This is a genomic window from Pseudomonas sp. GNP013 (assembly GCF_054343995.1).
The window spans coordinates 4,342,636-4,400,306 of record NZ_JBTGUT010000001.1 but is presented as its reverse complement, the minus strand read 5'-3'; the positions used below and the strand labels follow the sequence as shown (position 1 = coordinate 4,400,306).

43 protein-coding genes, 3 tRNA genes and 3 rRNA genes (1 of these 49 running past the window's edge) are annotated in these 57,671 nt (G+C 60.4%); 25 read left to right on the top strand and 24 right to left on the bottom strand.

What is annotated here, in order from left to right:
* The first annotated feature begins 113 nt into the window (after positions 1-113).
* The 3 genes from vimR (at position 114) to ACXX81_RS19465 (ending at position 3,349) form a co-directional block, all read left to right on the top strand.
* A complete protein-coding gene (gene vimR / locus ACXX81_RS19475; protein ID WP_231422456.1) occupies positions 114-1,025 on the top strand; it encodes a transcription regulator VimR in 912 nt (303 codons plus the stop codon).
* 152 nt (positions 1,026-1,177) lie between these two features.
* Entirely contained in the window at positions 1,178-1,873 is a 696-nt protein-coding gene (locus ACXX81_RS19470; protein ID WP_209988162.1) for an ArsR/SmtB family transcription factor, read from the top strand.
* A 105-nt stretch (positions 1,874-1,978) separates the two neighbouring features.
* The gene (locus ACXX81_RS19465; protein WP_057009661.1) at positions 1,979-3,349 is read left to right on the top strand and encodes an MFS transporter; all 1,371 of its coding nucleotides are present in this window, start codon (positions 1,979-1,981) and stop codon (positions 3,347-3,349) included.
* Positions 3,350-3,412: 63 nt separating this feature from the next.
* Here the strand turns inward: ACXX81_RS19465 and ACXX81_RS19460 are convergent, their stop codons facing one another.
* Positions 3,413-4,366 carry an adenosine deaminase gene (locus ACXX81_RS19460; protein WP_003233123.1) on the bottom strand — a complete coding sequence of 318 codons (954 nt, stop codon included), beginning with the start codon at positions 4,364-4,366 and terminating at the stop codon, positions 3,413-3,415.
* 193 nt (positions 4,367-4,559) lie between these two features.
* On the opposite strand from ACXX81_RS19460, the gene ACXX81_RS19455 reads away from it, so the two are divergent.
* Positions 4,560-5,651, top strand: coding sequence for a calcium:cation antiporter (locus ACXX81_RS19455; RefSeq protein ID WP_057009659.1), 1,092 nt, complete (start codon positions 4,560-4,562; stop codon positions 5,649-5,651).
* Between the two features lie 122 nt (positions 5,652-5,773).
* Here the strand turns inward: ACXX81_RS19455 and ACXX81_RS19450 are convergent, their stop codons facing one another.
* The 6 genes from ACXX81_RS19450 to ACXX81_RS19425 all read right to left on the bottom strand — a co-directional run bounded on the left by ACXX81_RS19450 (position 5,774) and on the right by ACXX81_RS19425 (position 11,739).
* Positions 5,774-7,132: an 8-oxoguanine deaminase gene (locus ACXX81_RS19450; RefSeq protein ID WP_458572225.1), complete on the bottom strand. Its 1,359-nt coding sequence runs from the start codon at positions 7,130-7,132 to the stop codon at positions 5,774-5,776.
* Between the two features lie 121 nt (positions 7,133-7,253).
* On the bottom strand, positions 7,254-7,940 hold the full coding sequence (locus ACXX81_RS19445) for an SDR family oxidoreductase (RefSeq protein ID WP_209988170.1): 687 nt from the start codon (positions 7,938-7,940) through the stop codon (positions 7,254-7,256).
* 54 nt (positions 7,941-7,994) lie between these two features.
* Positions 7,995-8,576, bottom strand: a complete 582-nt coding sequence (locus ACXX81_RS19440) for an IMPACT family protein (RefSeq protein WP_209988174.1) — start codon at positions 8,574-8,576, stop codon at positions 7,995-7,997.
* Positions 8,577-8,588: 12 nt separating this feature from the next.
* Positions 8,589-9,248 carry a TetR/AcrR family transcriptional regulator gene (locus tag ACXX81_RS19435; RefSeq protein WP_458572224.1) on the bottom strand — a complete coding sequence of 220 codons (660 nt, stop codon included), beginning with the start codon at positions 9,246-9,248 and terminating at the stop codon, positions 8,589-8,591.
* Between the two features lie 87 nt (positions 9,249-9,335).
* A complete protein-coding gene (locus ACXX81_RS19430; RefSeq protein WP_458572223.1) occupies positions 9,336-10,730 on the bottom strand; it encodes a uracil-xanthine permease family protein in 1,395 nt (464 codons plus the stop codon).
* Between the two features lie 88 nt (positions 10,731-10,818).
* Complete coding sequence (locus ACXX81_RS19425) at positions 10,819-11,739, bottom strand: LysR family transcriptional regulator (protein ID WP_458572222.1); 921 nt, start codon at positions 11,737-11,739, stop codon at positions 10,819-10,821.
* A gap of 126 nt (positions 11,740-11,865) precedes the next feature.
* Here ACXX81_RS19425 and aptA point away from each other — a divergent pair, with 126 nt between their 5' ends.
* The 10 genes from aptA to ACXX81_RS19375 all read left to right on the top strand — a co-directional run bounded on the left by aptA (position 11,866) and on the right by ACXX81_RS19375 (position 24,311).
* On the top strand, positions 11,866-13,215 hold the full coding sequence (gene aptA, locus ACXX81_RS19420) for an omega-aminotransferase AptA (protein WP_209988188.1): 1,350 nt from the start codon (positions 11,866-11,868) through the stop codon (positions 13,213-13,215).
* A gap of 40 nt (positions 13,216-13,255) precedes the next feature.
* Complete coding sequence (locus ACXX81_RS19415; protein WP_458572221.1) at positions 13,256-14,749, top strand: CoA-acylating methylmalonate-semialdehyde dehydrogenase; 1,494 nt, start codon at positions 13,256-13,258, stop codon at positions 14,747-14,749.
* 613 nt (positions 14,750-15,362) lie between these two features.
* Positions 15,363-16,899 (top strand): 16S ribosomal RNA (locus ACXX81_RS19410).
* A gap of 82 nt (positions 16,900-16,981) precedes the next feature.
* Positions 16,982-17,058: transfer RNA gene (locus ACXX81_RS19405), tRNA-Ile, on the top strand.
* A 30-nt stretch (positions 17,059-17,088) separates the two neighbouring features.
* Positions 17,089-17,164: transfer RNA gene (locus ACXX81_RS19400), tRNA-Ala, on the top strand.
* A 247-nt stretch (positions 17,165-17,411) separates the two neighbouring features.
* Positions 17,412-20,303: ribosomal RNA gene (locus ACXX81_RS19395) — 23S ribosomal RNA — on the top strand.
* 172 nt (positions 20,304-20,475) lie between these two features.
* Positions 20,476-20,591: ribosomal RNA gene (rrf, locus tag ACXX81_RS19390) — 5S ribosomal RNA — on the top strand.
* Together the 16S, 23S and 5S rRNA genes with 2 tRNA genes alongside form the textbook arrangement of a ribosomal RNA operon.
* Before the next feature lie 154 nt (positions 20,592-20,745).
* On the top strand, positions 20,746-21,405 hold the full coding sequence (locus ACXX81_RS19385) for a paraquat-inducible protein A (protein ID WP_209988196.1): 660 nt from the start codon (positions 20,746-20,748) through the stop codon (positions 21,403-21,405).
* The gene (locus ACXX81_RS19380) at positions 21,392-22,015 is read left to right on the top strand and encodes a paraquat-inducible protein A (protein ID WP_231423749.1); all 624 of its coding nucleotides are present in this window, start codon (positions 21,392-21,394) and stop codon (positions 22,013-22,015) included. The genes ACXX81_RS19385 and ACXX81_RS19380 overlap by 14 nt, the downstream gene beginning before the upstream one ends.
* A complete protein-coding gene (locus ACXX81_RS19375; RefSeq protein WP_209988202.1) occupies positions 22,008-24,311 on the top strand; it encodes a PqiB family protein in 2,304 nt (767 codons plus the stop codon). Before ACXX81_RS19380 ends, ACXX81_RS19375 begins: the two co-directional genes overlap by 8 nt.
* 161 nt (positions 24,312-24,472) lie before the next feature.
* Here ACXX81_RS19375 and mksF read toward each other — a convergent pair whose 3' ends face one another.
* The 3 genes from mksF to mksB are packed head-to-tail and all read right to left on the bottom strand — an operon-like array spanning position 24,473 to position 29,275.
* Positions 24,473-27,304 carry an Mks condensin complex protein MksF gene (gene mksF, locus ACXX81_RS19370; protein ID WP_458572220.1) on the bottom strand — a complete coding sequence of 944 codons (2,832 nt, stop codon included), beginning with the start codon at positions 27,302-27,304 and terminating at the stop codon, positions 24,473-24,475.
* Entirely contained in the window at positions 27,301-28,008 is a 708-nt protein-coding gene (gene mksE, locus ACXX81_RS19365) for an Mks condensin complex protein MksE (protein WP_231423751.1), read from the bottom strand. Before mksE ends, mksF begins: the two co-directional genes overlap by 4 nt.
* On the bottom strand, positions 27,998-29,275 hold the full coding sequence (gene mksB / locus ACXX81_RS19360) for an Mks condensin complex protein MksB (protein WP_458572219.1): 1,278 nt from the start codon (positions 29,273-29,275) through the stop codon (positions 27,998-28,000). The genes mksE and mksB overlap by 11 nt, the downstream gene beginning before the upstream one ends.
* A gap of 187 nt (positions 29,276-29,462) precedes the next feature.
* Between mksB and ACXX81_RS19355 the strand changes: the two genes are divergently transcribed.
* Together ACXX81_RS19355 and rimI are read left to right on the top strand one after the other, a co-directional pair.
* Positions 29,463-30,206, top strand: a complete 744-nt coding sequence (locus ACXX81_RS19355; protein ID WP_458572601.1) for an energy transducer TonB — start codon at positions 29,463-29,465, stop codon at positions 30,204-30,206.
* Positions 30,199-30,651 carry a ribosomal protein S18-alanine N-acetyltransferase gene (rimI, locus tag ACXX81_RS19350; RefSeq protein ID WP_005784514.1) on the top strand — a complete coding sequence of 151 codons (453 nt, stop codon included), beginning with the start codon at positions 30,199-30,201 and terminating at the stop codon, positions 30,649-30,651. The genes ACXX81_RS19355 and rimI overlap by 8 nt, the downstream gene beginning before the upstream one ends.
* Before the next feature lie 120 nt (positions 30,652-30,771).
* Here rimI and ACXX81_RS19345 read toward each other — a convergent pair whose 3' ends face one another.
* A complete protein-coding gene (locus tag ACXX81_RS19345; RefSeq protein WP_209988211.1) occupies positions 30,772-31,176 on the bottom strand; it encodes a serine kinase/phosphatase in 405 nt (134 codons plus the stop codon).
* A gap of 139 nt (positions 31,177-31,315) precedes the next feature.
* Here ACXX81_RS19345 and can point away from each other — a divergent pair, with 139 nt between their 5' ends.
* Complete coding sequence (can, locus tag ACXX81_RS19340; RefSeq protein ID WP_003232867.1) at positions 31,316-31,960, top strand: carbonate dehydratase; 645 nt, start codon at positions 31,316-31,318, stop codon at positions 31,958-31,960.
* On the opposite strand, the gene ACXX81_RS19335 is transcribed toward can, so the two are convergent.
* The 4 genes from ACXX81_RS19335 to ACXX81_RS19320 form a co-directional block, all read right to left on the bottom strand.
* Positions 31,957-32,487 (bottom strand): SET domain-containing protein, encoded by a 531-nt coding sequence (locus tag ACXX81_RS19335; RefSeq protein ID WP_458572218.1) that lies wholly within the window; start codon positions 32,485-32,487, stop codon positions 31,957-31,959. The genes can and ACXX81_RS19335 overlap by 4 nt on opposite strands.
* A gap of 148 nt (positions 32,488-32,635) precedes the next feature.
* The gene (locus ACXX81_RS19330) at positions 32,636-33,805 is read right to left on the bottom strand and encodes a P-loop NTPase family protein (RefSeq protein ID WP_209988217.1); all 1,170 of its coding nucleotides are present in this window, start codon (positions 33,803-33,805) and stop codon (positions 32,636-32,638) included.
* Between the two features lie 121 nt (positions 33,806-33,926).
* Positions 33,927-35,627 (bottom strand): acid phosphatase, encoded by a 1,701-nt coding sequence (locus ACXX81_RS19325; protein WP_458572217.1) that lies wholly within the window; start codon positions 35,625-35,627, stop codon positions 33,927-33,929.
* A gap of 130 nt (positions 35,628-35,757) precedes the next feature.
* The gene (locus tag ACXX81_RS19320) at positions 35,758-37,176 is read right to left on the bottom strand and encodes a short-chain fatty acid transporter (protein ID WP_458572216.1); all 1,419 of its coding nucleotides are present in this window, start codon (positions 37,174-37,176) and stop codon (positions 35,758-35,760) included.
* A gap of 185 nt (positions 37,177-37,361) precedes the next feature.
* On the opposite strand from ACXX81_RS19320, the gene ACXX81_RS19315 reads away from it, so the two are divergent.
* Positions 37,362-38,651, top strand: coding sequence for an MFS transporter (locus tag ACXX81_RS19315; RefSeq protein ID WP_231423754.1), 1,290 nt, complete (start codon positions 37,362-37,364; stop codon positions 38,649-38,651).
* A gap of 3 nt (positions 38,652-38,654) precedes the next feature.
* Here ACXX81_RS19315 and ACXX81_RS19310 read toward each other — a convergent pair whose 3' ends face one another.
* Complete coding sequence (locus ACXX81_RS19310; RefSeq protein WP_209988239.1) at positions 38,655-40,025, bottom strand: GntT/GntP/DsdX family permease; 1,371 nt, start codon at positions 40,023-40,025, stop codon at positions 38,655-38,657.
* Between the two features lie 298 nt (positions 40,026-40,323).
* Between ACXX81_RS19310 and ACXX81_RS19305 the strand changes: the two genes are divergently transcribed.
* The 3 genes from ACXX81_RS19305 to ACXX81_RS19295 are packed head-to-tail and all read left to right on the top strand — an operon-like array spanning position 40,324 to position 45,848.
* Positions 40,324-41,544, top strand: a complete 1,221-nt coding sequence (locus ACXX81_RS19305) for a TolC family protein (RefSeq protein WP_209988242.1) — start codon at positions 40,324-40,326, stop codon at positions 41,542-41,544.
* Positions 41,545-41,561: 17 nt separating this feature from the next.
* Positions 41,562-42,674: an efflux RND transporter periplasmic adaptor subunit gene (locus tag ACXX81_RS19300; protein WP_209988245.1), complete on the top strand. Its 1,113-nt coding sequence runs from the start codon at positions 41,562-41,564 to the stop codon at positions 42,672-42,674.
* Positions 42,675-42,692: 18 nt separating this feature from the next.
* Entirely contained in the window at positions 42,693-45,848 is a 3,156-nt protein-coding gene (locus ACXX81_RS19295; protein WP_458572215.1) for a CusA/CzcA family heavy metal efflux RND transporter, read from the top strand.
* Here the strand turns inward: ACXX81_RS19295 and ACXX81_RS19290 are convergent.
* From ACXX81_RS19290 to ACXX81_RS19280, 3 genes are all read right to left on the bottom strand, one after another.
* A complete protein-coding gene (locus ACXX81_RS19290) occupies positions 45,754-47,190 on the bottom strand; it encodes a heavy metal sensor histidine kinase (RefSeq protein ID WP_458572214.1) in 1,437 nt (478 codons plus the stop codon). The genes ACXX81_RS19295 and ACXX81_RS19290 overlap by 95 nt on opposite strands.
* Complete coding sequence (locus tag ACXX81_RS19285) at positions 47,187-47,861, bottom strand: heavy metal response regulator transcription factor (protein WP_209988254.1); 675 nt, start codon at positions 47,859-47,861, stop codon at positions 47,187-47,189. The genes ACXX81_RS19290 and ACXX81_RS19285 overlap by 4 nt, the downstream gene beginning before the upstream one ends.
* Positions 47,862-48,204: 343 nt before the next feature.
* The gene (locus ACXX81_RS19280; RefSeq protein WP_458572213.1) at positions 48,205-49,524 is read right to left on the bottom strand and encodes an OprD family porin; all 1,320 of its coding nucleotides are present in this window, start codon (positions 49,522-49,524) and stop codon (positions 48,205-48,207) included.
* Between the two features lie 221 nt (positions 49,525-49,745).
* Between ACXX81_RS19280 and ACXX81_RS19275 the strand changes: the two genes are divergently transcribed.
* The gene (locus ACXX81_RS19275; protein ID WP_458572212.1) at positions 49,746-50,066 is read left to right on the top strand and encodes a DUF2790 domain-containing protein; all 321 of its coding nucleotides are present in this window, start codon (positions 49,746-49,748) and stop codon (positions 50,064-50,066) included.
* Between the two features lie 13 nt (positions 50,067-50,079).
* Here the strand turns inward: ACXX81_RS19275 and ACXX81_RS19270 are convergent, their stop codons facing one another.
* Positions 50,080-50,889 carry an AraC family transcriptional regulator gene (locus ACXX81_RS19270; protein ID WP_458572211.1) on the bottom strand — a complete coding sequence of 270 codons (810 nt, stop codon included), beginning with the start codon at positions 50,887-50,889 and terminating at the stop codon, positions 50,080-50,082.
* A 131-nt stretch (positions 50,890-51,020) separates the two neighbouring features.
* On the opposite strand from ACXX81_RS19270, the gene ddlA reads away from it, so the two are divergent.
* Positions 51,021-52,115, top strand: a complete 1,095-nt coding sequence (gene ddlA / locus ACXX81_RS19265; RefSeq protein WP_209988266.1) for a D-alanine--D-alanine ligase — start codon at positions 51,021-51,023, stop codon at positions 52,113-52,115.
* Positions 52,116-52,341: 226 nt separating this feature from the next.
* Here ddlA and ggt read toward each other — a convergent pair whose 3' ends face one another.
* The 4 genes from ggt to ACXX81_RS19245 form a co-directional block, all read right to left on the bottom strand.
* Positions 52,342-54,153, bottom strand: coding sequence for a gamma-glutamyltransferase (gene ggt / locus ACXX81_RS19260; RefSeq protein WP_231423761.1), 1,812 nt, complete (start codon positions 54,151-54,153; stop codon positions 52,342-52,344).
* 54 nt (positions 54,154-54,207) lie between these two features.
* Positions 54,208-54,987 carry a PhzF family phenazine biosynthesis protein gene (locus tag ACXX81_RS19255; protein ID WP_231423762.1) on the bottom strand — a complete coding sequence of 260 codons (780 nt, stop codon included), beginning with the start codon at positions 54,985-54,987 and terminating at the stop codon, positions 54,208-54,210.
* A gap of 147 nt (positions 54,988-55,134) precedes the next feature.
* A tRNA-Met gene (locus tag ACXX81_RS19250) sits at positions 55,135-55,211 on the bottom strand.
* A 290-nt stretch (positions 55,212-55,501) separates the two neighbouring features.
* Positions 55,502-56,053 carry an RNA polymerase sigma factor gene (locus ACXX81_RS19245; RefSeq protein ID WP_209988276.1) on the bottom strand — a complete coding sequence of 184 codons (552 nt, stop codon included), beginning with the start codon at positions 56,051-56,053 and terminating at the stop codon, positions 55,502-55,504.
* Positions 56,054-56,316: 263 nt separating this feature from the next.
* Between ACXX81_RS19245 and ACXX81_RS19240 the strand changes: the two genes are divergently transcribed.
* Together ACXX81_RS19240 and sctV are read left to right on the top strand one after the other, a co-directional pair.
* Positions 56,317-57,372 carry a TyeA family type III secretion system gatekeeper subunit gene (locus tag ACXX81_RS19240; RefSeq protein ID WP_458572210.1) on the top strand — a complete coding sequence of 352 codons (1,056 nt, stop codon included), beginning with the start codon at positions 56,317-56,319 and terminating at the stop codon, positions 57,370-57,372.
* Positions 57,369-57,671: the beginning of a type III secretion system export apparatus subunit SctV gene (gene sctV, locus ACXX81_RS19235; protein WP_458572209.1), read on the top strand. 1,782 nt of this gene lie beyond the right edge of the window; the window shows 303 of its 2,085 coding nt (coding positions 1-303); the start codon lies at positions 57,369-57,371; its stop codon lies off the right edge, out of view. Before ACXX81_RS19240 ends, sctV begins: the two co-directional genes overlap by 4 nt.

Genomic DNA, 57,671 nt, shown 5'->3' with positions numbered 1-57,671 from the left:
GACTCCAGATACGTGATGAGCGGGATGCACAGATGATTGGCTATTTGCAGGGCGGATAAAAGCCGCTAAAACAGAGGTCTGTTTCAATATAATTTTGATAATGGGTGGGTTTGATGCTGCGTTTTGATGATTTGCAGCTGTTTGTACGCGCCGCGGACCTGGGCAGTCTGTCGGCGGCGGCGCGGGTGATGGACCTGTCACCGGCAGTGGCGAGTGCCGCCCTCAAGCGCATCGAGCAGCAACTGGGCGCGCGCTTGCTGGCGCGTTCCACCCGCAGCCTGCGCCTGACGGCCGAGGGTGAGGGCTTTCTGGACTACGCGCGCACCGCGTTGGGTGCGCTGGAGGACGGACGGCGTCATCTGGCCAGCGGCCAGGACCACGTCAGCGGTGTGCTGCAACTGTCGGCGCCTTCGGATTTCGGCCGCAACCTGCTGTTGCCGTGGCTGGATGAGTTCCAGCGCGAGCACCCGCAACTGAATATCCGTCTGCTGCTGGGCGACCGTATTGCCGACCTGTTTCGCCAGCCGGTGGACATTGCCCTGCGTTATGGCGAGCCCGAGGATTCCAGCCTGGTCGCGCTGCCTGTTGCGCCGGACAATATCCGCGTGCTTTGCGCCGCGCCCAGCTATCTCGCGCGGCATGGCGAGCCGCAGCATCTGGAGCAACTGGCCCAGCACAATTGCCTGCTGTATATGCTCGGCACCCGCGTGCACGATCAATGGGGCTTTCACGACGGCAAGCGCAAGGTCGGCCTGACGGTTACGGGCGATCGCTTCAGTGACGACGCCGATGTGGTGCGGCGCTGGGCAGTGGCGGGCATGGGCATTGCCTACAAGTCCTGGCTGGATGTGAGCGCCGAGGTGCTGACCGGGCGCCTGCGCCTGATTCTGCCGGCGCTGCGCGGCGAGGGCACGCCCCTCAATCTGCTGTGCGCACACCGTGCGCAATTGAGCAAGCCCATCAACCTGCTGCGGGAAATGCTCGTGTCCCGCTGTGCGACATTGACGGCGCAAATGCCCGGATGAATGCGTGCGACGTAAAACCTTCCATCAATGTCGGAAATTTCACTCAGCTTATGTCCCTATCCATACTGTAAGACCCCATGGAACCGGCACTTTGGGTGCCTGTACTCTGGCGGCAACCGCATCAGAAAAATGCGTCAACAGGGAGTGGATAGATGGAACAGGCACCATGCATCAGTCGTATTGCCAGCTTGCTGGCCGAGCCCAAGCGCACCGCCATGCTCTGGGCATTGATGGACGGTTCGGCGAGGTCGTCGGAGGAATTGGCGACGCTGGCGGGCGTGTCGTCGACCTCGGCCAATGCGCACCTGGCGCGACTGACCGGCAGCGGCCTGCTGCGGGTCGAGGTGCGGCGTGGCCGGCGCCTCTTCCGCGTTGCCGCCGCCGACGTCAGCCTGGCCATCGACGCCCTGGCCAGCACCACCATGGCCAGTGCCGCGCGTTGTTCACCCCAGGTGGCGCCCGTGTCGTTGGCAGCGCCGGCGCTGTTACGCCACGCGCGTTTGTGTCACGGCCATCTGGGCGGTGAACTGGCGGCGCAGTTGTACCAACGGATGATAGCGGCGGGGTGGATCGAGCGCTGTGAGCAGCGCGTCGAAGTCACGCCCAAGGGCGCGCAGCAACTGGCCGGCCTGGGGATTTTCACCCAGGCGCTGAGCACGCCGCTGGTGTGCGATTGTTTCGATTGGAGTCAGCAGCAACCGCACCTGGGCGGCGCGTTGGGGGCGGGGCTGATGCAGCTGTTTTTGCAGTCGAACTGGATCCGCGCCACGCATGAGTCGCGCGGCCTGTTGGTAAGCCCCATGGGGCTGCTGGAAATCGCCCGCCTGGCCGAACCGGCCCAGGCCTGAGACGGTTGGCGTCGTTCAGGGTTTCAGTCAGGTCGCATCCAGCAATAGCCCGCCAATACGATGCCGCACACTCGCCGAGGGGAATTTCACACGGTGGGGTGCAGCATGGGCAGGCAAGGCTATAGCGCGGCGGAACGGCTGGAACGGTTACCTTTGAGCGGCTATCACCGCGTCATCTTTATCATCATCGCCCTGGCGTTTTTCTTCGACTCCATGGACCTGGCGATGATGACCTTTCTGTTGGGCTCGATCAAAACCGAGTTTGGCCTGAGCACGGCCCAGGCCGGGTTGCTCGCCAGCTCGAGTTTTTTTGGCATGGTGGTGGGCGCGTCCCTGTCCGGCATGCTGGCGGACCGCTTCGGCCGCAAGCCAGTGTTCCAGTGGAGCATCGTGCTGTGGGGCCTGGCCAGCTACCTGTGTTCCACAGCGCAGACGGTGGAGGCGCTGACCTTGTTCCGTGTGCTGCTGGGCATCGGCATGGGCATGGAGTTTCCGATTGCCCAGTCGATGCTGTCGGAGCTGATTCCCGCCAAGCGGCGCGGGCGCTACATCGCCTTGATGGACGGCTTCTGGCCGCTGGGTTTTGTGGCTGCCGGGGTGCTGTCTTACTTCCTGTTGCCGGTGATTGGCTGGCGCGACATCTTCCTGGTGCTGGCGGTGCCGGCGGTGTTTGTCCTGGCGATCCGCTTCTTTATACCGGAATCGCCGCGCTGGCTGGAGCAGGCCGGGCGGCATGCGGCGGCGGACAAGGTGCTGCTGGGGATCGAGCAGAAGGTGCGCGATTCGCTGGGCCGCGCGGACTTGCCCGAACCGATTGCATTGCCACGGGTTGAGAGTGCGCCGGGCACGTTCTTCTCTGCGTTCCACCAGCTGTGGTCGGCGCAGTACCGTCAGCGCACGATGATGATCTGGAGCGTGTGGTTCTTTGCCCTGCTCGGGTTCTACGGGTTGACCTCGTGGCTGAGCGCGCTGCTGCAACAGTCGGGGTTTGCGGTGACACAGTCGGTGTATTACACGGTGATCATTTCCCTGGGCGGAATTCCCGGCTTCCTGATGGCGGCCTGGCTGGTGGAGCGCTGGGGGCGCAAACCGGTGTGCGTGGTGACGCTGCTCGGCGGCGGGGTGATGGCGTTTCTCTACGGACAAAGCGCGGTGTTTGGCGGCAACGTCGGCCTGCTGATCACCTCGGGTCTGCTGATGCAGTTCTTCCTGTTTGGCATGTGGGCGGTGCTGTACACCTACACGCCGGAGCTTTACCCCACGTCGGCGCGTGCAACAGGCTCCGGATTTGCCTCGGCCATAGGCCGGGTCGGCTCGCTGCTCGGGCCGTTGGTGACCGGGCTGGTATTCCCGATAACCGGGCAAGGCGGGGTGTTTGCCCTCGGCGCGCTGTGCTTTGCCGTGGCGGCACTGGTGGTGTGGGTGTTCGGAATGGAGACGAAGGGCAAGACCCTGGAAGAACTCACCGAAGCATGAAGAACACTGCAAACCAAATGTGGGAGGGGCAAGCCCCTCCCACATTTGGTTTTATTGATTAAGTTATGGCTTGATCAACCGCGCATCCAGGCTGTTCTGCGCCAGGCGTTTGGCCTGGTCCTGGGTCATGCCCAGGCTGGTGTACAGCGCATGGAAGTTCTCGGTGACATAACCGCCGAAGTACGCCGGGTCATCGGAGTTCACCGTCACTTTCACACCGCGCTCGAGCATGTCGAGGATGTTGTGCTGGGCCATGTCGTCGAATACGCAGAGCTTGGTGTTGGACAACGGGCACACGGTCAGCGGGATCTGTTCGTCGATGATGCGCTGCATCAGGCGCTCGTCTTCGATGGCGCGCACGCCATGGTCGATGCGCTGGATTTTCAACAGGTCGATGGCTTCCCAGATGTACTCGGGCGGGCCTTCTTCGCCGGCGTGGGCCACGGTGAGGAAGCCTTCGCCACGGGCGCGGTCGAACACGCGCTGGAACTTGCTCGGCGGGTGACCCATTTCCGAACTGTCCAGGCCTACGGCCACGAATGCGTCACGGAACGGCAGCGCCTGGTCGAGGGTTTTTTCGGCTTCGGCTTCGCTCAGGTGGCGCAGGAAGCTGAGGATCAGGCCGCTGGTGATGCCCAGTTGCTGCTCGCCGTCCTTGAGTGCGGCGGCGATGCCGTTGAGCACCACTTCAAAGGGAATGCCACGGTCGGTATGGGTTTGCGGGTCGAAGAACGGTTCGGTGTGGATCACGTTCTGGGCCTTGCAGCGCAGCAGGTAGGCCCAGGTCAGGTCGTAGAAGTCCTGGGAGGTGCGCAGCACATCGGCGCCCTTGTAATACAGGTCGAGAAACTCCTGCAGGTTGTTGAAAGCGTAGGCCTTGCGCAGGGCTTCGACGTCGTTCCACGGCAACGCAATCTTGTTGCGTTCGGCCAGGGCGAACAGCAGCTCAGGCTCCAGCGAGCCCTCCAGGTGCAGGTGCAATTCGGCCTTGGGCAGGGCGTTGAGCCAATCGTACATAGTCAAATTCTCATCAGGTGCAATGGCGGCATTCTACAGGCCATGGCAGAAATAATCGGCAAAACCTGACCGGCAGGAGAGTATTCCTATTATTCGCGCAAGGGCGACTTGAATTAAGGTGTAACGAAACGTTAGCGGCGCGATGCAGTCTGTACCCCATCAATGACTGATTTGCCCTACCAGAAGGCCCGCAATGCTTACCTCACTCAAGCAAGAAAAATTCATGCTGCTGGCGCTGATTGCCGCCATCGCCGCCTACCCGCTGGAGCACTGGATGCTGCACAGCGGGCAGGTCGTGGCGCTGGTGGCGGGCGTGGTGTTGATCGGCTTTATCGTCATGGCCTCGATGCGCGTCGCCCACCATGCCGAGCAATTGGCGGAGAAGGTCGGCGACCCCTACGGCACCATGATCCTGACGCTGGCCGCCGTGCTGGTGGAAGTGGTGATCCTGGCCATCATGATGAGCAACGAACCTTCGCCCACCTTGGTGCGCGACACCATTTACTCGGCGGTGATGCTGGACATCAACGGCATCCTCGGCCTGGCCGCGCTGATGGGCGGCATCAAGCACGGTGAGCAGTCCTACAACGATGATTCGGCGCGCACCTACAGCGTGATGATCCTGACCGCCATGGGCGTGTCGATGGTGGTGCCGGAATTTATTCCCCAGGCCGACTGGAAGATTTACTCGGCGTTCACCATCGGCGCGATGGTGGTGCTCTACACCTTGTTTCTGCGCATGCAGGTCGGGCCGCACAGTTATTTCTTCAGCTACAGCTACCCGGAAAAACGCCGCAAGAAACTGCCGGAAGCCGAACATGAGGCGCCGGTGAGCCTGGCGTTTTCCATCGGCACCCTGGTGTTCGGTGTGATCGTGATTGGCGCGCTGGCCGAAGTGATGTCCAAGACCCTCGACCTGGGCCTGGAAGGCACCGGCGCACCGCCGGTGATCACGGCGATTGTGGTAGCGGCCATTTCCGCGGCGCCGGAGATCCTGACCGCATTGCGTGCGGCGCTGGCCAATCGCATGCAGTCGGTGGTGAACATTGCCCTGGGTGCCTCGTTGTCGACGGTGATTCTGACCGTACCGGTGATGGAAGCCATGGCGCTCTACAGCGGCCAGCCGTTCCAGATGGCGATGACCCCGGTGCAGACAGTGATGGTGTTTATCACGCTGATCGTGAGTGCGATCAACCTCAACGATGGCGAAACCAATGCCATCGAAGGGATGACGCACTTTGTGCTGTTTGCGACGTTCATCATGTTGTCGCTGCTCGGACTTTAAGCACCGCATAACGAATGTGGGAGGGGGCTTGCTCCCGATGGCGGTGTGTCAGCTACAGATAAGCTGACTGATCCACTGCTATCGGGAGCAAGCCCCCTCCCACATTTTGAACAGTGTCTGGCTCAGGTCCCGGCGATCAATTGCCGCGCGGCCTGGGTGTGATCGGCGATCAGGCCCTTGAGGTCGAGGCCTTCGATCTGACCGTCGATGACGCGCCACTTGCCGCCCACCATCACCCGATCGGCCCGGTCGGCACCGCACAGCAGCAGCGCCGAAATCGGGTCATGGCTGCCGGAAAAGCGCAGTTCATCAAGTTTGAACAGCGCCAGGTCTGCCTGTTTGCCTACGGCCAATTCGCCGATATCCGTACGTCCCAATAACTGCGCCGAGCCTTTGGTCGCCCAACCAAGCACACCTTCGGCGGTGATTTTTTCGGCGCCGTAGCGCAGGCGCTGGATATACAACGCCTGGCGCGTCTCGAGGATCATGTTCGACGCATCGTTGGACGCCGAGCCGTCCACGCCAAGGCCAATCGGCGCGCCAGCGGCGAGCAGGTCGAGGGTGGGGCAGATGCCGGACGCCAGGCGCATGTTCGAGCTGGGGCAATGGCAGATACCGGTGCCGGCCGCGCCCAGGCGTGCGATTTCATCCGGGTTGAAGTGAATGCCATGGGCCAGCCACGTGCGCGGGCCAAGCCAGCCGACGCTGTCGAGGTAATCCACGGTGCGCAGGCCGAAGCGTTGCAGGCAGAAATCTTCTTCGTCGAGGGTTTCCGCCAGGTGCGTGTGCAGGCGTACATCGAGTTGACTGGCCAACTCGGCGCTGGCTTGCATGATTTCGCGGGTGACGGAGAACGGTGAGCAGGGCGCCAGGGCAATCTGGATCTGCGCGCCGTCGCCGCGTTCGTGGTAGTCGCGGATCAGGCGCTGGCTGTCGTCGAGAATCACCTGGCCTTGTTGCACGGTCTGTTGCGGCGGCAGGCCGCCGTCGGCTTCGCCCAGGCTCATGGAACCGCGAGTGAGCATGGCGCGCATGCCCAGTTCGCGCACGCTTTGCACTTGCACGTCAATCGCGTGCTCCAGGCCGTCGGGAAACAGGTAATGGTGATCGGCGGCGGTGGTACAGCCGGAGAGCAGCAATTCGGCGAGGGCGACCTTGGATGCCAGCGCGAGCTTTTGCGGCGTCAGCCGCGCCCACACCGGGTAGAGGGTTTTCAGCCAGGGGAACAACGGCTGGTTGACCACCGGTGCCCAGGCGCGGGTCAGGGTCTGGTAGAAGTGGTGATGGGTGTTGATCAGGCCCGGCAGGATCACGTGCTCGCGGGCGTCGAACACCTGTGTGCAGGGATGTGCGGGCGCCTGGCCGTGGGCCAGTACTTCGCTGATCACACCGTCTTGCAGCACCAGGCCGCCACGGGCATCGAGGCCATTGGCGGTGAATATCGCGAGGGGGTTTTTTAACCAGATACGGGTCGCAGGCATTGGCCGGCTCCTCTGAATGATGGGTTCAGGTTTGCCAGCTCAGTGTTGCCCTGTCTGCTGATCCAGGGTCGCCGGGGAGGGCGAGGTGCTGGAGCGAGCAAGCTCGCTCCAGGCGGGAAGATTACCAGGCGATGGTGTCGCCCTTGTAGTCCACGAAGTGATGACCGCCTTTGCCGGTGTAGGCATTTACCTGGTCCACCAGGCCGCGCACGCTGGTGTCGACATCGATGTGCGCGTTCTCACCGCCCATGTCGGTCTTCACCCAACCCGGATGCAACGACAGTACGGTGAGTTTTTTTCCGCCCAGTTGGGTGACGAAACTGTTGGTCATGGAGTTGAGCGCGGCCTTGCTGGCTTTGTACAGCGCCATATCCGAACCGTCGGGGATGGTCACGCTGCCCAGCACCGAACTCATGAACGCCAGCACACCGCTGTCCTTGCGGATTTGCCCGACAAAGCGCTGGGCCAGGTTGATCGGCGCCACGGCGTTGGTAAAAAACAGCTGGCCGACCTGCGCCAGGGTAGCGTGGCCCGGTTCCTGGTTGTCCGGGCCCTTGACGCCGGCGTTGACGAACAGCAGGTCGAAGGTGCGGTCCTTGAGACGCTGGCTCAGGGCGATCACGGCTTGTTGATCGTCCATGTCCAGTTTTTCGATCTGTACCGGGCCGACGGCCTTCAGGGCATCGGCCTTGCTCGGGTCGCGCACGGTGGCGGTGACGTCCCAGCCGTCCTGCAGCAATTGCTTGACCAGGCCAAGGCCCAGGCCGCGCGAGGCGCCGATGATCAGTGCGGTTTTTTGCGTAGACATGAAAAGCTTCCTTTGCAGTAGCGGTTCAGGGTGCAGTGGGCAACAGTAGCAGGTTCAACGTTGCAGCAGGATACGGCCACGGCTCAGATCGGCCAGTTGGGTCTGCAGGGTGTCGATGTGCGCTTCGCCCAGGGCCAGTTGCAGCTCGACACCATTGGCGGTGAAATTTTCTTCCACGATCAGCCCGTCCAGTTCGGCCACGCGCAGCTTGACCAGGTTCAGTTCGGAGAAGCCGCAGGCGCAACTCAGCGCCACACGGCTGATCAGCTCGATGCGTTCGGCCGTTTGCAGGCACTTGTTGGCGCCGCCGCCATAGGCGCGGGCCAGCCCGCCGGTGCCCAGTTGAATGCCGCCGTACCAGCGGATCACCAGCACCGCGACCTGATCGAACCCTTGCGCCTCGATGGCAGCGAGTATCGGGCGCCCGGCGGTGCCACCGGGTTCGCCGTCGTCGTTGCTGCGGTATTGATCGGCCAGTTTCCAGGCCCAGCAGTTGTGGGTGGCGTTGAGGTCACTGTGGTGCTCGATAAACGCCTGAGCGTCCTGCGCAGTGGTGATCGGCGCGGCCAGGGTAATAAAGCGGCTTTTGCGTATTTCTTCGCGAAATTCGCAAAGGCCGGTCAGCGTGTAAGGCATAAGTCGCTTCGTTTATTGGGCTGGCTTGATGCCACAGCCTTTGAGAATGATGTGGATCAGGTTGGTGCCGGCCTCTTCCATGTCCTGCTTGGTCAGCCGGGTGCGACCGGTGACGCGGCAGATCTGGGTAGCGAAGTCGGCGTAGTGCTGGGTGCTGCCCCACAGCAGGAAGATCAGGTGCACGGGGTCGATCGGGTCCATTTTGCCGGCGTCGATCCAGGCCTGGAACACCGCCGCACGGCCGCTGAACCAGGCGCGGTAGTCCTGGCTGAAATATTCGGTGAGGCATTCGCCGCCGCTGATGATCTCCATCGCGAAGATCCGCGAGGCCTGGGGCTGGCGCCGAGAGAACTCCATCTTGGTGCGGATGTAACGACTGAGCGCCACGGCGGGGTCGTCCTCGGCGGTCAGCGCGTTGAAGGTGCTGTCCCACAGTTCGAGGATATTGCTGAGCACTGCGATATACAGGCCCAGCTTGTTGGTGAAGTAGTAATGCAGGTTGGCTTTGGGCAGTCTGGCACTGGCCGCGATGGTGTTCATGCTCGTGCCTTTGTAGCCATGGCGCGCGAACTCATCTTCAGCAGCCCGCAGAATCGCTTGTTCGTTCTTTTGCCGAATGCGGCTGGCAGGTTTACCGGCGTGGTTGCTGTGGGCAGGAACTTCGAGGCTCATGGAGGTTTCCGTGCTGATCGATAGAGACGACGTGTGCACAGATAACCCACCCTCAAGCCTCAGACAAGTCCTGATGCAATAAAACCGTCAAAGCGGTTCCAGGGTGTCGCTTTCGGTTGCCGGGTTTGCGCTAACCGGGCTCGCCTTGGCTTCGGGCAACAGCAGGCACAGCACGATAGCGGTCAAGCCGCCGCTGGTGATGGCCGAGTCGAACAGGTTCTGCACCAGGGTGGGCATCAGGTGCAGCAGATTGGGCTGGGCGGCGATGCCCAGGCCGACGCCGAACGAGGTGGCGATGATCAGCATGCTGCGCCGGTCCAGCGGGGCCTGGGCGAGGATGCGCACGCCGGCGGCGGCCACGCTGCCGAACATCACCAGGGTCGCGCCGCCCAGCACCGGTTTGGGGATTTGCTGCAGCACGGCGCCAATCAGCGGAAACAATCCGAGGCAAAACAGCAGCACGCCTATATATAAGCCGACGTAACGGCTGGCCACACCGGTGAGTTGGATCACGCCGTTGTTTTGCGCAAAGGTGGTGTTGGGAAAGGCGCTGAAGGTGGCGGCGATCATGCAGCTCACGCCGTCGCCCAGTACGCCGCCTTTGAGTCGGCTTATATAGGAAGGGCCGCTGATGGGTTGGCGGGCGATCATGCAGTTGGCGGTGAGGTCGCCCACGGTTTCGATGCTGCTGATCAGATAAATCAGCGCGATTGGCAGGAAGGCGCTCCAGTCGAAGTTGAATCCGAAGCGAAACGGGGTCGGCACGCTGACCCAGGGCAAGTCCGGCAGCGCCTGGGGGACGAGTTTGCCGCTGAACCAGGCGGCCAGGCTGCCCAGGGCCAGGCCGATGATGATGGCCGAGAGGCGCACCCACGGCGTAGCGGAGCGGTTGAGCAAGATGATGGTGAGCACCACGAACAGGCCGAGCGCCAAATTGGTGGGCGCGCCGAAGTCGGGCGCGTTGAAGCCGCCGCCCAGGTCGGTGATGCCGACCTTGATCAGGCTGATGCCGATCAACGTGATCACGATGCCGGTCACCAGCGGGGTGATCACCCGACGCAGTTGGCCGATGAAGCGGCTGAGCACGATCTGCACCGCGGCACCGAAGAAACACACACCGAAGATCATCGCCATGATGTCCTCCGGGCTGCCGCCGCGTTGCTTCACCAGAAAACCCGCCGACAGCACTGCGCCGAGAAACGCAAAGCTGGTGCCTTGCAGGCAGATCATGCCGGCTCCGATACCAAACGGCCTGCGCGCCTGGATGAACGTGCCTGCGCCGGAAACCATCAATGCCATGCTGATCAGGTAGGGCAAGTAGGCGCTGAGACCCAGCGTGGAACCGATGATCAGTGGCGGGGTGATGATGCCGACGAAGGCGGCCAGCACATGTTGCAGGGCGGCGAGCATAGCCGGTGCGGGTTTCGGGCGGTCGTCGAGGCCGTAGATCAGGTCGCTGGGGCTCAAGGATTCTGGGGGCATGGTGGGTCAACTCAAGGCGGACGGTTCAAGGTAGTTGCGTCCTTGCAAAAAACTGTCCAGTTGCTCAGCTTTTTGCTTGAGACCCGAGTCAGCGGGTTGCGGCGAGGCTTTCGAGAAAGCTTTCCAGCACCAAATGAGGGCGACGGCCTTTGCGCGTGACCGATGCCAGGCTCAAATCGTAAAAACGTGTAGCCGATTTCAGCGCGCGCAGTCGGCCTTGTTGCACCCACAGGCTGGCGTAGTGGTCGGGCAAATAACCGATATAGCGCCCGGTGAGGATCAGGAACGCCATGCCTTCACGGTCGGAGGCGCTGGCCGTGCAGCGCAGGGCCTGGTAGTGCGCCTGGATCTCGGCGGGCAGACGGAAGGTGGGCGCGATGGCGTCCTGGCTGTCGATGCGGGCATCGTCCAGCTGTTTGTCGTCGGAGTAGAACAGCGGGTGGCCGACCGCGCAATAGAGCAGTGAGCGTTCGCTGTACAGCGGCTGGTATTCAAGGCCGGACAATGCACTGGCCTGGGGTACGACGCCGACATGCAGGCGGCCGTCGAGTACGCCTTGTTCCACTTCGTTGGGGGCGATCATGCGGATCTGGATCTGCACGTCCGGGCCGCGTTCTTTCAATTGCGCCAGGGCGTGGGTAATGCGCATGTGGGGCAGGGTGACCAGGTTGTCGGTGAGGCCGATGATCAACTCGCCGCGCAGGTGCTGGTGCAGTCCGTTGACCTCGGTGCGAAAACTTTCCAGCGCGCTCAACAGTTGCAGGGCGGATTGGTAGACCTCGCGACCTTCTTCGGTCAGCGAGAATCCGGCGCGTCCACGTTGGCAGAGTCTCAGCCCGAGGCGTTGCTCCAGGTCGCTCATTTGCTGGCTGATGGCCGAGCGGCCAATGCCGAGTACGGTCTCCGCCGCCGAAAAGCCGCCACATTCGACCACGCTGCGAAAGATGCGCAGCAGGCGGATATCGAAGTCGCTGACTTGAGCGAGGGGATCTGGCCTGCGACTGCTCATAGTTTAGTGAAGGCCTGACTGAAGGTTAGAAAAGTTGGATTTCATTGACTTTATCGCCATGGCAATTTACTCGCAACTACGCTTTATCGATCCCGACGCTGCCGTTTGCCCTGCGAGGTTTTGCTGATGAACATGCCCGAAAACGCCCCATCGTCCCTTGCCAGCCAGTTGAAGCTGGATGCGCATTGGATGCCGTATACCGCCAATCGCAGTTTCCAGCGTGACCCGCGCCTGATCGTGGCAGCGCAAGGTAGCTGGTTGACGGATGACAAGGGGCGCCAGGTGTATGACTCCCTGTCGGGCCTGTGGACCTGCGGCGCCGGGCATACGCGCAAGGAAATCCAGGAAGCGGTGACCAAACAATTGGGCACGTTGGACTACTCGCCGGGCTTTCAATACGGTCATCCGTTGTCCTTCCAGTTGGCGGAAAAGATTACCGAGCTGACCCCGGGCAACCTGAACCATGTGTTCTTCACCGATTCGGGCTCCGAGTGCGCCGATACCGCGGTGAAGATGGTACGTGCCTACTGGCGCCTGAAAGGCCAGGCGACCAAGACCAAGATGATCGGCCGCGCCCGTGGTTATCACGGTGTGAATATTGCCGGTACCAGCCTGGGTGGGGTTAATGGCAACCGAAAGATGTTTGGTCAGGCCATGATGGATGTTGACCATCTGCCTCACACGTTGCTGGCGAGCAATGCGTTCTCCCGCGGTATGCCGGAGCAGGGCGGCGTTGCGTTGGCCGATGAGTTGCTCAAGTTGATCGAGTTGCACGACGCCTCGAATATCGCCGCCGTATTTGTCGAGCCGATGGCAGGTTCAGCCGGTGTGCTGGTGCCGCCACAGGGGTACCTCAAGCGTCTGCGCGAGATCTGCGATCAGCACAATATCCTGCTGGTGTTCGATGAAGTGATCACCGGTTTCGGCCGTACCGGCTCAATGTTCGGCGCCGACAGTTTCGGCGTGACGCCGGACCTGATGTGTATCGCCAAACAAGTTACCAACGGCGCAATCCCTATGGGAGCGGTGGTCGCCAGCAGTGAGATCTATCAAACCTTCATGAACCAGGCGACGCCGGAGTACGCGGTGGAGTTTCCCCACGGCTACACCTACTCGGCCCATCCCGTGGCCTGCGCGGCGGGCCTGGCGGCACTCGACCTGTTGCAGAAGGAAAACCTGGTGCAGAGCGTGGCCGACATCGCACCTCACTTCGAGAATGCGCTGCATGGTTTGAAGGGCAGCAAGAACGTGGTCGACATCCGCAACTATGGCCTGGCCGGTGCCATCCAGATTGCGCCGCGTGATGGTGATGCGATTGTGCGTCCCTTCGAGGCGGGTATCGCGTTATGGAAGGCCGGTTTCTATGTGCGCTTTGGCGGAGACACCTTGCAGTTCGGGCCAATGTTCAACAGCAAGGCGCAGGACCTGGACCGCTTGTTTGATGCCGTTGGCGAAGTGCTGCGCAAGATCGATTGATTTTCTCCTTCTCTATAGAACAATTTTTCAGGAGTCCTGCATGAGCGTTATCCAGCATTTGATCAACGGTGAATGGGTCAGCGACAGCAGCCGTACGGCTGATGTGTACAACCCGTCCACCGGCCAGGTCATCCACCAGGTGCCGTTGGCCAGTCGCGAAACCATTCAAAGTGCGATTGACGCCGCCAAGGCCGCTTTCCCGGCCTGGCGCAATACGCCGGCCGCCAAGCGGGCGCAGGTGATGTTTCGTTTCAAGCAATTGCTGGAGCAGAACGAGGCGCGTATCGCGCAGTTGATCAGCGAGGAGCATGGCAAGACGCTGGAAGACGCCGCCGGTGAGTTGAAGCGCGGGATCGAGAACGTGGAGTACGCGTGTTCGGCGCCGGAGATTCTCAAGGGCGAGTACAGCCGCAACGTGGGGCCGAATATTGATGCCTGGTCGGATTTCCAGCCGTTGGGCGTGGTGGCCGGTATTACGCCGTTCAACTTTCCGGCGATGGTGCCGTTGTGGATGTACCCGCTGGCGATCGTGTGCGGTAACTGTTTCATCCTCAAACCGTCGGAGCGTGATCCGAGCTCAACGCTGTTGATCGCGCAATTGCTGCAGGAAGCCGGCTTGCCCAAGGGCGTGCTCAGTGTGGTGCACGGCGACAAAGGGGCGGTGGATGCCTTGATTGAAGCGCCGGAGGTCAAGGCGCTGAGCTTTGTGGGTTCGACGCCGATTGCCGAGTACATTTATGCCGAGGCGACCAGACGCGGTAAACGCGTGCAGGCGCTGGGCGGGGCGAAGAACCATGCGGTGCTGATGCCGGACGCGGATCTGGACAACGCCGTCAGTGCCCTGATGGGCGCTGCCTATGGTTCGTGCGGTGAGCGGTGCATGGCGATCTCGGTGGCGGTGTGCGTGGGCGACCAGGTGGCGGATGCGTTGATCGCCAAGCTGGTGCCGCAGGTCAAGGCGCTGAAGATTGGTGCGGGCACTACGTGCGGCCTGGATATGGGCCCATTGGTGACGGGGCAGGCACGGGACAAGGTCAGCGGCTATATAGAAGACGGCGTGGCGTCGGGTGCTGAGTTGGTGGTGGATGGGCGCGGCTTGAGCATTGCCGGGAATGAGCAGGGCTTCTTTTTGGGCGGCAGTTTGTTTGACCGTGTGACACCCGAGATGCGTATCTATAAGGAAGAGATCTTCGGGCCGGTGCTGTGCGTAGTGCGCGTGAGCAGCCTGGAAGCGGCGATGCAACTGATCAACGATCACGAGTATGGCAACGGTACGTGCATCTTTACCCGTGACGGGGAGGCGGCGCGTTTGTTCTGTGACGAAATTGAGGTGGGCATGGTGGGTGTGAACGTTCCACTGCCGGTGCCGGTGGCCTATCACAGCTTTGGTGGCTGGAAGCGTTCGCTGTTTGGTGACTTGCACGCCTATGGGCCCGACGGGGTGCGCTTTTATACGCGTCGCAAGGCGATCACCCAGCGCTGGCCGCAGCGGGCCAGTCATGAAGCGTCGCAGTTTGCTTTCCCTAGTTTGTAGGATGCGATGAAAGCCGGCCCCTTTGGGCCGGCTTTTTTTGTTTTTGGGGTTTATGACAGAAAGATGAAAATAGGTATTGACGGCAGATTCTGGACGTCTATAATTCGCCCCACTTCCGGCGCAGTCGAAACGGAAAACTCCTTGGTAAACAAGTAGTTATGCAGGATTCGACAGCGAGTTGCTTCAGTTCATCGAAGTCCAGAAGAAGTTGATAGTGTGGTGTTGTTTGGCGCTATTAACGTTTCGATCTTCTCGGTCGAAAGCGGAGAAAAAGAGGTGTTGACAGCAGCGTGTAACGCTGTAGAATTCGCCTCCCGCTGACGAGAGATCGGAAGCGCAAGTGGTTGAAGTTGTTGAAGAATTCTTCGAAAGCTTCTGAAAATAATCACTTGACAGCAAATGAGGCTGCTGTAGAATGCGCGCCTCGGTTGAGACGAAACATCTTAACCAACCGCTCTTTAACAACTGAATCAAGCAATTCGTGTGGGTGCTTGTGGAGTCAGACTGATAGTCAACAAGATTATCAGCATCACAAGTTACTCCGCGAGAAATCAAAGAATAACCAACGATTGCTGAGCCAAGTTTAGGGTTTCTTAAAAACCCAAAGATGTTTGAACTGAAGAGTTTGATCATGGCTCAGATTGAACGCTGGCGGCAGGCCTAACACATGCAAGTCGAGCGGTAGAGAGAAGCTTGCTTCTCTTGAGAGCGGCGGACGGGTGAGTAATGCCTAGGAATCTGCCTGGTAGTGGGGGATAACGTTCGGAAACGGACGCTAATACCGCATACGTCCTACGGGAGAAAGCAGGGGACCTTCGGGCCTTGCGCTATCAGATGAGCCTAGGTCGGATTAGCTAGTTGGTGGGGTAATGGCTCACCAAGGCGACGATCCGTAACTGGTCTGAGAGGATGATCAGTCACACTGGAACTGAGACACGGTCCAGACTCCTACGGGAGGCAGCAGTGGGGAATATTGGACAATGGGCGAAAGCCTGATCCAGCCATGCCGCGTGTGTGAAGAAGGTCTTCGGATTGTAAAGCACTTTAAGTTGGGAGGAAGGGCAGTTACCTAATACGTGATTGTTTTGACGTTACCGACAGAATAAGCACCGGCTAACTCTGTGCCAGCAGCCGCGGTAATACAGAGGGTGCAAGCGTTAATCGGAATTACTGGGCGTAAAGCGCGCGTAGGTGGTTTGTTAAGTTGGATGTGAAATCCCCGGGCTCAACCTGGGAACTGCATTCAAAACTGACTGACTAGAGTATGGTAGAGGGTGGTGGAATTTCCTGTGTAGCGGTGAAATGCGTAGATATAGGAAGGAACACCAGTGGCGAAGGCGACCACCTGGACTAATACTGACACTGAGGTGCGAAAGCGTGGGGAGCAAACAGGATTAGATACCCTGGTAGTCCACGCCGTAAACGATGTCAACTAGCCGTTGGAAGCCTTGAGCTTTTAGTGGCGCAGCTAACGCATTAAGTTGACCGCCTGGGGAGTACGGCCGCAAGGTTAAAACTCAAATGAATTGACGGGGGCCCGCACAAGCGGTGGAGCATGTGGTTTAATTCGAAGCAACGCGAAGAACCTTACCAGGCCTTGACATCCAATGAACTTTCTAGAGATAGATTGGTGCCTTCGGGAACATTGAGACAGGTGCTGCATGGCTGTCGTCAGCTCGTGTCGTGAGATGTTGGGTTAAGTCCCGTAACGAGCGCAACCCTTGTCCTTAGTTACCAGCACGTAATGGTGGGCACTCTAAGGAGACTGCCGGTGACAAACCGGAGGAAGGTGGGGATGACGTCAAGTCATCATGGCCCTTACGGCCTGGGCTACACACGTGCTACAATGGTCGGTACAGAGGGTTGCCAAGCCGCGAGGTGGAGCTAATCCCACAAAACCGATCGTAGTCCGGATCGCAGTCTGCAACTCGACTGCGTGAAGTCGGAATCGCTAGTAATCGCGAATCAGAATGTCGCGGTGAATACGTTCCCGGGCCTTGTACACACCGCCCGTCACACCATGGGAGTGGGTTGCACCAGAAGTAGCTAGTCTAACCTTCGGGAGGACGGTTACCACGGTGTGATTCATGACTGGGGTGAAGTCGTAACAAGGTAGCCGTAGGGGAACCTGCGGCTGGATCACCTCCTTAATCGACGACATCAGCTGCTCCATAAGTTCCCACACGAATTGCTTGATTCATTGAAGAAGACGATAAGAAGCAGCCCGAAATTGGGTCTGTAGCTCAGTTGGTTAGAGCGCACCCCTGATAAGGGTGAGGTCGGCAGTTCGAATCTGCCCAGACCCACCAATTTTGTGTGGGAAACGCCTGTAGAAATACGGGGCCATAGCTCAGCTGGGAGAGCGCCTGCCTTGCACGCAGGAGGTCAACGGTTCGATCCCGTTTGGCTCCACCACTACTGCTTCTGTTGTATGAAAGCTTAGAAATGAGCATTCCATTGTGATGATGGTGAATGTTGATTTCTAGTCTTTGATTAGATCGTTCTTTAAAAATTTGGGTATGTGATAGAAAGATAGACTGAACGTTACTTTCACTGGTAACGGATCAGGCTAAGGTAAAATTTGTGAGTTCTCTTAACTGAGAAATTCGAATTTTCGGCGAATGTTGTCTTCACAGTATAACCAGATTGCTTGGGGTTATATGGTCAAGTGAAGAAGCGCATACGGTGGATGCCTTGGCAGTCAGAGGCGATGAAAGACGTGGTAGCCTGCGAAAAGCTTCGGGGAGTCGGCAAACAGACTTTGATCCGGAGATGTCTGAATGGGGGAACCCAGCCATCATAAGATGGTTATCTTACGCTGAATACATAGGCGTAAGAGGCGAACCAGGGGAACTGAAACATCTAAGTACCCTGAGGAAAAGAAATCAACCGAGATTCCCTTAGTAGTGGCGAGCGAACGGGGACTAGCCCTTAAGTGGCTTTGAGATTAGCGGAACGCTCTGGAAAGTGCGGCCATAGTGGGTGATAGCCCTGTACGCGAAAATCTCTTAGTCATGAAATCGAGTAGGACGGAGCACGAGAAACTTTGTCTGAATATGGGGGGACCATCCTCCAAGGCTAAATACTACTGACTGACCGATAGTGAACTAGTACCGTGAGGGAAAGGCGAAAAGAACCCCGGAGAGGGGAGTGAAATAGATCCTGAAACCGTATGCGTACAAGCAGTGGGAGCCCACTTTGTTGGGTGACTGCGTACCTTTTGTATAATGGGTCAGCGACTTATTTTCAGTGGCGAGCTTAACCGAATAGGGGAGGCGTAGCGAAAGCGAGTCTTAATAGGGCGTCTAGTCGCTGGGAATAGACCCGAAACCGGGCGATCTATCCATGGGCAGGTTGAAGGTTGGGTAACACTAACTGGAGGACCGAACCGACTACCGTTGAAAAGTTAGCGGATGACCTGTGGATCGGAGTGAAAGGCTAATCAAGCTCGGAGATAGCTGGTTCTCCTCGAAAGCTATTTAGGTAGCGCCTCATGTATCACTGTAGGGGGTAGAGCACTGTTTCGGCTAGGGGGTCATCCCGACTTACCAAACCGATGCAAACTCCGAATACCTACAAGTGCCGAGCATGGGAGACACACGGCGGGTGCTAACGTCCGTCGTGAAAAGGGAAACAACCCAGACCGTCAGCTAAGGTCCCAAAGTTATGGTTAAGTGGGAAACGATGTGGGAAGGCTTAGACAGCTAGGAGGTTGGCTTAGAAGCAGCCACCCTTTAAAGAAAGCGTAATAGCTCACTAGTCGAGTCGGCCTGCGCGGAAGATGTAACGGGGCTCAAACCATACACCGAAGCTACGGGTATCACGTAAGTGATGCGGTAGAGGAGCGTTCTGTAAGCCTGTGAAGGTGAGTTGAGAAGCTTGCTGGAGGTATCAGAAGTGCGAATGCTGACATGAGTAACGACAATGGGTGTGAAAAACACCCACGCCGAAAGACCAAGGTTTCCTGCGCAACGTTAATCGACGCAGGGTTAGTCGGTCCCTAAGGCGAGGCTGAAAAGCGTAGTCGATGGAAAACAGGTTAATATTCCTGTACTTCTGGTTATTGCGATGGAGGGACGGAGAAGGCTAGGCCAGCTTGGCGTTGGTTGTCCAAGTTTAAGGTGGTAGGCTGAGATCTTAGGTAAATCCGGGATCTTAAGGCCGAGAGCTGATGACGAGTGTTCTTTTAGAACACGAAGTGGTTGATGCCATGCTTCCAAGAAAAGCTTCTAAGCTTCAGGTAACCAGGAACCGTACCCCAAACCGACACAGGTGGTTGGGTAGAGAATACCAAGGCGCTTGAGAGAACTCGGGTGAAGGAACTAGGCAAAATGGCACCGTAACTTCGGGAGAAGGTGCGCCGGTGAGGGTGAAGGACTTGCTCCGTAAGCTCATGCCGGTCGAAGATACCAGGCCGCTGCGACTGTTTATTAAAAACACAGCACTCTGCAAACACGAAAGTGGACGTATAGGGTGTGACGCCTGCCCGGTGCCGGAAGGTTAATTGATGGGGTTAGCTAACGCGAAGCTCTTGATCGAAGCCCCGGTAAACGGCGGCCGTAACTATAACGGTCCTAAGGTAGCGAAATTCCTTGTCGGGTAAGTTCCGACCTGCACGAATGGCGTAACGATGGCGGCGCTGTCTCCACCCGAGACTCAGTGAAATTGAAATCGCTGTGAAGATGCAGTGTATCCGCGGCTAGACGGAAAGACCCCGTGAACCTTTACTATAGCTTTGCACTGGACTTTGAATTTGCTTGTGTAGGATAGGTGGGAGGCTTTGAAGCGTGGACGCCAGTCTGCGTGGAGCCAACCTTGAAATACCACCCTGGCAACTTTGAGGTTCTAACTCAGGTCCGTTATCCGGATCGAGGACAGTGTATGGTGGGTAGTTTGACTGGGGCGGTCTCCTCCTAAAGAGTAACGGAGGAGTACGAAGGTGCGCTCAGACCGGTCGGAAATCGGTCGTAGAGTATAAAGGCAAAAGCGCGCTTGACTGCGAGACAGACACGTCGAGCAGGTACGAAAGTAGGTCTTAGTGATCCGGTGGTTCTGTATGGAAGGGCCATCGCTCAACGGATAAAAGGTACTCCGGGGATAACAGGCTGATACCGCCCAAGAGTTCATATCGACGGCGGTGTTTGGCACCTCGATGTCGGCTCATCACATCCTGGGGCTGAAGCCGGTCCCAAGGGTATGGCTGTTCGCCATTTAAAGTGGTACGCGAGCTGGGTTTAGAACGTCGTGAGACAGTTCGGTCCCTATCTGCCGTGGACGTTTGAGATTTGAGAGGGGCTGCTCCTAGTACGAGAGGACCGGAGTGGACGAACCTCTGGTGTTCCGGTTGTCACGCCAGTGGCATTGCCGGGTAGCTATGTTCGGAATAGATAACCGCTGAAAGCATCTAAGCGGGAAACTAGCCTCAAGATGAGATCTCACTGGAACCTTGAGTTCCCTGAAGGGCCGTCGAAGACTACGACGTTGATAGGTTGGGTGTGTAAGCGCTGTGAGGCGTTGAGCTAACCAATACTAATTGCCCGTGAGGCTTGACCATATAACACCCAAGCAATTTGAGTACTCCTGACTTGGAAACAAGTAGAAGCATCAGATTGCGGTGTGTGAAGACGAGATGAACCGAAAGTTCGACGCTCACAAAACACCAAAAGCTGTCACATACCCAATTTGCTGAAGCGAGGCCATCTGGCCGCGACTCAGTACCCGAATTTCTTGACGACCATAGAGCATTGGAACCACCTGATCCCATCCCGAACTCAGTAGTGAAACGATGCATCGCCGATGGTAGTGTGGGGTTTCCCCATGTGAGAGTAGGTCATCGTCAAGATTAAATTCCGAAACCCCATTTGCGAAAGCAGATGGGGTTTTGTTTTGGGCGGTTGGAAAGTCAAGTAAGCCTTCGCCTATAAAATTGCACAGTTATTTCTGAACCAGACCACTAGAATAGGCGCCTAACCTTTTTTAGAGTAAGAGCCCTATCCATGCCCGAGCCGGTTGATGCCCCACAGGTGGCCGACTTACCACTGGACGATCTGGTGGCATGCCATGAATGCGACTTACTGATGCGTAAGCCTGTGCTCGCACGAGGTGAAAAGGCAGAATGCCCACGTTGCGGTTATGAGCTGTACGCTCACCGCCACAATGTCATTGAGCGCAGCCTCGCTTTGGTGATTGCTGCGCTATTGCTGTACATCCCCGCGAACTTTCTGCCCATCATGCAGCTCAATCTACTCGGGCAGACGTCAGAGGACACAGTGTGGACCGGCGTCGTCGGCCTGTTCGATACGGGCATGCAAGGCGTCGCAATTGTGGTGTTCCTGTGCAGCATGGGTATTCCGTTGCTCAAGCTGCTCTGCCAATTGGCCGTGCTGCTCAGCATTCGCTGGAAGATCGGCCGTAATTACGGGCTGCTGCTATACCGCATCTACCATCACATGAAAGATTGGGGGATGTTGGAGGTCTATCTGATGGGCGTGCTGGTCGCGATCGTCAAGCTCGCCGACATGGCTTCCATCACGGTGGGTGTGGGTCTCGTTTGTTTCATCAGTCTATTAGTGGTTCAGGTTCTGCTTGAGGTGGTGATGTCGCCCCACCAGATCTGGCAGGCGTTGTCAGGAGAGGATGATCATGCGGGCGATTGATGCAGGCATTCTGGTGTGTACCGAATGTCACGAGCTGAATACGCAAGAGCCGGATACCGATGAACAAACGTGCACCCGCTGTGGTGCGTTGATTCATCCGCGTCGGCCCGACAGCCTAACCCGCACATGGGCACTGCTGATCACTGCGGCGATCCTCTATATCCCCGCCAACCTATTGCCCATTATGACCGTCAACTCACTCGGCCAGGGCGAGCCCAGTACCATCATGGCCGGTGTGATCCAGCTGGTGCAGCATGGGATGTTTCCTATTGCTGCCGTGGTGTTCATCGCCAGTATTCTGGTGCCGACGTTCAAGTTGGTGGGCATTGGTCTGCTACTGTTCTCGGTGCAGCGTCACCAACCGCTGTCCGCACAACAACGCATTGTCATGTACCGCTTTATCGAATTCATTGGCCGCTGGTCCATGCTGGATATCTTCGTGATCGCCATCCTGGTGGCGGTCGTAAACTTTGGGCGGCTCGCCAGCGTTGAGGCCAATCTCGGCGCTGCGGCATTCGCCAGTGTGGTGATCTTGACGATGCTCGCCGCAGTAACTTTCGATCCCCGACTGATTTGGGATAACACGGAGTCGGACGACGACCATGAGTGATTTGCCTAAAGCTAAAACCCGCCCAGCCTCCAACTGGTCAGCCATTTGGGTGTTGCCCCTGATTGCGCTGATCATCGGCGGCTGGCTCGGATGGCGCGCCTATTCCCAGCAGGGCATCGAGATCCAGGTGCGCTTTGAAAGCGGTGAAGGCATCCAGGTCAACAAGACCGAGGTTGTGTACAAAGGCATGCCCGTGGGCAAGGTCAAAGCCTTGGCGCTCGACGACGAGGGCAACAATCGGGGGGTAATTGCCACCATCGAGATGGGCAAGGACGTTGAGCAATACCTTAAGACCAATACCCGCTTCTGGCTGGTCAAGCCCAGCGTAACGCTGGCCGGCATCACTGGCCTGGAAACCCTTGTGTCGGGTAACTACATCGCCGCCAGCCCTGGCGACGGCGAGCCCACCCGCAAATTCAAGGCGCTCTCCGAAGAGCCGCCGCTGTCCGACGCCAAGCCCGGCTTGCACATCACCGTCAAGGCCGATCGCCTCGGCTCGCTCAACCGTGGCAGCCCGGTGTTCTACAAGCAGATCCAGGTCGGCCAGGTTAAAAGCTACCTGTTGTCCGAAGACCAGAGCACCGTCGAGATCAAGCTCTATATCGAACCGACCTACGCCCACCTGGTGCGTAAACATACGCGCTTCTGGAACGCCAGCGGCATCAGCATCGACGCCAACCTGTCCGGCGTGAAGGTGCGCAGCGAGTCGTTGTCCAGCATCGTCGCCGGTGGTATTGCCTTTGCCACCCCCGAGAATCGCAAGGACAGCCCGCCCACCGATCCCAGCCTGCCATTCCGTCTGTACGAAGATTTCGACGCCGCCGCCGCCGGCATCCGAGTCAAGGTCAAGCTCAGCGACTTCGAAGGCCTGCAGGCCGGCCGCACGCCGGTGATGTACAAAGGCATCCAGGTCGGCAGCCTGAAAACCCTGAAGATCGACCCGGACCTGTCCAGTGCCAGCGCCGAACTGACCCTCGACCCATTGGCCGAAGACTATCTGGTCCAGGACACCCAATTCTGGGTGGTCAAGCCATCCATCTCCCTCGCGGGGATCACCGGCCTGGAAGCCCTGGTCAAAGGTAACTACATCGCCATCCGCCCAGGCGACAAAGGTACTGCGCCACAGCGCGAGTATGTCGCCCGTGCGAAGGCGCCTCCGCTGGATCTGCGTTCCCCTGGTTTGCACATGGTGTTGTTTACCGACAACCTCGGCTCCCTGGATGTCGGCAGCCCGATTCTCTACAAGCAGGTCAAGGTCGGCTCGGTGCAGAGCTACCAGTTCTCGCGCAAGAACAAGCAACTGGTGATTGGCGTACATATCGAGAAAGAATACGAGAACCTGGTCAACGGCTCGACGCGTTTCTGGAATGCCAGCGGCGTCACCCTGACCGGTGGCCTCACTGGCGGCATCCAGGTCAAGAGTGAATCCCTGGCGAGTCTGATGGCCGGCGGTATCGCGTTCGAAACGCCTGAGCCGAATGTGCCACTGAAAAAACACATTCCGCGCTTCCGTCTGTACCCTGACCGCGAAGCCGCCAATCAACACGGCACTCTGGTGACTATCAAGGTTGATCGCGCCGATGGCCTGCGCCCCGGCACGGCGGTGCGTTTCAAAGGGCTGGACGTGGGCAAGATCGAAAGTGTCAATCTGAGTGCGGACATGCAATCGGTGCTGCTCGGCGCACGCATCACCCAGGTGGCCGACCGCATCGCACGTGCCGGCAGCCAGTTCTGGGTGGTCAAGCCGGAACTGGGCCTGATGAAAACCGCCAACCTGGAAACCCTGGTGACCGGGCAATACATCGAAGTGCAGCCTGCGACGAAAAACGCAGGCCCGCAGAAAAACTTCGTCGCCCTGGCCCAGCCGCCCGAGGCCGTGCGCCAGGAGCAAGGCTTGAGTCTGGTGCTCAGTGCCGCGCGTCGTGGCTCACTGAAGGAAGGCGTACCGGTGACCTACCGCGAAGTCACCGTGGGCAAGGTCACCGGCTACGAGCTGGGCCAGACTGCCGACCGCGTGCTGGTGCACATCCTGATCGAGCCCAAGTACGCACCGTTGGTTCGCAGCGGCAGCCGCTTCTGGAACACCAGTGGTTTTGGCGTGGACTTCGGCTTGTTCAAGGGCGCGACGGTGCGCACCGAATCCCTGGAGACGTTGGTCGCCGGCGGTATTGCCTTCGCCACGCCGGATGGCGAGCGGATGGGCAATGCGGCGCGGCCGCAGCAGACCTTCCCGTTGTTCGACAAATTTGAGGATGAGTGGCTGACCTGGGCGCCCAAGATTCCATTGGGCAAATAAACCGAGGCGCGGTTATCGGGAGCAAGCCCCCTCCCACATTTGACGGTGTTCACAGTTCAAAGTGTGGGAAGGGGCTTGCCCCCGATGAGGCCCTCTGCAGCACCACAAAAAAAGGCCGCGATCCATAGATCGCGGCCTTTTTTGCATTTCAACGCACGACGTCAGACCTCATCCAACTCCGCCTGCGCAATCACCGTCGCCTTCACCTCATCATGACGCCGGATGTACTTCCAATCTGCTTCATCAATGTAGATCCCGTTCGGCCCGCTGCCGCCTTCCAGGTCGATGGCCACCTGGGCGGACACCTGCGGCTTCACACTCGCCAGGAGCGGCACGAAGCCCAATTGCAAACTGGTCTCCAGCAACGCCGCCTGGTTCTTCTCGTCGATATCGGCTGCCTCGTCGAGGTAGTACGGCAAGCGCACGCGCCCGGCCTGGTCGCGGTCCATCAAGTGCAGCAACAGGTACATGTTGGTCAGCGCCTTGATGGTCATGGTGGTGCCATTGGACGCGGCGCCATCAATGTCGGTGTGAATCACCGGCTGGCCGTTCACCTTGGTGATCTCGAACGCGAGTTCGAACAGGTCCTTGAGGCCCAACTGGTTATGGTTGGCCGCCACCAGGCGCGCCAGGTATTCCTTGGCCTCTTCGTTCTTGTTGTCCTGCTCTGCGCTTTGGCTGAGGTCGAACACCGACAACGTTTCGCCTTCTTCATACTGACCGGCACTGTGGATGATCTGGTCGATATGCTTGAGGGCTTCCTTGTTCGGCGCCAGCACGATGCGAAAGCTTTGCAGGTTGGACACTTGGCGCTTGTTGATCTCGCGGTTGAACAAGGCCAACTGATGCTCAAGGCTGTCGTAGTCACTGCGGATATTGCGCAAGGTCCGCGCAATATCGGTAACCGCCGCACGGCGCGCCTTGCCGAGGGTCAGGGCTTCATCGGTGCGGTGCGCGTACGCGTTGATCAGCAATTGCAAACGACGCTCTACGTCATCCTCGCTGTCGAACTTGGCCACGCCCTTGAGCCGCACCTGAGCGTACAACGCTTCAATCTGGCCATCGGCACGCAGCAAGCCCTGCCAGCTGTCCTGATAGTCATTGAGCAGCGGCAGCAGGTTGTCCATGGAATCGTCGACCGGGTCCATGAACGGCGTGCCGAACGGCAAGTCCGCCGGCAACAGCTGGCGACGGCGCAAGGCGTCATCCAGGGTGCGCTGTTTGGCTTCCATATCGCCAATCTGGCGGCCGACCAGTTGCAGCTTGGCCGACAATTGCTGGACACGCTCGGTGAACGCATCGCTGGAACGCTTCAACTCATCCTGCGCCGCCTCCATCTGCGCCAGCTGTTCGAGCTTCTCGCCTTCTTCGGCGCTCAGAGTCTGCGCGCGACGGAAATCTTCCAGGGCTTTTTGCGCATCCAGCACCTGCTGGTACAGCGCCTCGGTCTGGGTCTTGCTGGCTGCGCGATCGGAGGCCACAGCCTGCTGAGTCTTGAGTTGCTTGAGTTCTTTTTCCAGACGCTCTTTTTGATCACGCAGTGCCGCGCGATCCGCTAAGGCCTGCAACGCGGGTGGTTCGATGTGCGAGATGTCGATGGACAGCCCCGGCACCTCAAAGCGCTCGCCCTTGAAGCCATCGAGGATCCGCTCCAGGGATTTGACCCACTGGCCGTCTTCATCCAGCGTGATGCCCTGTTCACCCAATGGCAGGCTGAACAGCGAACTGTTGAACAGCCGCATCAGACGCTCGACGTCCTGCTGTGAGAATTCTTCGCGCAGCTTGGCGTAGCTGTTGTTGTCCGCGTGATCAAGCTGCTGCTTGACCGACTTCAGGCGTTTTTCCAGGTCGCGCAGACGCTCGTCCAGATCCTCGGCGCTGAACTGCCGCGACTGCGCCAGCGCACCCGCCAATTCATCGTGAGCATCCTTGGCCGCGAGCAACTGCTGCTCCAGCATCTTCACGTCATCCACCAGCGCAAAGCGATGCTTGAGCACCGACAGCTCGCCCAGCCAGCGCTGGATGCCGCTGATCTCCCGCTCCAGGCGCATCAGCTCCTGGGTGCCGCCGCGCTGGTCATGTTGCAGTGCATCCTGTTCATTGCGGTAGTGCTCGGCCTGGATGGTCAGCTCTTCCTTGCGCGCACTGGCGTAGTCCGACCAGGTGCCCAGCAGCGAATCCAGCAGCGGTGACAGACGATGCAACTTGCCGCGCAACACATCGCGTTGCCGCACGCCATTGGCCAGCGCCTCGACCAATGGCCCGGCAGCCACCAGCGAGTTGTAGTCCTGCTCCATGCGTCGTACGTCGCGGAAGGCCTCTTCACACGCCGCGATGTAATCCACGCTGCCGGAACGCAGGCTGTGTTCGAAGGCATCAAGGAACAGTTGCTTGAGTTTGGCCGCGGTGATTTCGCGCATGTGCAGCAGGTTGATAAACAGCGCGCGGAAAGTCTTCAGGCTCTGCTCACTGGTGGAGCGCAGCGGGATCAGCGTCAGGTCCAGCGGGATCGATGTGTGACCGCCCACCAGCAAACGCCGCAGTTCATCCGGCTTGAGTTCGTAGGCCTTGAGGCCCTCTTTCTCAAGGTTGGTGAACAGCTCTTTCTGCCGCAGGCAGGTGTCGTTCTTCTGGTAGTGCGCCAGGTCCAGCTTGCCGGCATAGGCGAAGAACTGGTGACCGAAACCGCCACCCGGGCCGCGCCCGACCACGCCGATCACATGGGGGCCGTGGGGCAGCGAGACTTCCACGAGGATGTAGCTGGTGTCAGTGGCGAAGTAGAAGCGCCGCGATTGCTCGAGGGTGTACTTGCCGAAACTCATGTCCGACATGCGCGCCAGAATCGGAAACTGCAGGGCGTTGATCGAGGCGGATTTGCCCAGGTTGTTCGCGCCGTATACCGACAGCGGCTCTTCCAGCGGGAACAGGCCCAGGCTGTAACCGGCGGTGTTCAATAGGGCGAAGCGGCGGATGCCGTAGCGTTGCTTGCTCATGCATCGGTCTCCTGTTCTTCGGCAATGGCACGCGCCAGGGCGTCTTCGTCGCTTTCTTCCTCGAAGTCGCTCAAGTCCAGCGGGTCATCGGTCTTCAGCAGTTTTTCATCGCTGTCTTCGTCAATGATTACCGGCGCTGGCAATGGCAACACGCTGTGCACGCTGGCGGCAAGGTCGCGGTCCTGCTGCACCGACAGGCACACGTCGAGGAAACGGTGCATCGGCGGCAGGAAGCGATAGATGCCGTTGTCTTCGCTGGCAAAACCCAGCTGGGTCATGCGGCGCATTATTTTTTCTTCAAGTTCTTCCTGAGTCTGCACTTCGGCCTGGATAAACAGATCGCGGTATTTATCCAGCAGCGACGGCAGTTCATCACGGCCCAGGCTGCCGCCGTCGAGCACGGCGATCGGGTCGCGGCCCTGGTCGGCCAGGTGTTCGACGATGATGAAGGTGAACAGCGCCAGACGCTGGGCGGTCTTGTTGACCTGCGCACTGGCGATGGCGGAGTCGGGCACGAAGTAATAAAAACCACGGGTGTCGCACACCAGCTCAAAGCCCAGGGCCTTGAACAGCGTGCGGTACTGGTCCTGGAAGTTCGACAGTTGCGCGTACAGCTCCGGGTCGCGGCGGCTGACGTGGTAACCCTTGAACAGCTCGCGAAAGATCGGCGCCAGTTGGGACAGTTCGGATAGATCAAGATGCATAAGGTGTACTCGCAGGTTGCTCGGCGGCGTCTGTGCCGGCCGGGAGCAGGGCGAATGAGCGCAGGCTGACCTGGTGCTCGTGTGTGTGGTAATCGCGGCGTTCCAGGCGTTCGCGCTTGAAGCGTTTTTCGCGCGAGAGGCGGGAGAACCAGTACAGTAATTCGTCGGTGGCGCCGTCCGGTTCCTGCTCCAGCAGCCAGGTCATCAGGTCAGGCATCGGCAGCGCGTCTTCGCAGCGTTCGAGCATTTCCTTGACCGTGCGCGGCGCGCGTTGGGCCTGGCCCTTTTGGGATGTGTGCGCCTTGGGGAAACGCGCCGGTTTCGGCTCGAAATTCGCCAGGGCATACACGTAGGCCTCGACCTGGCTGGCACTGCCCAGAAAGGTGCTTTGCGGCCGGGTGAACAGCGGCATCGCTGCCTGCGGCACCGCGTCCAGACCTTTGCGGCGGATCGCCGACAGGGCCAGCGCTGCGCCACGGGTCACCGCGTTGTGCCGGCGCGCTTCCTCACGCAACGGCAACAGCAGTTCGCGGGCGTGACGCAGGGTCAACTGGGCGCTGGTCTGCATTTCGAGGATGCGTGCGTGGGTACGCAGCAGCATGTCGTCGTCCACCAAGTGGCCGAGGCGCTGTTGCTCGGTGAGCATGCGCAGCAGCACATTCTCGACCTTGCGCACGCCTTGCTCGAAGGCGCCGTCGGCGTTCACCAACTGGATCATCGGTTCGACGTATTCATCCCAGGTCGCCAAGACCTCGGCGTAACGCTGGCGCAACGGGATCTGCCGGTCGCTGGTCTTGGCGCGGTCGGCCACGGCCGCCAGGGCTTGTTCGTCGTTGGCGAGTTTTTTCAGCACGTCGCGCACGCGCATGTCCAGCAGGCGCAATTGCCGGGCCAGGTCGTGGCCGTCACGGATGTCAAAGGCGTCCTGGATATAGCCGGCCAGACGCTCGAGGTGGCGCAGGTAGGCTTCGATTTCCAGGCACAGGCCAAGCCGGTGCTCTTTGCGCAAATAGGCGAGGAAGTCGTGGATCTGTGCGTTGAGCTCGAAACGGTTCGGGCTCTTGGCCACAGGCACCAGGATGTCCAGGCGAATCCACACATCCAGCAGGCTGGTGATGTCCTGGGGCGTGCTGTCCAGTTGTTGGGCAGCCAATTGCGCGCGCAGCTCGCCCAGGCTCAGGGTGCCTTGGTCGAAGTGTTCGCACAGTGGCTCAAGCAAGGCCCAGTGTTCGGCGAGGGCGCGCAGGACGCGCTTGGGTTCGATCATGGGAAAGGCCGGCTGGTTGGCGATTAAAGGTCGCGATTGTACTGCATCGGGAGTGGGATTTATCCACAGCCGGTCAGCGCGCAGTGGGCGATTGTTGCCGAACAGCGGTAGAATCCCCGCTCTTTACTTATCCACAAGTGGCCGAGCTGTGCTTATCGAGTCCCGACGTCGCGCTTACTTGACCGCCATGCAGGTGGTCAACTGGCTGCCCCGCACCGAACTGCCGTTTGCCGCACCGTCGCGGCCCGCGTTGTTGCAGGCGCCTGAGCCCTATGAGGCGTTCGACGCCTCGGGCGAGGAGGCCGCTGCGCCGGTTGCGGTGGTCAAGCCTGTGCCCGAGGTGCGGCCGGTGGTCGAACGGGCCAAAATCGAAGTGCCGCGCCCCTCGCCAGTGACCAAACCGATGGTGGCCGAAGACACGACGTCGGTGGCCAGGGCGCCAGTGGTGCCGCCGCCGCGTTTTGCCCTGCAACTGCTGCGAGCCGGGCGTTGCCTGCTGCTGGTGGAACTGCCCACCGGCGAGCGCTTCCAGACCCGCGACCCGGCCTACATGCTGCTCAAGGATATGCTGCGCGCCGCCGGCCTGCCCGACAGCCCGCAGATCGTCGGCGACCCGGTGCGCTGGCCGTTGCTGGTGCGCGGCACCATGGATCAGGGCCCGGACGCCGCGCGGGATTTTGTGCAAGGTTTTGTCTCGGCACGCCTGGAAGACGAACCCTGCGTGTGCCTGTGGCTGATCGGCCTGCCCGCCGTGCGCTTTGCCGGCGAGGCCAACGCCGAAGCCTGGTACCGCGAACTGCAGGTCGAAGGCCTGGGCTCGGTGTGGGCCCTGCCGGGCCTGGAATTATTAATGGAAGAGCCACAGCGTAAGGCTGATGTCTGGCAAGCCATGCGCCGGCTGATGGCGCGCTGGAAAACAACCGATGAGTGAGGCTTTATCCTTCCGCCCGATGACCGAGGCCGACCTCGACGCCGTGCTGAAAATCGAATACGCGGCGTTCAGCCATCCCTGGACGCGCGGCATCTTTCTCGATGGGCTGGGCAAGTACCAGATCTGGCTGATGTTCGAGGGTGAGCAGCAGGTGGGGCACGGTGTGGTGCAGATCATTCTGGATGAAGCCCATTTGCTCAATATCACCGTCAAACCGGAGAACCAGGGGCGTGGCCTGGGCCTGGCGTTGCTGGAGCACTTGATGTCCCGCGCGTATGCCGCCAGTGCGCGAGAGTGTTTCCTGGAGGTGCGCGACAGCAATACCGGGGCGTTCCGGTTGTATGAGCGTTATGGCTTCAATGAGATTGGACGTCGGCGCGATTACTACCCGGCTGTCGGCGGCCGCGAAGACGCAGTCGTTATGGCCTGCACGCTCGTCGACTGAACACATGGATCAGTGTGGGAGGGGGCTTGCTCCCGATGGCGGTGTATCAGCGACTTATCAAGTAACTGACACCCTGCTATCGCGGGCAAGCCCCCCTCTCACATGGCTAACAGTGTCGTATCAGCGGTTGCCGTCGACCGGATCGATATCCGCCAGCTCCGCTTCATCCAGGCCATTGCCGCCTCCGATCTCATCTTCATCCACAATGCTGAGGTCGAAGTCGGCAGGGTTGTCTTCCCCGGCCTCTCGCGCATCCCGCGCCCCGTCCTCATGGATCAGGGTTTCCGGGCTCATATCATCGTCAGTCGACTCATGGTCATCCGTCGAAGCCCCGGTCATCCCAGCCGCGCGCACCCGCTCATCGGGCATCAGGTGTTCGCGCTCGCCGCGCGGGATTTCATCGCCGATTTCCGCCGTCTGGTCTTCCTGGTCAAAGTCCAGCTCGCGCATCGAACCCATGCGGTCTTCGTTATCGTCAATCGGTTCGGGCTGCGTAGCGCCGTAGGGACGTCGTGATTCAGTCATGGCCAATCCTCATACTGTGGGGCTTATAGTGTGTGGACAGGCTCTGCACCGCAAAGATTCAAGCTAATTTGCGCCAGGCGTGACCCGGACGAGGGGTTGTCAGTCACACAGCTGCGCATCATTCCCGAGGCTTTCCCTGATGAACGAACTACAAGACCTGCTTGATAACAACGAACGCTGGGCGGATGCGATCAAACAGGAAGATCCCGAATTCTTCGCCAAGCTCGCCCGCCAGCAAACCCCGGAATACCTGTGGATCGGCTGTTCCGATGCGCGCGTACCGGCCAACGAGATCGTCGGCATGCTGCCAGGCGATCTGTTCGTGCACCGCAACGTGGCCAACGTGGTGCTGCACACCGACCTCAATTGCCTGTCGGTGATCCAGTACGCGGTCGATGTGCTCAAGGTCAAACACATCCTCGTCACCGGGCACTACGGCTGCGGCGGCGTGCGTGCGTCGATGCAGGACCGCCAGTTCGGCCTGATCGATGGCTGGCTGCGCACCATTCGTGATCTCTACTACGAAAACCGCGAAGTGCTGGCGCAGCTGCCCACCGAAGAAGAACAGGTCGACCGCCTGTGCGAGCTGAACGTGATTCAGCAGGTGGCCAACGTCGGCCACACCAGCATTGTGCAAAACGCCTGGCACCGTGGGCAGAGCCTGTCGATCCACGGCTGCATCTACGGCATCAAGGATGGTCGCTGGAAAAGCCTGAACACCACCATCAGCGGCTTCGAGCAACTGCCGCCGCAATATCGCCTGCGCCCGCTGGGTGACGCCTAAGGTCGCTCGGCGCGCTCGCGCTGCTCCAGGAACAGCCGGCCTTCTGCGCTGAGTTGTTCCTGCGAGCCTTTGATCCAGCCCCGGCAGTCCGGTGCTCCGCAGGTGCAGGCAAACTGTCGGGGCAGGGTGTCGCCGGTGGTGGCGTGATCGATGGTCAGCCAGGTACCGGCTGCGATGGGCATCACTGACCAAAGCTCCAGGTAGGACGTGTCGAAATACGTATTGGGGTGGCAGGCATGGTGCAGTTGACCGCACACCCACGGGTCATATAGCCAGATACGCCCCGAGATCTGAAACGTGTGCTGGCGGCATTCGCCCAAGGCATAGCCGAATACGCGAGCGATGAGGGTGCGGCTGTCGAACGCGACGCGGGATTTGACACCCATGATTTCGCCGGCTTTGTCGTAAACCATTTCAAATTGCCGGTTGGAGGGGTAGCCATACTCCGCCAACGTCGTCGTAAAGGGATACAGACAGTCGTCGTCAGAATTCGCGCGAATCGCCTTATCCATGGCACGAGTTTTCATCACGTTCCTTGAATGGGCTGCATCGACCTGCAGGTGATGTCTGACTGCCAGTCTTGCAGCGAATGGGCCCGGCTCAAGGTTCGCCGATGGGCTGGCTGATATCTACTGTCAAATTTGACAGTAGATATCAGCCAGCCCTGTGTGCTCTCTACAGGCTGGGCGCAGGCAGGAGAGTCGCTGGCGCGGGGTTCTTCAGCTGTTTCAACTGCGCCTTGATCGGTGCAGTGGCGCATTTGGCATTTGCCTGTTCCGGGGTCAGCGAGCGTACCGAGGTGTAGAACAATTCGCAGGTCTGTTCCTTGCGCGTCACTTGCCAAGTGGTGTTGCACGCCTGGAGCAACACGTTGGGGTCACTGGCCGGCTTGCGGCCCATGCCGGCTTGCCAGCAGGCCGCGCTCAAATCCTGCCCCATCACCTTTAGGCCGGCCTCGTCGGCTTTCTGTTCGTTACCGCCATAGCTTGCCGGGTCCGCCGCGTACCAGATGTAACTGGGGTGGTTGGCGCCCAGTACCGATACGCTTTTGCCGGCCACCGGGCTGATCTGCGCCAGGCCCATTACGTCAACGGTCTGCCCGTATTGCTGCTTGATCCAGCTGCGCACCGGCGCGCCGAAGGCCACCATGGGCAGTGCACCGTCGGGCCGCAGGCTCAGTTCACTGACCATGCGTGTCTGGTAGTCGGTGAAATAGCCGTAGACGTTTTCCAGGTCCTTGCCCGCATTGGACGGTGCGGCAATCGGGGCGATATCGATGATGGTCTGGTAGGCCGGGGTTTCGCTGGCCGGCACGCCGTTGTCGGTGAGCAGGGCGGCCCAGCGGTCGGTGGTGGCCGATTCCAGGTAGTCCTGGAAGTGGGTCAACGAATAATCCGGCGGAAAGTGCAACAGCTCGACGCTTTTGCGGTTTTCCAGGGCCATGCCCAGCGGCAGGAACAGGTACCAGTTGTAGGCCCATTTACCGTCGCTGTTCAGCTTGCTGGCGCCCTGGTAGGCCAGATCGGCGGTATTGAGCAATTGGGTGAGAGGCTGGCCGTAGGTATCCGGTACCCCGCTGAATGTGGCGGTCAGTTGGTCGCCGTCGGTTTTGACACTTACCTTGGCGCGACTGTAGCCGTCACGTTGCAGGCTCTGGTTGAGGTAGTGCTCGGCAGTCTGTTCCAGCGTCCACGGCTTGAAGCAGATCACGTTGCAGTTATTGGGGAAGGCGAATAATTGCGTGACGCGCTGGGTGTTCCCCAGCGGTACGTTGATGTCGGCCTGTACGACCGCACTGGCCAGCAGTGCGATCAGGGTGCAGGACAGCCTGGTCTGTTTAAACATAGTCGATTCCTTGTCAGCGAAAGCCCGTCTGCGCGGGTGAAAAGCCCACCTGCACACAGTAGCGGCTGGCCAGGAAAATCGCGTGCTAAATCGCTGCCGGTGTCGCTATTGGATAAGCGCCTTAGAGGTCGAAGCGCAATGCATTGCTCAGATCCCCCATCGGCTTCTGGCCCCGGGCACTCATTGCGTCATCGCGCTGCTTGAGGCCGTCCAGTGTTTCCAGTTGGAATACCCGCGTGATCAGCCGCAGGATCGAGGCCGTGTCGTACACCGTATGGTCGACCATGCCCTTGCGCGCAAACGGCGACACCACCAGCGCCGGCACCCGCGTGCCGGGGCCCCAGCGGTCGCCCTTGGGCGGCGCCACGTGGTCCCACCAGCCGCCGTTTTCATCGACGGTTACCACCACCACCATGTTTTTCCATTGCGGGCTTTCCTGCAGCACCTTCAAGGCGCGGGCGATATGACGGTCGCCCGAGGCCACGTCGGCATAACCGGCGTGCATGTTGAGGTTGCCCTGGGGCTTGTAGAAGGTCACGGCAGGCAGTTTGCCCGCCTCGGCATCGGCAAAGAATTTATTGGTGCTGGACTCATCGCCCAGGCCGCCGTCGCGCAGGCGCTTGTCGCGTTCGGCGCGATTTTCCGGCCCCTGTTGCTTGAAGTAGTTGAAGGGCTGGTGGTGATACTGGAAGTTCGGGATTTTCGGGATACCGCCCGAGTCCTTGAACTGATCCAGGGTCGCCTGCCACGCGCCGGCGTACCAGGCCCAGTCGACGTTCTTCTTCGACAGCTTGTCACCAATGTGCTCGTGGGTTTGCGGCACCAGCACATTGGGCAGGTCGGGCTTGGAGTAGTCCGGGTTCTGCGGGTCGCGGATCCAGGTTGGCCAATACGGCGGGGCCAGGGTGTTTACGCCGTAGCCGTCCGGGGTCAGGGCGCTGGGGCCGAACTGCGGCGGGCCGGTCATGGCGCTGGCCGGGGATGCATCCAGCGGTTTGAGGCGCGGGTCGGCAGGGTCATCGCTCTGCAACGTGGCGATCTGTGCCTTGGCCACCGATTGGGCAGCGTTCGGATAAAACGGCGCGGTGGCGCTGATCAGGTATTGATGGTTGAGGAACGAGCCACCAAACGCGCCCTGGAAGAAGTTATCGCAGAGCACGAACTCCTTGGCCACGTCCCACAGACGCAGGGCATAACGGCTCTGGGCGTAATGGCCCATCACCAGGCCGCCTGAGTCGGCCCAGGCGACAAAACCGTCGTTCTTGCCGCCGTTGATCTGCATCTGGTTTTGGTAGAACACGTGCCACAGGTCGCGGGTGACCAGGCTCAAAGGCAGGTCCGCGCCATTCGGGCCCTTGAGGGCGAAGGGTGCGTTGGGCAGGTTCTCCTGGAATTGCACTTCGCTGGGATAGGTCACGCCGTCCACGCTTTGCGGGCCGACCTGCAACACACCGCCCCAGGTCGGCGGCAGGCTGTTCAACACACTGCCGTCGCGGTCGAGCTGCCGGGTCTGGGCAGCGGACAGTGCGGACAGCGGTTTCTCCACGCCGGGGAAATCCGCAAACAGGTTATTGAAACTGCGGTTTTCGGCGTAGATCACCACCACAGTCTTCACCTGGTCGCGCAATGCCTTGTCCAATTCCTGTGGCGTGAGCGGTCGATCCGCCGGTTTGCCCGGCGCTTCGCTGGTATTGCCGCAGGCACTCAAGGTGGCGCCCACCCCCAGCACCGCCGCGCCTCCCAGGAAACGTCGCCGGCTGGTATCGACCGGCGGTTGTGCAACGGAATCGGGGGAAGGGCGGTCTTCGTGCTCGTCACTCATTGCGGGAGTCCCTGTCGATATGTTGCAAGATATTTCGCAGGACGGTAGCAATGCAATGTGACGGCATTAAGGCAGCTGCTGGCTCCTGGCTCCAAGCTTGAAGCTAAAAACTTGCAACTTATAACTGCTCCTATGGCATCACCGGCGGCACATACGCCAATGTCGTCCCCAACGCCCACAGCAAAAACAGCACCAGCGGCGTGTGCACCAGCAACTGCACAAACGAAAAACCGATCAAGTCCCGTGCCTTCAGGCCCAGCACCCCCAGCAGCGGCAGCATGTAGAACGGGTTGATCAGGTTCGGCAGCGCTTCGGCCGCGTTGTAGATCTGCACCGCCCAGCCCAGGTGGTATTGCAGGTCATTGGCCACTTGCATCACGTAAGGCGCTTCAATGATCCACTTGCCGCCGCCCGACGGGATAAAGAAACCCAGCACCGCCGAATACACGCCCATCAACAGCGCGTAGGTGTCGTGGGACGCGATGGAGGTGAAGAACAGCGAGATATGGTGCGCCAGGGTCTGACCGTCGCCACCCTTGACCAGCGTCATCAGCGCGGCGATCGAGCCGTACAGCGGAAACTGGATCAACACGCCGGTGGTGGTCGGCACGGCGCGGGCCACTGCATCCAGGAAGCTGCGCGGGCGCCAGTGCAACAGCGCACCGACCATGATGAACAGGAAGTTATAGGTATTGAGCCCCGAGATCGCGCTGATTGCAGGCTTGGTCGAGAACTCGTGGAACAGCCAACCGGCCGCCAGCAGCGCCAGCAGGATGGTCAGCAGCGGACTGTGTTCCAGCCATTCGCCGGGGCGGGTCGGCGCCTGGACCTTGGGCAGGTTGAACGCCGGGTCGACGCCGCAGGCCTTGGCATCGCGTGCGCTGTTCGGGCCGGGCGCGGTGGCGTAGGCGATGATCAGCGACACCACGATCAGCGCCAGCAGCAGCACGCCCGATTGCCACAGAAAAATGGTCTCGGTGAACGGGATCATTCCGGTGATCGCCAGAATCGACGGCGGCAGACTGCCCGGGTTGGCCTGCAACTGCGCGGCCGACGACGACAGCCCCAGCGCCCAGACCGCACCAAGCCCCAGATAAGCCGCAGCACCGGCCGCGCGGTAGTCCATGCGCAAATCCGTGCGCCGGGCCAATGCCCGCACCAGCAAACCGCCGAACACCAGGGACAGGCCCCAGTTGAGCAACGACGCGACCATGGAAATCAAGGCCACCCAGGCTACGGCCGAGCGGCAGTTTTTGGGAATGCGCGCCAGGCGGTCGATCAGCTTGACCGCCGGCGGCGAACTGGCGACCACATAACCGCCGATCACCACGAAGGCCATCTGCATGGTGAACGGAATCAGGCTCCAGAACCCATCGCCAAAGGCCTTCGCGGCGTCGGTCGGCGCGGCGCCCATGCCCAGGGTCGCGACGGTGACGACAATCACTGCAAGCGCGGCAAACACCCAGGAGTCCGGAAACCAGCGTTCGGCGAAGTTGGAACAGCGCAGGGCAAAACGGGCATAGCGGCTTTCTTCAATGGCATCGGCCATGGGGGCTTCCTCTTGTAGTTATTATGGCGGCGGCAGCTTTCCGGCATGTTGCTCCACGGCCATTGATTTGGGAATGCAGTTATCTTCATCGATCAATGAGCAAAACAAATGTATCTGTCGTGATTGCCATGATCCGGTTCAGCTCCTAACCTGCACGCCATTTTGTCTGTCTGCCGAGCTTGCACATGACTGCCACCTTTCCTGCACAGGCGCAGCGTTTTTCCCGCTCCGATTACAAAACCCTGGGCCTGGCCGCTCTGGGCGGGGCCCTGGAAATCTACGACTTCATCATCTTCGTGTTTTTCGCGCTGACCCTCAGCCAGTTGTTCTTCCCGCCGGAAATGCCTGAGTGGCTGCGCCTGCTGCAGAGCTTCGGCATTTTCGTCACCGGCTACCTCGCGCGCCCGTTGGGCGGCATCCTGATGGCGCACTTTGCCGATCATCTGGGGCGCAAGCGCGTGTTCAGTCTGAGCATCCTGATGATGGCCTTACCCTGTCTGCTGATCGGGATCATGCCCACCTACGCGCAAATCGGCTATTTCGCACCGCTGATTCTGCTGGCACTGCGCGTGCTGCAAGGCGCGGCCGTGGGCGGTGAAGTGCCCAGTGCCTGGACCTTCGTCGCCGAGCATGCGCCGCCTGCTCATCGCGGCTATGCCCTGGGTTTCCTGCAGGCCGGCCTGACCTTCGGCTACCTGCTCGGCGCGCTCACCGCGACGCTGCTGGCGCAGGTCTTCACGCCGGCAGAAATCCTCGATTACGCCTGGCGTTTGCCCTTTTTGCTTGGCGGCGTCTTCGGCGTGATCGGTGTGTGGCTGCGCCGCTGGCTCAATGAAACCCCGGTGTTCCTCGACATGCAGGCGCGCCGCCAGGCCGCTGCCGAACTGCCGCTGCGCACCGTGCTGCGCGAGCACCGCGCCGTGTTGCTGCCGGCGATGATCCTCACTTGCGTACTCACCTCGGCGGTGGTGGTGCTGGTGGTCATCACGCCAACGATGATGCAGAAAACCTTCGGCATGAGCCCCGGCCACACGTTCGCCCTCAGCGCGCTGGGCATCGTGTTTCTGAACATCGGCTGCGTATTGGCGGGCCTGCTGGTCGACCGCATCGGCGCTTGGCGTGCGGTGCTGGTGTACAGCCTGTTGCTGCCGGCGGGAATCGCGATTTTGTACACCAGCCTGATCAACGGCGGCCTCTGGCTCGGCGCGGCGTATGCGTTGGCGGGCCTGTGCTGCGGCGTGGTGGGCGCGGTGCCTTCGGTGATGGTCGGGCTGTTTCCGGCGCCGGTGCGGGTGTCGGGGATTTCCTTCACCTACAACATCGCCTATGCACTGTGGGCGAGTACCACGCCGCTGTTGCTGATCGCGCTGATGCCGACCAGCCCGTGGGTGTGCGTGGGGTATGGCGTGGTGATGGGGGCTGTGGGCGTGGCGAGTGTGGCGTTGTTTGGCAAGCGCCACACGCTGGCGGGCTGAGGCTCAGGTCAAAAAGTGCCAAAGCACCAACGTACCGACCAACCCCACCACCGAAACAATCGTCTGCAGCACCGACCACACCCAGATCGTCTGCTTTAACTGCAAGCCGAAATACTCGCGCACCATCCAGAAGCCGGCGTCGTTGACGTGGCAGAAGAACACCGAGCCTGCGCCAATCGCCAGCGCTACCAGTGAGCTTTGTGTGGCCGCCAGTCCCGCCATCATCGGCGCGAGGATGCCGGCCGTGGTGGTGGTCGCGACCGTCGCCGAACCGGTGGCCTGACGCAGCGCTACGGCGATCAGCCACGCCAGCAGCAGATAGGGCATGTGCGCGCCTTCGGCGACCTTGCTGATGGTCTGGCTCACGCCCGCGTCGAGCAGGGTCTGCTTGAGGCCGCCACCGGCGCCGATGGTCAGCAACAGCACCGCGATGGGGGCGATGGCTTTGCGCAAGGTGTTGCCGACGTCGGCGCGAGGCATGCCGGCGGCCCAGCCCAGGCAGATCACCGCGGCGATTACCGCCAGGGCGAGGGCGATCAGCGGCTCGCCGAGGAACTTCAACGTCAGGCCCAGGCTACTTTCCGTCGGCAGGGCGACCTTGGCCAGCGTGCTGCCCAGCATCAGAATCACCGGCAACAGAATGATCAGCAACGACACCGCAAAGCCGGGTTGGCGCGGTGCCTTGGGCGGTGCGCTGAACAACGCGCCGATGTCGGCCGGTGCATCCACGTGCAGGCGCCTGGACAGCCAGTTGCCATAGATCGGACCGGCAAGTATCACCGCAGGCACGGCCAGGCAAAAACCCAGCAACATGGTCAGGCCCAGGTCGGCGTGCAGCGCACCCACTGCGATCAGCGGTCCCGGATGCGGTGGCATCAGGGCGTGCAGGGTGGTCATGCCGGCCAGGGCCGGAATGGCGATTTTCAGCAGCGGCTGGTTCGAGCGTTTGGCCATCACCAAGATGATCGGCACCATCATCACCAGGCCCACTTCGAAGAACAGCGGCAAGCCGATCACCATCGCCACCAGCGCCATCACCCACGGCAGTGACTTGCCTTTGCCCAGCCCGAGCAGGGTGGTGGCGATACGGTCGGCCGCGCCGGATTCGGCCATCAACGCGCCGAGCATCGCGCCCAGCGCAATGATGATCCCGGCCTCGCCAAGAATCGCCCCGGCGCCTTTGCTGAAGGCCTTGGCAACCTCCTCCGGCGGCAGGCCGGCGCCGACGCCGGCGATAAAGGTGCCGATCAGAATCGACAGGAACGGCGGCAGCCTGGTCGCGCTGATCAGCACGATAATGCTGGCGATGGCGAGCAGGACGCAGAGCATGAGGCGTGTGTCGTGGAACATCCACGCGGCAGTCGATAACTCCAAAACGGGACTCCTTGGCGAACGGCTTGGCTGATATGTTTCTTTATGTTTCTGATGGCGAGCATACCTTATAAGGCGGCCGCTATCGGTTTCCGGGTGTGGCCGCGCGAACAGTTGATATTTCCCACGCCACCTTGCAGGTCGAAAGCACGTGGCCCATTACGATGAACATGACTACGTGTATGCCCGACCGCTTGCCTGTCAGGTTTGTAATCCTGCCTCCACCCCCCTGATAAGTCGCGATAGCTACATTGCCCTCGCTGGGAACCCTCAGCGACTTCATGGGCGTGGAACTGTCGTTATGTACATTACCGTTGGAACATTGTTGGGGGCTGCTGCGTTGTGGATAACCGCAAGTGTTGCCCAGGCGCAAACCCTCACCCTCGATGCAGCGCTGCAGACCGCCTTTGCCAACAATCCGGACCTGGCAGCTGCGCAATGGGAAATCGATATCGCCCGCGGCGGTCGCCAGCAGGCCGGGTTGATCCCCAATCCGGTTGCCTCCTGGGACGTCGAAGACACGCGCCGTAATGCCCGTACCACCACCGTCAAGCTCAGCCAGACCCTTGAACTGGGCGGCAAGCGCGGTGCGCGGATTGACCTGGCGACCCAGGCCCAGGTCGCTGCGGCGCTGACGTTGGAGCAGCAGCGCAACAGCCTGCGCGCCGATGTAATCGACCGCTACTACGGCGCCCTGCGTGCCCAGGAACGGCTGGATCTGGCGCAACGCTCCCTGGCGCTTGCCGAGCGCGGGCTGGTGATTGCAAACGGCCGGGTTACCGCCGGCAAGTCGTCGCCGGTGGAAGCCACCCGAGCACAGGTGCAATTGTCGGAGATTCGCCTGGAGCTGAATCGTGCGCAGGTCGGTCTCAACGATGCCTACCGCCAACTCGCCGCCAGCACCGGCAGCGCCGCCCCGGACTTCGACGCTGTCGCCGCGCAAAACCGGCCCGTGCCGTCGCTGCCGCCCCGCGCACAACTGCTGGCACGGGTCGAGCAAACTGCGCAATTGCGACTGGCCGAACTGCGTATCCGCGAGGGCGAAGCCAGCGTGACGCTGGAGAAAGCCCAGCGTATTCCCGATTTGGATGTGTCCATTGGCAGCCAGTACGACGCCAGCACGCGCGAGCGCGTAAATCTCGTTGGCGTCTCGATGCCGATCCCCGTGTTCAACCGCAACCAGGGCAACGTGCTCGCCGCCAACCGCCGCGCCGACCAGGCGCGCGACCTGCGCAACGCCGTCGAACTGCGGCTGCGCGCCGAAACCCTTCAGGCCCTGGCCTTGTGGCAAACCGCCAATACCGAAGTGCACACCTTCAACCAACAAATCCTGCCCGCCGCGCAAAGCGCCGTGGACAGCGCGACCCGTGGCTTCGAGATGGGCAAGTTCAACTTCCTCGACGTGCTCGACGCCCAGCGCACCTTGATTGCCGCCCGTACCCAGTACCTGACGGCCACCGCCCAGGCGATCGACGCCTGGGTGCGCCTCGAACGGATATACGGCGATCTCGTCCAGTTTTGATTTTTCAGGAGCAACCCATGAACAAACCACACGGTGTGGCGCTTGCCATCGCCCTGATACTGGCCTGGCCGGTAGCCGGCTTTGCCGATGGCGACGAGGAGGAGGGCACGCTTGAACTCACCGAACAGCAGGTCCAGGCCGCCGGTATTCAGCTTGCCAGGGCCCAGTCCCGTCCGATCAGTACGCTGCTGACACTGCCGGGCGAAGTGCGTTTTGACGAAGACCGTACCTCGCACATTATTCCGCGCGCGGCGGGTGTGGTGGAGTCGGTGAGCGTCAACCTTGGCCAATCGGTGAAGCAGGGGCAGTTGCTGGCGGTGATTGCCAGCCAGCAGATTTCCGATCAACGCAGCGAGCTGGCCGCCAGTGAGCGGCGGGTCGAGCTGGCGCGCATAACCTTCCAGCGCGAACGTCAGTTGTGGCAGGACAAAATCTCTGCCGAGCAGGACTACCTGCTCGCACGCCAGACGTTGGCGGAGGCCGAGATCGCGCGCAATAACGCCCGCCAGAAGATGACCGCCCTCAGCGGCAACGCGGGCTCGGCCGGCGGCAATCGCTATGAACTGCGCGCCCCGTTCGCCGGGGTGGTGGTGGAAAAACATCTGGGTGTCGGCGAAGTGGTCAGTGAGACCAGCAACGCCTTCACCCTCTCGGACCTGTCCCAGGTGTGGGTCACGTTCGGGGTCTTTCCAAAGGACTTGAACAAGGTCCGCGCTGGCAAGCCGGTGATCGTCAGCTCCACGGAAATGGACACTCGGGTGCAAGGCACCGTGGCCTATGTGGGCAACCTGCTGGGCGAACAGACGCGTACCGCCACTGTGCGTGTCAGCGTGCCCAACCCTGACGGCGCGTGGCGCCCGGGCCTGTTTGTGAGCGTGCAATTGGCCACCGACACCACGCAGGCCAGCGTCACCGTGCCACAGGAGGCGATCCAGACGGTCGAGGACAAACCTTCGGTATTCGAGCGTACCCCGAGCGGCTTCATCACCCGCCATGTGGAGCTGGGCATGCGCGAGAACGGCTACGTCGAAGTGCGCCAGGGGCTCGACGCAGGCGCGCAGGTGGCGACGGTCGGCAGCTTTATCCTCAAGTCCGAACTGGGCAAAGGTTCGGCCGAACACGGCCATTGATTCCGCGAGTGATTTTTCATGTTTGAGCGCCTTATTCAATTCGCCATCGAGCAGCGCATCATTGTGCTGCTGGCGGTACTGTTGATGGCCGGTGTCGGCATCGCCAGCTATCAGAAATTACCCATCGACGCCGTGCCCGACATCACCAATGTGCAGGTGCAGATCAACTCGGCGGCGGCGGGCTTCTCGCCGCTGGAAACCGAGCAGCGCATCACCTTTCCCATTGAAACCGCCATGGCCGGGTTGCCGGGCCTGCAGCAGACGCGTTCGTTGTCGCGTTCGGGGTTGTCGCAGGTGACGGTGATTTTCAAGGACGGCACCGACCTGTTCTTTGCCCGGCAATTGGTCAACGAGCGTCTGCAAGTGGCCCGCGATCAATTGCCCGAAGGCATCGAGAGCACCATGGGGCCGATTTCCACCGGGCTTGGGGAGATTTTCCTGTGGACCGTGGAGGCCGAGGAGGGCGCCCGCAAGGAGGACGGCACGCCCTACACGCCGACGGACCTGCGCGTGATCCAGGACTGGATCATCAAGCCGCAACTGCGCAACGTGCCGGGCGTGGCGGAGATCAATACGATTGGCGGGTTCGCCAAGGAATACCAGATCGCCCCGGACCCCAAGCGCCTGGCGGCCTACAACCTGACATTGAACGACCTGGTCACGGCGCTGGAGCGCAACAATGCCAACGTCGGCGCCGGCTATATCGAACGCAGTGGCGAGCAGTTGCTGATCCGCGCACCGGGGCAGGTGGCGTCCATCGAGGATATTGCCAATATCGTCATCACCTCGACGGAGGGCACGCCGATTCGCGTGCGCAATGTGGCGCAGGTCGAGATCGGCCGCGAACTGCGCACCGGCGCAGCCACCGAGAACGGCCGCGAAGCGGTGCTGGGCACGGTGTTCATGTTGATCGGCGAGAACAGTCGCAGTGTGTCCCAGGCGGTGGCGAAGAAACTCGAGGAGATCAACCGTTCGCTGCCCGCAGGCGTGGTGGCGGTTACCGTCTACGACCGTACCAACCTTGTCGAAAAAGCCATTGCCACGGTCAAGCGCAACCTCTTCGAAGGGGCGCTGCTGGTGGTCGCGGTGCTGTTTCTGTTTCTGGGCAATATCCGCGCGGCGCTGATCACTGCGATGGTCATTCCGCTGGCGATGCTGTTCACGTTCACCGGCATGTTCACCTACAAAGTCAGCGCCAACCTCATGAGCCTTGGCGCGCTGGATTTCGGCATTATCGTCGACGGCGCAGTGGTGATCGTCGAGAACTCGATCCGCCGCCTGGCCCATGCGCAACATCGACACGGCCGCCTGCTGACCCGCAGCGAGCGCCTGCACGAGGTATTCGCCGCCGCGAAGGAAGCGCGGCGGGCGCTGATCTACGGGCAACTGATCATCATGGTGGTGTACCTGCCGATCTTTGCCCTCACCGGCGTGGCCGGGAAGATGTTCCACCCGATGGCGTTCACTGTGGTCATCGCCCTGTTGGGCGCGATGATCCTGTCGGTGACCTTCGTGCCGGCGGCGATTGCGCTGTTTGTCACCGGCAAGGTCAAGGAAGAGGAAAATCTGGTGATGCGCAGCGCGCGTCGGGTGTACGCGCCGGTGCTGGACTGGGTGATGGCGCGTCGGCCGCTGGTCTTCGCACTGGCGGCGCTGACCATTGTCGGCACCGGTCTGGTGGCCAGCCGGATGGGCAGCGAGTTTATCCCCAGTCTCAGCGAAGGCGATTTCGCCCAGCAGGCCTTGCGCGTGCCCGGCACCAGCCTCACGCAATCGGTGCAGATGCAGCAGCAACTGGAAAAGACCTTGCTGGCACAAGTGCCGGAAATCGAGCGGGTGTTCGCGCGTACGGGCACGGCTGAGATTGCGTCCGACCCGATGCCGCCGAATATTTCCGACAGTTACCTGATGCTCAAGCCAAAGGAGCAATGGCCCGACCCCAACAAATCCCGTGAGGCACTGATCGCCGATATTCAGCGCGCCAGTGAAATAGTGCCGGGCAGCGCGTATGAACTCTCGCAACCGATCCAGCTGCGTTTCAACGAGCTGATCTCAGGCGTGCGCAGCGATGTAGCGGTGAAGGTATTTGGCGATGACATGGCGGTGCTCAACAGCACCGCCGGCGCGATCGCCGGGACCCTGCGCGGGATTGATGGCGCTTCGGAAGTCAAAGTAGAGCAGACATCCGGCCTGCCGGTGCTGACGATCAATATCGACCGCGAAAAGGCGGCGCGTTTTGGCCTCAATACCGGTGATGTGCAGGACACCATTGCCGTCGCAGTCGGTGGTCGCAAGGCCGGTACGCTGTACGAAGGTGACCGCCGATTTGACATGGTCGTGCGCTTGTCCGACACGCTGCGCACCGATATCGACGGGCTGTCACGCCTGTTGATCCCGGTGCCGGCGTTGGCGGGCAGCCCTTCCGGGCAACTGGGATTTATCGCGTTGTCACAGGTGGCCAGCCTCGACCTGGTACTGGGCCCCAATCAGGTAAGTCGCGAGAACGGCAAGCGCCTGGTAATCGTCAGTGCCAACGTGCGCGGGCGCGATATCGGTTCGTTTGTGGAAGAAGCCGAGGCCGCAATCAGCGGCGAGGTGAAAGTGCCCGCAGGTTACTGGACCTCCTGGGGCGGCCAGTTCGAGCAACTGAAGGAGGCCTCCGAGCGGCTGCGCATCGTGGTGCCGGTGGCATTGCTGCTGGTGTTCGGCCTGTTGTTCATGATGTTCAACAACATCAAGGACGGCTTGCTGGTGTTCACCGGGATTCCGTTTGCGCTGACCGGCGGGATCATGGCCCTGTGGCTGCGCGATATCCCGCTATCGATCTCGGCGGGCGTGGGATTTATCGCGTTGTCTGGCGTGGCGGTGCTCAATGGCCTGGTGATGATCGCCTTTATCCGCAATCTGCGCGAAGAAGGGTATTCGCTGGCGCTAGCGATCAACGAAGGTGCGCTGACGCGCCTGCGCCCGGTATTGATGACTGCGCTGGTGGCGTCTCTTGGGTTCATCCCCATGGCCCTGGCCACCGGCACCGGTGCCGAGGTGCAGCGGCCGTTGGCCACGGTGGTGATCGGCGGGATCATTTCATCAACGTTGCTGACATTATTGGTGCTGCCGGCGCTGTATCAGTGGGCGCACCGCAAGGACGAGGAAACACCAGTCGAAACTGCGTAAATCCACTTGGCTGGCTGTGTACGTCGGCCTGCCCCTGGTGCAGGGTCATGATCGACTGCACGATGGCCAGGCCCAGGCCAGTGCCGCCCTCGGTGCGCGCGCGGCTGCTGTCGGCGCGGTAGAAACGCTCGAACACATGCGGCAGGTGATGGGCTTCGATGCCTGCCCCCGCGTTGCTAACCAATACGCAGATGCTGTCGGCGCCTGCTTCTACGCTCAGAGGCACGTACCCACCCTCCGGGCTATGGCGAATTGCGTTGGACAGCAGGTTCGAGAGCGCACGTTGAATCATCAGGCGGTCACCCTGTACCTGGGCATTTCCGCTCAGGGAGAGGCTCAGCTGCTTTTCTTCGGCGCTGAAGGCGAACAGTTCCATTACCCGCTCGGCTTCCTGCGCCAGCGACACCGTGGTGAACGACGCGCGGGCGGACGGATGGCTGACTTGCGCCAGAAACAGCATGTCGTAGACGATGCGTGCCAGGCGCTCCAGCTCTTCCACGCTGGACTCCAGCGCCGCTTTGTAGGCCTCTGGCACTCGCGGGCGCGAGAGGGTTACCTGGGCCTTGCCCATCAGGTTGGTGAGCGGCGCGCGCAATTCGTGGGCAAGGTCGTCGGAAAACTGCGACAGCTGCTGCACCCCCGCGTCCAGCCGGTCGAGCATTACGTTGAACGCCTGCGCCAGCTCCTTTGGCAGGTTGTCCACCGCCAGACGATGCGTGAGGTCCTGGGTGGTAACTTTGGCCGCGACGTGGCTGAACTGCTTCAAGGGTGCCAACCCGCGCTGTACCAGCCACCACGCACCCAGGCCGATCAGCACCAGCAGCAACGGCAGCACGAACAGGGTGGAGCGCAGATAGGCACTGAGCAGCGCTTGGTCATCGGCACGGTCTCGCGTCAGCAGCACCCGCACATTTTCGCCGCTGCGCAGGCGCATCAGGCGTGAGGCACCGAGCTGCTGGTTGCCGCGCCCGTCGGCCCATGTCAGGTAGCCAAGGGTTTCACTGGCAGTAAAGTCTGTCATCAAGGGTGCCTGAACCCTGGTGCCAACACTGAGCAACACGTCGGCGGTCGGCAATGGCCCGACGATGGTCAGGTAGAAATTATCGTGGCCCATCACCAGGTCCGGCAGAGGATGGTTGCGCGTTGCAATCTCGCGCGTGTTGAGATTCATGGTCAGGCTGTGCTGAATCAGCTCCATCTTGTTTTCCAGACTCTTGCGCGCCATTTTTTCCAGTTCGTGATCGAGCACCAGAAAGGCCAGAGTCGCCAGCAGCAGCACCAGGCCCGCGCCCATCAGGCTGACCATCAGCCCCAGACGCGTCGACAAGCTGCTGGTTTTCATTGGCGTGCCTCCAGCACATAGCCCACGCCGCGAATGGTATGAATCAGCCTGACCTCGCTCTGGTCATCGACCTTGGCGCGCAGGCGGCTGATGGACACTTCCACCACGTTAGTGTCGCAATCGAAATTCATGTCCCACACCAGGGAAATGATCTGCGTGCGGGTCATCACCTCGCCGGTCTGGCGCATCAATACATGCAGCAGGGCGAACTCCTTGGTGGTCAGGTCGATACGTCGGTTGCCGCGGTACGCTCGATGCCTTCGCGGGTCCAGCTCCAGGTCCGAGACGCGCAGCACCTCCGGCAGCGGGATGTGTTCGCTGCGGCGCAACAAGGTGCGCACACGGGCCAGTAATTCAGGAAATTCAAAGGGCTTGACCAGGTAGTCGTCGGCGCCCATGTCCAGGCCCTTGATCTTGTCTGCCAGACGCCCGCGTGCCGTCAGCATCATCACTCGCTGGTTGCCGTCGCGGCGTAATTGCTCAAGCACGCCCCAACCATCGGTGTTGGGCAAATTGACATCGAGGATCACCAGTTCGTAGCTGTGTTGCCGCGCCAGGTGCAAGCCATCGATGCCGCTGGCGGCGCAGTCGACGACGTAACCGCTTTCGGTCAGGCCTTGCTGCAGGTAGTCGGCGGTTTTCTGCTCGTCCTCAACAACCAGGATGCGCATAGGGATTTTCCTTCAAGAATAGGGAAATGATATGGCCTCACAAAAGGCTCTGAGTAAGCTGTAGGGGAAGTCTCAAACGTGAAGAGGCTTTAGGGTCAAGCGATGTAAGGCAGGTGTGACATTTGGCCGCTGAAGTTCAACGCAAAAAAAACGCCCCGGCGGGGGCGTAAATATTCATCTCTGTTCCAAAGGAGCTATACAAAAGCCGCAGAGATGAAGGATGTCGAGTAAGCGAGTTTAAAAATTACAACTTAACGAGAAGGTGAGTCCGATATTACAGTTCTGACAGACTTGAGCGCGTCAGCAGATATAGGGCATCGGTAAATGAATGTAAGGCGCCGGTTCAAAGTATGGCTAATGGGTATTCGACGATAAGGCGAACTTCTTCCAGGTCTGCGTCGAACGCACTTGAACGGATGGTGGCCTGACGCAGCCTGAGGGATAAATCCCTCAAATTGCCGGTTTGCACCACGTACCTGGCTTCCACATCCCGTTCCCAACGGCTTTGCCCGGTCAGCGGGTTGCCTGCCGCATCATTGCGCACATAGACCGAATTGGCGTTGCTATAGTCGGCGCCCGAGCCTCTGCCGTAGCGGGTCATGAACGACAGGCCGGGGATGCCGAAGGGTTGCATGTCCAGGTCGTAGCGCACCATCCATGAGCGCTCCTTGGGCGAGTTGAAGTCGCTGTACTGCATGGAGTTTTCGAGGATGTTGGAATCCGACTGACGCAGGTAATCGAAGTCGTTGTCGCCGTTGTTGCGCTGGTGAGAAACGGTCACACGATGGGCGCCGACCCTCACCCCCAGGCGCGCGCTCCAGATGTTGTTGTTCAGTTCCCCTCGCAGTTTGCGGCCTTCGTCTTTCACGTTGTAATAGTTGAAATTGCCAAACAGCGACACGTCCTCGCCCAGTGGATAGCTGGCGGTAGTGCCGAAGTAGTACTGGTCCCAGGCATCCTTCAGGCGACTGCCATAGACGCTCGCGCTCAGGTGCGGATTGAACTGGTAATCGCCGCCGAAATAGCCAACCCAGGGTGAATCGACCTTGCCCGCGTAAAACGTGGCGAACTCTTTGTTCCGGCCGCTCTGGGAGGGCTGGCTCATGCCACTCAATTGCCCGCCCTGCAGGCTCAGGCCTTCAATACTTGTGTTCTGTACGGTGACGCCGCGAAAGCTTTCCGGCAACACGCGCGAGTCGCCGGCCGCCACGACGGGCGTGGCGGGGAACACATCGCCGGCCTTGATCACGGTGTCCAGAAAGCGCAGTTTCGCCGCACCACCCACCTTGTTGTAGGTGCTTTCCGGGCGGTTGCTACTGTCTACCGGCATTACGCTGAATGAGCCCTTGCCGCCACTGCGGCCCCTGCCCGAATCGAGCCTGAGGCCATGCATGGCAAACGCGTCCAGGCCAAAGCCCACGGTGCCCTGGGTAAAGCCGGATTCGAATTTGCCGATCAGGCCCTGGGCCCAGGCTTCGGAATAACCATTGCCGGTAGGGCTGGATCGACCATTGCGATCATCGCGGTTGAAGTAAAAATTACGCATCAACAGCTTGACGCTGCTGCCTTCGATAAAGCCTTCGGGATGCTCCTGTGCCGCTACCGCTGCCAGCGGCAACGCGGCGCATAACGAAAGAGGCAGAGTCATGTTGAGGATATTCATGTTCGCTCCTGGGTCTGGCAATAACCAGCTTCTTATTTATGAGAGTGGGCGTTGTAGTGCCCAGAGCGATAGTTGCAAACGACGAATAACGACTGAGTGGCGCAAACATTACGATCCTGGAAAGTTACTGTTATCTATCAAATAAGTAATCTTGCAGCGAACCTGTCGCAAGGGTGATCTGGATAGTCTCGACGCTGAACTTTTCAGTCGAGGGACGTGTGATGAACTTACAGACAGTTGGCCTGGGATTGCTCTTTGCAATGCTGTCATTTGGCGCAGTGGCGGACGGCAAGCGCACTTATGCGTTGCTTCTGGAAGGTAACGAGGACGCCATGGCGGCTTACGCTGAGAAAAGAGGCCTGCCGGCACCTCAGGTGCAGGTGTACCGCTACGGCATGAATCTGGATATTGCCAAGGTGGTCAACATCTCGCCGCCAATTCGCTCGTGCAACGCGGTGCCGTCGCGCATGACCTATTGGGATTCGGTCGGCAAGCTCAATACCCTGGAGTATCAAGTGATGGGCGTATGCCGCATGAAGTGATGCCGCTTGAGTCTCAGCGGCCCAGCATCTTCACCCAGCGCGACGGCGGCATGCCGTAGGTGCTGCGAAATTGTCGGGTCATGTGGCTCTGGTCGGTGAAGCCTGCCGTCAGCGCCGCATCCACCAGCGACTGGCCCTGGGCAAGCAGGTTACGCAGCAGATCGAGTCGACGCATGGTCAGGTAGCGATAGGGGCTGGTACCGAACAGCAGGCGAAAATCCCGCGACAGGGCCCAGCGGTCGCGGCCGGCATGGTCGGCCATTTCATCCAGGGTAATGCTGCGGCCCAGGGCCCCGTGGATAAATTCCCGGGCCCGCTCGGCGGCGACATAGTCGAAGGATTTGCGGCTGATGATCGCGCCCGACGCAGCGCTCAGCGCATGTGCCAGGTCGAACAGGGCATCCTGCTCCTGCATCGGGCCAATCGGGCAGTCCAGGCCTTGCAGCAGCACTTCGCTGGCACGCAACAGACGCGGATCAGTCGACAGGCCGCTGTGGATAAACGGCAGTGGCCGGCCGCCGAGAATCTGCTGGATCAGCGCAGGCTCCACGTAAATCATGCGGTACTTGAAACCTTCCACACTGCTGGCGCGGCCGTCATGGGTTTCATCGGGATGAATCACCATGGTTGTGCCCGGCAGGCTGTGGATCATGCAGCCGCGGTAGTGATAACTCTGCACGCCAAACAAGGTACGCCCGATGGCGTAGGTGTCATGGCGATGCGGGTCGAACGCAAAGCCGGCAAAGTATGCCTCGATACGGTCCAGGCCGCTGGCGTGCGGCGCGCGGTGAAGCCAGTCAAGGGGGGCGGTTGATTTACCCATGATGATTGCCACGAGAAGAGATGGAATGACGTTAACCCAGTCTGCCGCTGCTTGTCTGTGCGGGTCTTGAACGATTGTGCAGGGGCAGAGCCCATGGTAAGAAGCCCTACGTTCAACACTGAGGCCGGGTCATGAGCAAGTTGCGGGTAGGTATTATTTTTGGTGGCCGATCGGCTGAGCATGAAGTGTCGCTGCAATCGGCGCGCAACATCGTCGATGCCCTGGACCGGTCGCGCTTCGAGCCGATCCTCATTGGGATCGACAAGGCCGGGCACTGGCACCTGAACGACACCTCGGACTTTCTGATCAATCAGGAAAACCCGGCCCTGATCGCCCTCAACCAATCCAATCGTGAGCTGGCGGTCGTGCCTGGCAAGGCCAGCCAGCAAGTGGTGGAAACCTCCGGCCAGGGGCTGCTGGCACCTATCGATGTGATTTTCCCCATCGTCCACGGCACCCTTGGCGAAGATGGCTGCCTGCAAGGCTTGTTGCGCATGGCGGACCTGCCCTTCGTCGGCGCCGACGTGCTTGGCTCGGCGGTGTGCATGGACAAGGACATCAGCAAGCGTCTGCTGCGTGACGCCGGCATTGCCGTCACCCCGTTCATCACGCTGACCCGGCGCACCGCGGCGCGTACATCCTTTGCCACGGCGGTGAACACACTCGGCCTGCCGATGTTCGTCAAGCCCGCCAACCAGGGCTCGTCGGTGGGCGTCAGCAAAGTTGCCGACGAAGCCGAGTACCACGCCGCGGTAGAACTGGCGCTCGGGTTTGATGAAAAAGTGCTGGTGGAATCCGCCGTCAGTGGCCGTGAAATCGAATGCGCGGTGCTGGGTAACGAACACCCGATTGCCAGCGGTTGCGGCGAGATCGTGGTGAGCAGCGGCTTCTACTCCTACGACAGTAAATACATCGACGAGCATGCCGCGCAGGTGGTGGTGCCGGCGGATATCAGCGTTGAAGCCTGCGAGCGCATTCGCAGCCTGGCGGTCGAGGCGTTCGAGGTGCTGGGTTGCGCCGGGCTGGCGCGGGTTGACGTGTTTCTCACGGACGACGGCGAAGTACTGATCAACGAAGTCAACTCACTGCCCGGCTTCACCCGCATCAGTATGTACCCCAAGCTGTGGCAGGCTGCCGGGATGAGTTACAGCGAACTGGTGAGCCGGCTGATCGACCTGGCGCTGGAGCGGCATGCGGGACGCAAGGGCTTGAAGATCAGTCGCTGACAGCTGTGTGGCGAGCGGGCTTGCCCTAATGCCGTTCAGTTAAGCGCAGATTCCCTATGGCGAGCAGGCTTGTCCTGCGTTGGGCTGCGCAGCAGCCCCAAAGCCAGGCGCTGAGCCGTATCGGGTACACCGCGTTTTGCTCGATTGGGGGCGCTTCGCACCCCAACGCAGGACAAGCCTGCTCGCCACATGGGGGAGCAGGTTTTGCACAGTTTATGGCCTTAGCTCAGTCACCCAAGGCTTCACCCTCACGCCGAGGGTCCGCGCCGCCGCTCAGCGACACTTTTCCCTGGGCATCGCGCGCGCGAACAATCGCCTGCACGCCGCTGGTCATGTCGATCTCGCTCAGTGCATGGCCTTTTTCCTTCAATGCCTTTTTCGTGCCTGGGCTGAACAATCCGGCCTCCAGTTCCGTCGCGCCATTGCGGCTGCCGAAATTGGGCAGGTTAATGGCGGCTTGCGGGTCAAGGTTCCAGTCGAGCATTGCCACCAGCGTCTTGCTCACATATTCGATGATCTGCGAGCCGCCTGGCGAGCCCAGCGTGGCCAGCAATTCACCGCTCTGGCGGTCGAATACAAGTGTGGGCGCCATGGCCGAGCGCGGACGTTTGCCAGGCTGCACACGGTTGGCAACCGGCTGACCGTGCTCTTCGGGGATGAACGAAAAGTCGGTCATCTGGTTATTCAGCAAGAAGCCCTGGACCATCACATGGGAGCCAAAGGCCGCTTCCACCGTGGTGGTCATCGATACGGCGCCGCCCAGGTCATCCACGGCCACCACCTGTGAGGTGGAAATGCGCAGCGGCGACCGGTCCGGCGCGTAGGCCACCTGGATGCCCGCCGGCTGTCCCGGTTTGGCGATCCCCATGCTGCGCTCACCGATCAGGTCGGCACGCCGCGCCAGATAATCCGGCGCAACGAGACCGGCAACCGGCACCGGCACAAAGTCCGCATCGGCCACATACTGCGCGCGGTCGGCAAACGCCAGGCGGCCGGCCTCGGCAAGCAGGTGCACGGCCTGCGGCGTGGGTTCGAACCCGGCCGGGGTGGCAAGCTTGACCGGGGTCATCGGCGCGAGGGCCTGGCGCGGGTCGCGGGTTTCCAGCGCCTGCAAGGTGCCGAGGATCTGCGCCACCGCAATCGCGCCAGACGACGGCGGCGGCATGCCACAGATTTTCCAGCGCTTGTAGTCGGTGCACAGCGGCGCCCGCTCCCTGGCGACGTAACCCGCGAGGTCGGACTTGGACAAGCCACCTGCATTACGGTGGCTCTGCACCTTGCGCGCAATTTCTTCGGCAATCGGACCACGGTACAGCGCGTCCGGGCCTTCCTTGGCGATGCGTTTGAACACAGCGGCCAGCGCCGGGTTTTTCAGCACAGTGCCGGTATCTTTCGGCGTGCCATCCGCCTTCAGGAAATAGGCGGCCATGTCCGGCGACTGCGCAATAAAACGGTCGGCCGCGATCAGGCTGTGCAACCGTGGGGAAATCGCAAAACCCTGTTCCGACAAACGAATGGCCGGCTCGAACAGTTTGGCCCATTGCAGGTGCCCGGTCTTTTTGTGCGCCATCTCCAATGCGCGCAACACACCGGGTGTGCCGACGGAGCGCCCGCCGATCTGGGCATCGGTGAAAGCCATCGGGGTGCCATCGGCGTTCAGAAAAAGACGCTCGGTCGCTGCGGCTGGCGCGGTTTCGCGACCGTCATAGGCGTGCACGTTTTCGCCGTCCCACAGCATGATGAATGCGCCGCCGCCGATGCCGGACGACTGCGGCTCCACCAGGGTCAGTACGGCTTGCATGGCAATCGCCGCGTCAATCGCCGAGCCGCCCTGGCGCAGCATCTCCCGCCCGGCTTCGGCGGCCAGCGGGTTCGCGGCGGCCGCCATGTGGCGTTCGGCATGGCGCAGGGTGAGGTCGTTGCGATAACCCGATCCCGACTCCGGTGCGGGAGGCGGTTCGTTGAGCGCGGTGTGACAGGCCGACAGGGCGAAGGCTGCGGCGATGATCGACAAAGGGCGGCGGGAAATTGAAAACACGTGTTGAACTCCGTTTACGTTGAGAATGCTCGACCGTCCTTTGGGTCGTGCGTTTTACAGGTAAATCGTGCCTTGCATGTACAGCACCGCCTTGCCGGAAATAATCACGCGCTCACCCTCAAGCTCGCAGCGCAACTGGCCCTTGCGCGCACCGCCCTGCTCGGCAGTCAATTGCGATTTGCCCAGGCGTGCCGCCCAGAATGGCGCCAGTGACGTGTGCGCGGAACCCGTGACGGGGTCTTCATTGACGCCCACATTCGGCCCGAACCAGCGCGAGATGAAATCAAACCCCGTGCTTTTGGCGGTCACGGCAATGCCGCGCTTGGGCAAGCCCTTGAGGCTTGCAAAATCCGGCGTCAGTGCAGCGACTTGAGCCTCGTCGCTCACCAGCACAATGTAGTCATCGGTGCTGAATACCTCGGCGTGCTCAATCCCCAACGCGCTCAGCAGTCCGGCGGGCGGCTCACAGCGTTCGGGTTGCCGGGCCGGGAAGTCCATTGCCAGTTCTTCGCCCTGGCGCGTCACCCGTAGCTCGCCGCTGCGAGTGGCGAAGCGCAGCACCTGCGGCGCATCCGCCAGCACATGGAACAATACCCAGGCTGCCGCCAGCGTGGCATGGCCGCACAGGTCGACTTCAACTGAAGGGGTAAACCAGCGCAACTCATAGTGCTCGCCACGGGGCACGAAATACGCGGTTTCCGAGAGGTTGTTCTCAGCGGCAATGTTCTGCAGTTGCTCGTCGGGCAGCCATTCGGTGAGCGGGCAGACGGCTGCGGGGTTGCCGCCGAACGGATGCTGGCTGAAGGCGTCGACTTGGTAGATGTCCAGTTTCACCGTGGGGCGCTCCATGTGGGGGAGGCAGGACACTAACAGTGGGGTTGGAGGGCGTCAAAATACAGTTGGGAAGTTTTTGTGCGCTTCAGGCACTTTTCTCAAGGCATAAAAAAACGGCCTACCTTTCGGTAAGCCGTTTTTAGTACTTGGTGGCTACGCAGGGACTTGAACCCCGGACCCCAGCATTATGAATGCTATGCTCTAACCAACTGAGCTACGTAGCCAAGTGGCGCGCATTATTCGCGCAGAACGAGAATGCGTCAAGCACTTTTGTTGAGATTTTTTCTACGCTTTCAATTGTTTAACCGGAGCTGGCGCCGCTGAAGACGGGCGATCAGGTGTGCGCGGCGATCGAGCAGGGCGGCTGACGCGCTTTGATTGGCCGGTAGTTTCGAGTTGGGCATCTTTGAAGACGAGGCGAGAGAGGGGATCGTTGCAGAGGCGTTATTAAAGAAATTCGTTTTACATTCGGTTGGGCAGATATCCCTGCCGCCCAACGCTTGCTCCCAGGCGCTTACGGTTGCAGCGGGTTATACGTGACGCGTTTAAGGTGTTCGCGCGCCCGAGACAGGCGTGAACGAACGGTACCGATGGGGATGTCCAACGCGTTGGCAGTGTCCTGATAGCTGCCGTCGGTCTCCAGTGAGGCGTACAGCGTCTTGCGCATTTCTGCAGGCAGGTGGTCGATGGCGCTCAGGGTTTTCTCCAGTCTGCGGTTGATTTCGAACTCCCAATCCAGGTTTTTGTTTTCCTCCTGTCCATGCCACAGCGACTCATCGAATTCGCAATGCACCGGTTTGGCATAGAGGCGTCGGAAGTGGTTGCGGACCAGGTTCTGCGCAATGCCACACATCCAGGTGCTGAGGCTCGCCTGACCACTGAATCGTTCCCTGTTGCGCCATGCCTCCAGGTAGGTGAGTTGCAGGATATCGTCGGCATCTTCGGGGTTAAGCACGCGTTTGTGAATAAAACGTCGGAGTTTTTTCTGCTGTTCGTCCGTCAGTTGGAGCATGAATTGAGGCGAGTTACCAACGAGCTGCGCTAAAGCTTCAATAGGGATATTCACGATTTTTTCCTCAGGGTAAACGCGATCGAAAAAATTTCGATGGAAACCCCTTTAGCACTGGCTGTGCCAAACGGAAAAAACATGCAACCTCATGATTTTGATAGATAAATATATTGAAATGTCGCGTTTTTACGCAGCAACTTGCAAAAAGTACCGATGGCGCGTGCCAGTCTTGTCAAACGCATCGATAGACGCGTTTTGATGGAACTGCATCGGCGGGCGTAACCACACACGAAGCACACTCTTCCTGTATTGGCATGCCCATGAAAGTCGAATCTCCCAACGATGCGTCATCTGCCCGGCATCTGGATCAGTCCGCCACTTCGCTTGTCTCCGCGTCCGCGCTGGCGAAAGTCGATGAGCTTGTCCAGATCTTCAACCATGAGGTTCTTGCCGTTAACCAGGCCCAGCAGGCCATGGCGATACGCATACCTCCCTCCGCGCAGTTGACGCAGCTTTACGATCAGCTGGGTTATCCGGCCCAGGAGTCGTTGGCAGCCATTTCGCGGCGGTTCAGGCAGCAGTTGCAGCACAACGTCAGTGTCGACAAGTGGGTGGAACTTGCCGAGGGGGATCCCGCGCGTGCGTTCGTGGTGCTCAAGCATCTGGAAGTGCATTTGGACAGTGAGGCACGCCCCTCCGAAGCTGCGAGGGCGCGGGAGGCCATTGCCCTGTTGTCGGTGGGTTTCAAGGGGGAAATCCAGGCGGGCCTTACATTCGCCGGTGCGCTGCTGAAGGCAGGTGGCGATCCGCAAGAGCGCCAGGCGCTGCGTACTCTCTATTATGCCAGCATCTCCACGCGCCAATCCCTGGCGACGATAATGCAGGCCTTGCTGGGCGAGTACGGTGGCGACACGTTTTCCGCCAGGCTCGGCAACATGCGCAAGGCTTTGGCTGACGACATCGCGACCCTGGTTTCGGCAATGACCACGCCCCGATTGCGCACCTTGTTACTGGCACTGCAAAGTTGTGGACAATTAGGCACGGTATTAGCCAGTTGCAATGCGGTGATCGAGCGGCTGGGCCTCGATTGCGACGGCGTAAGTCTTCTGCAGCGCCTGCTGGGATATGCCGGCAGCGGTATCGATGCAGGTGAAATCCTGCGGCTTGGGCATGATCTGGGAGGTCATCCGACGCTTCGGCAAGTGGTGCTTCTCAACGCACTTTATCCGCTGATGCGCGATTTGCCCCTGGCGTTGTGGCCGGACAGTCGAGTGCGGCAGGACGCCCTGGACTGCTTCCTGGCGGTAATGGGCGAACTGGAACGCAGTGAGCGCAAACCCTCGCGCTTTGCCGGTGACCTGGGGGCGCTGGCGTGACGGTACTGTCTACCATCAACCTGGCGTTGCTCAAAGTGGCACAGCGTGCCGAAGTGCTGGGCGCCGTGGTGGTCCTGGGCATTGTATTCATTTTTATCGTGCCGCTGCCGACCTGGCTGGTAGACATCCTGATTGCAATCAACATCTGCATATCATGCCTGTTGATCGTACTGGCGCTGTATTTGCCAGGGCCTTTGGCGTTCTCCTCGTTTCCTTCGATTTTGCTGCTGACCACGATGTTTCGCTTGGCGTTGTCGATTGCCACGACGCGTCTGATTTTGCTGGAGCAGGACGCCGGC

Bases quoted from the DNA above. Each gene is read 5' to 3' on its own strand.
- vimR (WP_231422456.1), top strand. From the start codon at position 114: ATGCTGCGTTTTGATGATTTGCAGCTGTTTGTACGCGCCGCGGACCTG.
- ACXX81_RS19470 (WP_209988162.1), top strand. From the start codon at position 1,178: ATGGAACAGGCACCATGCATCAGTCGTATTGCCAGCTTGCTGGCCGAG.
- ACXX81_RS19465 (WP_057009661.1), top strand. From the start codon at position 1,979: ATGGGCAGGCAAGGCTATAGCGCGGCGGAACGGCTGGAACGGTTACCT.
- ACXX81_RS19460 (WP_003233123.1), bottom strand. From the start codon at position 4,366: ATGTACGATTGGCTCAACGCCCTGCCCAAGGCCGAATTGCACCTGCAC.
- ACXX81_RS19455 (WP_057009659.1), top strand. From the start codon at position 4,560: ATGCTTACCTCACTCAAGCAAGAAAAATTCATGCTGCTGGCGCTGATT.
- ACXX81_RS19450 (WP_458572225.1), bottom strand. From the start codon at position 7,132: ATGCCTGCGACCCGTATCTGGTTAAAAAACCCCCTCGCGATATTCACC.
- ACXX81_RS19445 (WP_209988170.1), bottom strand. From the start codon at position 7,940: ATGTCTACGCAAAAAACCGCACTGATCATCGGCGCCTCGCGCGGCCTG.
- ACXX81_RS19440 (WP_209988174.1), bottom strand. From the start codon at position 8,576: ATGCCTTACACGCTGACCGGCCTTTGCGAATTTCGCGAAGAAATACGC.
- ACXX81_RS19435 (WP_458572224.1), bottom strand. From the start codon at position 9,248: ATGAGCCTCGAAGTTCCTGCCCACAGCAACCACGCCGGTAAACCTGCC.
- ACXX81_RS19430 (WP_458572223.1), bottom strand. From the start codon at position 10,730: ATGCCCCCAGAATCCTTGAGCCCCAGCGACCTGATCTACGGCCTCGAC.
- ACXX81_RS19425 (WP_458572222.1), bottom strand. From the start codon at position 11,739: ATGAGCAGTCGCAGGCCAGATCCCCTCGCTCAAGTCAGCGACTTCGAT.
- aptA (WP_209988188.1), top strand. From the start codon at position 11,866: ATGAACATGCCCGAAAACGCCCCATCGTCCCTTGCCAGCCAGTTGAAG.
- ACXX81_RS19415 (WP_458572221.1), top strand. From the start codon at position 13,256: ATGAGCGTTATCCAGCATTTGATCAACGGTGAATGGGTCAGCGACAGC.
- ACXX81_RS19385 (WP_209988196.1), top strand. From the start codon at position 20,746: ATGCCCGAGCCGGTTGATGCCCCACAGGTGGCCGACTTACCACTGGAC.
- ACXX81_RS19380 (WP_231423749.1), top strand. From the start codon at position 21,392: ATGCGGGCGATTGATGCAGGCATTCTGGTGTGTACCGAATGTCACGAG.
- ACXX81_RS19375 (WP_209988202.1), top strand. From the start codon at position 22,008: ATGAGTGATTTGCCTAAAGCTAAAACCCGCCCAGCCTCCAACTGGTCA.
- mksF (WP_458572220.1), bottom strand. From the start codon at position 27,304: ATGAGCAAGCAACGCTACGGCATCCGCCGCTTCGCCCTATTGAACACC.
- mksE (WP_231423751.1), bottom strand. From the start codon at position 28,008: ATGCATCTTGATCTATCCGAACTGTCCCAACTGGCGCCGATCTTTCGC.
- mksB (WP_458572219.1), bottom strand. From the start codon at position 29,275: ATGATCGAACCCAAGCGCGTCCTGCGCGCCCTCGCCGAACACTGGGCC.
- ACXX81_RS19355 (WP_458572601.1), top strand. From the start codon at position 29,463: ATGCAGGTGGTCAACTGGCTGCCCCGCACCGAACTGCCGTTTGCCGCA.
- rimI (WP_005784514.1), top strand. From the start codon at position 30,199: ATGAGTGAGGCTTTATCCTTCCGCCCGATGACCGAGGCCGACCTCGAC.
- ACXX81_RS19345 (WP_209988211.1), bottom strand. From the start codon at position 31,176: ATGACTGAATCACGACGTCCCTACGGCGCTACGCAGCCCGAACCGATT.
- can (WP_003232867.1), top strand. From the start codon at position 31,316: ATGAACGAACTACAAGACCTGCTTGATAACAACGAACGCTGGGCGGAT.
- ACXX81_RS19335 (WP_458572218.1), bottom strand. From the start codon at position 32,487: ATGAAAACTCGTGCCATGGATAAGGCGATTCGCGCGAATTCTGACGAC.
- ACXX81_RS19330 (WP_209988217.1), bottom strand. From the start codon at position 33,805: ATGTTTAAACAGACCAGGCTGTCCTGCACCCTGATCGCACTGCTGGCC.
- ACXX81_RS19325 (WP_458572217.1), bottom strand. From the start codon at position 35,627: ATGAGTGACGAGCACGAAGACCGCCCTTCCCCCGATTCCGTTGCACAA.
- ACXX81_RS19320 (WP_458572216.1), bottom strand. From the start codon at position 37,176: ATGGCCGATGCCATTGAAGAAAGCCGCTATGCCCGTTTTGCCCTGCGC.
- ACXX81_RS19315 (WP_231423754.1), top strand. From the start codon at position 37,362: ATGACTGCCACCTTTCCTGCACAGGCGCAGCGTTTTTCCCGCTCCGAT.
- ACXX81_RS19305 (WP_209988242.1), top strand. From the start codon at position 40,324: ATGTACATTACCGTTGGAACATTGTTGGGGGCTGCTGCGTTGTGGATA.
- ACXX81_RS19300 (WP_209988245.1), top strand. From the start codon at position 41,562: ATGAACAAACCACACGGTGTGGCGCTTGCCATCGCCCTGATACTGGCC.
- ACXX81_RS19295 (WP_458572215.1), top strand. From the start codon at position 42,693: ATGTTTGAGCGCCTTATTCAATTCGCCATCGAGCAGCGCATCATTGTG.
- ACXX81_RS19290 (WP_458572214.1), bottom strand. From the start codon at position 47,190: ATGAAAACCAGCAGCTTGTCGACGCGTCTGGGGCTGATGGTCAGCCTG.
- ACXX81_RS19285 (WP_209988254.1), bottom strand. From the start codon at position 47,861: ATGCGCATCCTGGTTGTTGAGGACGAGCAGAAAACCGCCGACTACCTG.
- ACXX81_RS19280 (WP_458572213.1), bottom strand. From the start codon at position 49,524: ATGAATATCCTCAACATGACTCTGCCTCTTTCGTTATGCGCCGCGTTG.
- ACXX81_RS19275 (WP_458572212.1), top strand. From the start codon at position 49,746: ATGAACTTACAGACAGTTGGCCTGGGATTGCTCTTTGCAATGCTGTCA.
- ACXX81_RS19270 (WP_458572211.1), bottom strand. From the start codon at position 50,889: ATGGGTAAATCAACCGCCCCCCTTGACTGGCTTCACCGCGCGCCGCAC.
- ddlA (WP_209988266.1), top strand. From the start codon at position 51,021: ATGAGCAAGTTGCGGGTAGGTATTATTTTTGGTGGCCGATCGGCTGAG.
- ACXX81_RS19240 (WP_458572210.1), top strand. From the start codon at position 56,317: ATGAAAGTCGAATCTCCCAACGATGCGTCATCTGCCCGGCATCTGGAT.